The 57,671-nt window shown below is 38.5% G+C and carries 54 protein-coding genes (2 of these 54 running past the window's edge); 28 read left to right on the top strand and 26 right to left on the bottom strand.

Annotation, left to right across the window (positions count from 1 at the left end; all coding sequences use genetic code 11):
• The 5 genes from ACQ7EO_RS05620 to ACQ7EO_RS05640 all read left to right on the top strand — a co-directional run.
• A protein-coding gene (locus ACQ7EO_RS05620; RefSeq protein WP_434279108.1) for a TonB-dependent receptor crosses the window boundary here: on the top strand, positions 1–1,688 show its 3' portion. 640 nt of this gene lie to the left of the window's left edge; the window shows 1,688 of its 2,328 coding nt (coding positions 641–2,328); its start codon lies beyond the left edge, outside the window; its stop codon occupies positions 1,686–1,688.
• A 17-nt stretch (positions 1,689–1,705) separates the two neighbouring features.
• A complete protein-coding gene (locus ACQ7EO_RS05625; protein ID WP_096734857.1) occupies positions 1,706–2,899 on the top strand; it encodes an LLM class flavin-dependent oxidoreductase in 1,194 nt (397 codons plus the stop codon).
• A gap of 327 nt (positions 2,900–3,226) precedes the next feature.
• The gene (locus ACQ7EO_RS05630) at positions 3,227–3,715 is read left to right on the top strand and encodes a hypothetical protein (RefSeq protein WP_434279109.1); all 489 of its coding nucleotides are present in this window, start codon (positions 3,227–3,229) and stop codon (positions 3,713–3,715) included.
• 421 nt (positions 3,716–4,136) lie between these two features.
• Entirely contained in the window at positions 4,137–4,967 is an 831-nt protein-coding gene (locus ACQ7EO_RS05635; RefSeq protein ID WP_004717468.1) for an alpha/beta fold hydrolase, read from the top strand.
• Positions 4,968–5,177: 210 nt separating this feature from the next.
• Complete coding sequence (locus ACQ7EO_RS05640) at positions 5,178–6,416, top strand: NADH:flavin oxidoreductase/NADH oxidase family protein (protein WP_434279110.1); 1,239 nt, start codon at positions 5,178–5,180, stop codon at positions 6,414–6,416.
• A 250-nt stretch (positions 6,417–6,666) separates the two neighbouring features.
• Here the strand turns inward: ACQ7EO_RS05640 and ACQ7EO_RS05645 are convergent, their stop codons facing one another.
• The 4 genes from ACQ7EO_RS05645 to folE2 form a co-directional block, all read right to left on the bottom strand.
• A complete protein-coding gene (locus ACQ7EO_RS05645) occupies positions 6,667–7,080 on the bottom strand; it encodes a MerR family transcriptional regulator (protein WP_004717464.1) in 414 nt (137 codons plus the stop codon).
• Between the two features lie 251 nt (positions 7,081–7,331).
• Entirely contained in the window at positions 7,332–8,687 is a 1,356-nt protein-coding gene (locus ACQ7EO_RS05650) for a dihydroorotase (RefSeq protein ID WP_434279111.1), read from the bottom strand.
• Positions 8,677–9,237 (bottom strand): carbonate dehydratase, encoded by a 561-nt coding sequence (locus ACQ7EO_RS05655; protein ID WP_434279112.1) that lies wholly within the window; start codon positions 9,235–9,237, stop codon positions 8,677–8,679. Before ACQ7EO_RS05655 ends, ACQ7EO_RS05650 begins: the two co-directional genes overlap by 11 nt.
• Positions 9,238–9,288: 51 nt before the next feature.
• Positions 9,289–10,191 (bottom strand): GTP cyclohydrolase FolE2, encoded by a 903-nt coding sequence (folE2, locus tag ACQ7EO_RS05660; RefSeq protein ID WP_056518025.1) that lies wholly within the window; start codon positions 10,189–10,191, stop codon positions 9,289–9,291.
• Between the two features lie 110 nt (positions 10,192–10,301).
• Between folE2 and ACQ7EO_RS05665 the strand changes: the two genes are divergently transcribed.
• Entirely contained in the window at positions 10,302–11,060 is a 759-nt protein-coding gene (locus ACQ7EO_RS05665) for a D-Ala-D-Ala carboxypeptidase family metallohydrolase (protein WP_434279113.1), read from the top strand.
• Between the two features lie 305 nt (positions 11,061–11,365).
• The gene (zigA, locus tag ACQ7EO_RS05670; RefSeq protein WP_224964042.1) at positions 11,366–12,592 is read left to right on the top strand and encodes a zinc metallochaperone GTPase ZigA; all 1,227 of its coding nucleotides are present in this window, start codon (positions 11,366–11,368) and stop codon (positions 12,590–12,592) included.
• Positions 12,593–12,689: 97 nt separating this feature from the next.
• Here zigA and ACQ7EO_RS05675 read toward each other — a convergent pair whose 3' ends face one another.
• The 3 genes from ACQ7EO_RS05675 to ACQ7EO_RS05685 all read right to left on the bottom strand — a co-directional run bounded on the left by ACQ7EO_RS05675 (position 12,690) and on the right by ACQ7EO_RS05685 (position 16,174).
• On the bottom strand, positions 12,690–14,930 hold the full coding sequence (locus ACQ7EO_RS05675) for a TonB-dependent siderophore receptor (protein WP_434279114.1): 2,241 nt from the start codon (positions 14,928–14,930) through the stop codon (positions 12,690–12,692).
• Between the two features lie 280 nt (positions 14,931–15,210).
• A complete protein-coding gene (locus ACQ7EO_RS05680; protein WP_004823360.1) occupies positions 15,211–15,399 on the bottom strand; it encodes a hypothetical protein in 189 nt (62 codons plus the stop codon).
• A 196-nt stretch (positions 15,400–15,595) separates the two neighbouring features.
• Positions 15,596–16,174, bottom strand: coding sequence for a DJ-1/PfpI family protein (locus ACQ7EO_RS05685; protein WP_434279115.1), 579 nt, complete (start codon positions 16,172–16,174; stop codon positions 15,596–15,598).
• Positions 16,175–16,323: 149 nt separating this feature from the next.
• Here ACQ7EO_RS05685 and ACQ7EO_RS05690 point away from each other — a divergent pair, with 149 nt between their 5' ends.
• The gene (locus tag ACQ7EO_RS05690) at positions 16,324–16,797 is read left to right on the top strand and encodes a hypothetical protein (protein ID WP_434279116.1); all 474 of its coding nucleotides are present in this window, start codon (positions 16,324–16,326) and stop codon (positions 16,795–16,797) included.
• Between the two features lie 160 nt (positions 16,798–16,957).
• Here ACQ7EO_RS05690 and ACQ7EO_RS05695 read toward each other — a convergent pair whose 3' ends face one another.
• Complete coding sequence (locus tag ACQ7EO_RS05695) at positions 16,958–17,476, bottom strand: chromate transporter (RefSeq protein WP_004823357.1); 519 nt, start codon at positions 17,474–17,476, stop codon at positions 16,958–16,960.
• Positions 17,477–17,482: 6 nt separating this feature from the next.
• The gene (locus ACQ7EO_RS05700) at positions 17,483–18,064 is read right to left on the bottom strand and encodes a chromate transporter (RefSeq protein ID WP_434279117.1); all 582 of its coding nucleotides are present in this window, start codon (positions 18,062–18,064) and stop codon (positions 17,483–17,485) included.
• 164 nt (positions 18,065–18,228) lie between these two features.
• On the opposite strand from ACQ7EO_RS05700, the gene ACQ7EO_RS05705 reads away from it, so the two are divergent.
• The 3 genes from ACQ7EO_RS05705 to ACQ7EO_RS05715 all read left to right on the top strand — a co-directional run bounded on the left by ACQ7EO_RS05705 (position 18,229) and on the right by ACQ7EO_RS05715 (position 22,696).
• Positions 18,229–19,113, top strand: a complete 885-nt coding sequence (locus ACQ7EO_RS05705) for a LysR family transcriptional regulator (protein WP_004717443.1) — start codon at positions 18,229–18,231, stop codon at positions 19,111–19,113.
• Positions 19,114–19,324: 211 nt separating this feature from the next.
• The gene (locus ACQ7EO_RS05710; protein WP_434279118.1) at positions 19,325–21,397 is read left to right on the top strand and encodes a M13 family metallopeptidase; all 2,073 of its coding nucleotides are present in this window, start codon (positions 19,325–19,327) and stop codon (positions 21,395–21,397) included.
• A gap of 267 nt (positions 21,398–21,664) precedes the next feature.
• Positions 21,665–22,696, top strand: a complete 1,032-nt coding sequence (locus ACQ7EO_RS05715; protein WP_434279119.1) for a hypothetical protein — start codon at positions 21,665–21,667, stop codon at positions 22,694–22,696.
• 54 nt (positions 22,697–22,750) lie between these two features.
• Here ACQ7EO_RS05715 and ACQ7EO_RS05720 read toward each other — a convergent pair whose 3' ends face one another.
• Positions 22,751–23,737, bottom strand: coding sequence for a putative solute-binding protein (locus ACQ7EO_RS05720; RefSeq protein ID WP_419285625.1), 987 nt, complete (start codon positions 23,735–23,737; stop codon positions 22,751–22,753).
• Between the two features lie 386 nt (positions 23,738–24,123).
• On the opposite strand from ACQ7EO_RS05720, the gene ACQ7EO_RS05725 reads away from it, so the two are divergent.
• The 3 genes from ACQ7EO_RS05725 (at position 24,124) to ACQ7EO_RS05735 (ending at position 26,330) form a co-directional block, all read left to right on the top strand.
• Positions 24,124–24,645: a hypothetical protein gene (locus ACQ7EO_RS05725; RefSeq protein ID WP_434279120.1), complete on the top strand. Its 522-nt coding sequence runs from the start codon at positions 24,124–24,126 to the stop codon at positions 24,643–24,645.
• Positions 24,646–24,936: 291 nt separating this feature from the next.
• A complete protein-coding gene (locus ACQ7EO_RS05730; protein WP_434279121.1) occupies positions 24,937–25,431 on the top strand; it encodes a DinB family protein in 495 nt (164 codons plus the stop codon).
• A 62-nt stretch (positions 25,432–25,493) separates the two neighbouring features.
• On the top strand, positions 25,494–26,330 hold the full coding sequence (locus tag ACQ7EO_RS05735) for a hypothetical protein (protein ID WP_434279122.1): 837 nt from the start codon (positions 25,494–25,496) through the stop codon (positions 26,328–26,330).
• An 18-nt stretch (positions 26,331–26,348) separates the two neighbouring features.
• On the opposite strand, the gene ACQ7EO_RS05740 is transcribed toward ACQ7EO_RS05735, so the two are convergent.
• The 4 genes from ACQ7EO_RS05740 to gatC all read right to left on the bottom strand — a co-directional run bounded on the left by ACQ7EO_RS05740 (position 26,349) and on the right by gatC (position 30,909).
• On the bottom strand, positions 26,349–27,506 hold the full coding sequence (locus ACQ7EO_RS05740) for a S1 family peptidase (protein ID WP_434279123.1): 1,158 nt from the start codon (positions 27,504–27,506) through the stop codon (positions 26,349–26,351).
• Positions 27,507–27,582: 76 nt separating this feature from the next.
• Entirely contained in the window at positions 27,583–29,064 is a 1,482-nt protein-coding gene (gene gatB / locus ACQ7EO_RS05745) for an Asp-tRNA(Asn)/Glu-tRNA(Gln) amidotransferase subunit GatB (RefSeq protein WP_434279124.1), read from the bottom strand.
• On the bottom strand, positions 29,064–30,542 hold the full coding sequence (gene gatA, locus ACQ7EO_RS05750; protein ID WP_004717425.1) for an Asp-tRNA(Asn)/Glu-tRNA(Gln) amidotransferase subunit GatA: 1,479 nt from the start codon (positions 30,540–30,542) through the stop codon (positions 29,064–29,066). The genes gatB and gatA overlap by 1 nt, the downstream gene beginning before the upstream one ends.
• Before the next feature lie 52 nt (positions 30,543–30,594).
• Positions 30,595–30,909 carry an Asp-tRNA(Asn)/Glu-tRNA(Gln) amidotransferase subunit GatC gene (gene gatC / locus ACQ7EO_RS05755; RefSeq protein WP_004717422.1) on the bottom strand — a complete coding sequence of 105 codons (315 nt, stop codon included), beginning with the start codon at positions 30,907–30,909 and terminating at the stop codon, positions 30,595–30,597.
• A gap of 134 nt (positions 30,910–31,043) precedes the next feature.
• On the opposite strand from gatC, the gene ACQ7EO_RS05760 reads away from it, so the two are divergent.
• The 6 genes from ACQ7EO_RS05760 (at position 31,044) to ACQ7EO_RS05785 (ending at position 35,823) form a co-directional block, all read left to right on the top strand.
• Positions 31,044–32,084 carry a rod shape-determining protein gene (locus ACQ7EO_RS05760; RefSeq protein WP_004717418.1) on the top strand — a complete coding sequence of 347 codons (1,041 nt, stop codon included), beginning with the start codon at positions 31,044–31,046 and terminating at the stop codon, positions 32,082–32,084.
• Between the two features lie 31 nt (positions 32,085–32,115).
• Entirely contained in the window at positions 32,116–32,973 is an 858-nt protein-coding gene (gene mreC, locus ACQ7EO_RS05765; RefSeq protein WP_004717416.1) for a rod shape-determining protein MreC, read from the top strand.
• Complete coding sequence (gene mreD, locus ACQ7EO_RS05770) at positions 32,960–33,457, top strand: rod shape-determining protein MreD (RefSeq protein WP_270383700.1); 498 nt, start codon at positions 32,960–32,962, stop codon at positions 33,455–33,457. The genes mreC and mreD overlap by 14 nt, the downstream gene beginning before the upstream one ends.
• Entirely contained in the window at positions 33,445–34,011 is a 567-nt protein-coding gene (locus ACQ7EO_RS05775) for a Maf family nucleotide pyrophosphatase (protein WP_434279125.1), read from the top strand. The genes mreD and ACQ7EO_RS05775 overlap by 13 nt, the downstream gene beginning before the upstream one ends.
• Before the next feature lie 51 nt (positions 34,012–34,062).
• Complete coding sequence (rng, locus tag ACQ7EO_RS05780; protein WP_434279126.1) at positions 34,063–35,517, top strand: ribonuclease G; 1,455 nt, start codon at positions 34,063–34,065, stop codon at positions 35,515–35,517.
• Between the two features lie 132 nt (positions 35,518–35,649).
• Positions 35,650–35,823, top strand: a complete 174-nt coding sequence (locus tag ACQ7EO_RS05785) for a PA1571 family protein (protein WP_004717412.1) — start codon at positions 35,650–35,652, stop codon at positions 35,821–35,823.
• Between the two features lie 84 nt (positions 35,824–35,907).
• Here ACQ7EO_RS05785 and ACQ7EO_RS05790 read toward each other — a convergent pair whose 3' ends face one another.
• Positions 35,908–37,365 carry a WS/DGAT/MGAT family O-acyltransferase gene (locus ACQ7EO_RS05790; protein ID WP_434279127.1) on the bottom strand — a complete coding sequence of 486 codons (1,458 nt, stop codon included), beginning with the start codon at positions 37,363–37,365 and terminating at the stop codon, positions 35,908–35,910.
• A gap of 405 nt (positions 37,366–37,770) precedes the next feature.
• Positions 37,771–38,505 (bottom strand): phosphoadenylyl-sulfate reductase, encoded by a 735-nt coding sequence (locus tag ACQ7EO_RS05795; protein WP_004717410.1) that lies wholly within the window; start codon positions 38,503–38,505, stop codon positions 37,771–37,773.
• 321 nt (positions 38,506–38,826) lie between these two features.
• On the opposite strand from ACQ7EO_RS05795, the gene thrH reads away from it, so the two are divergent.
• The gene (thrH, locus tag ACQ7EO_RS05800) at positions 38,827–39,444 is read left to right on the top strand and encodes a bifunctional phosphoserine phosphatase/homoserine phosphotransferase ThrH (protein WP_004717409.1); all 618 of its coding nucleotides are present in this window, start codon (positions 38,827–38,829) and stop codon (positions 39,442–39,444) included.
• Positions 39,445–39,507: 63 nt separating this feature from the next.
• Here thrH and ACQ7EO_RS05805 read toward each other — a convergent pair whose 3' ends face one another.
• Positions 39,508–40,713 (bottom strand): MFS transporter, encoded by a 1,206-nt coding sequence (locus tag ACQ7EO_RS05805; RefSeq protein WP_434279128.1) that lies wholly within the window; start codon positions 40,711–40,713, stop codon positions 39,508–39,510.
• Positions 40,714–40,865: 152 nt separating this feature from the next.
• Between ACQ7EO_RS05805 and ACQ7EO_RS05810 the strand changes: the two genes are divergently transcribed.
• Positions 40,866–41,435 carry a TetR/AcrR family transcriptional regulator C-terminal ligand-binding domain-containing protein gene (locus ACQ7EO_RS05810; RefSeq protein WP_434279129.1) on the top strand — a complete coding sequence of 190 codons (570 nt, stop codon included), beginning with the start codon at positions 40,866–40,868 and terminating at the stop codon, positions 41,433–41,435.
• 59 nt (positions 41,436–41,494) lie between these two features.
• Here ACQ7EO_RS05810 and ACQ7EO_RS05815 read toward each other — a convergent pair whose 3' ends face one another.
• The gene (locus ACQ7EO_RS05815; RefSeq protein ID WP_434279130.1) at positions 41,495–42,109 is read right to left on the bottom strand and encodes an arylesterase; all 615 of its coding nucleotides are present in this window, start codon (positions 42,107–42,109) and stop codon (positions 41,495–41,497) included.
• Positions 42,110–42,154: 45 nt separating this feature from the next.
• Here ACQ7EO_RS05815 and ACQ7EO_RS05820 point away from each other — a divergent pair, with 45 nt between their 5' ends.
• Together ACQ7EO_RS05820 and ACQ7EO_RS05825 are read left to right on the top strand one after the other, a co-directional pair.
• The gene (locus ACQ7EO_RS05820) at positions 42,155–42,904 is read left to right on the top strand and encodes an ABC transporter ATP-binding protein (protein ID WP_034610789.1); all 750 of its coding nucleotides are present in this window, start codon (positions 42,155–42,157) and stop codon (positions 42,902–42,904) included.
• The gene (locus tag ACQ7EO_RS05825; RefSeq protein WP_434279131.1) at positions 42,904–45,498 is read left to right on the top strand and encodes an ABC transporter permease; all 2,595 of its coding nucleotides are present in this window, start codon (positions 42,904–42,906) and stop codon (positions 45,496–45,498) included. Before ACQ7EO_RS05820 ends, ACQ7EO_RS05825 begins: the two co-directional genes overlap by 1 nt.
• A 175-nt stretch (positions 45,499–45,673) precedes the next feature.
• Here ACQ7EO_RS05825 and ACQ7EO_RS05830 read toward each other — a convergent pair whose 3' ends face one another.
• On the bottom strand, positions 45,674–46,483 hold the full coding sequence (locus tag ACQ7EO_RS05830; protein ID WP_434279132.1) for a rhomboid family intramembrane serine protease: 810 nt from the start codon (positions 46,481–46,483) through the stop codon (positions 45,674–45,676).
• Between the two features lie 73 nt (positions 46,484–46,556).
• On the opposite strand from ACQ7EO_RS05830, the gene mtgA reads away from it, so the two are divergent.
• Together mtgA and ppk1 are read left to right on the top strand one after the other, a co-directional pair.
• Positions 46,557–47,231 carry a monofunctional biosynthetic peptidoglycan transglycosylase gene (gene mtgA / locus ACQ7EO_RS05835; RefSeq protein WP_096734830.1) on the top strand — a complete coding sequence of 225 codons (675 nt, stop codon included), beginning with the start codon at positions 46,557–46,559 and terminating at the stop codon, positions 47,229–47,231.
• Between the two features lie 111 nt (positions 47,232–47,342).
• A complete protein-coding gene (gene ppk1 / locus ACQ7EO_RS05840) occupies positions 47,343–49,427 on the top strand; it encodes a polyphosphate kinase 1 (protein ID WP_004823258.1) in 2,085 nt (694 codons plus the stop codon).
• 160 nt (positions 49,428–49,587) lie between these two features.
• Here ppk1 and ACQ7EO_RS05845 read toward each other — a convergent pair whose 3' ends face one another.
• From ACQ7EO_RS05845 to rubA, 5 genes are all read right to left on the bottom strand, one after another.
• Complete coding sequence (locus ACQ7EO_RS05845) at positions 49,588–50,802, bottom strand: TCR/Tet family MFS transporter (protein WP_434279133.1); 1,215 nt, start codon at positions 50,800–50,802, stop codon at positions 49,588–49,590.
• Between the two features lie 346 nt (positions 50,803–51,148).
• Positions 51,149–52,054: a LysR family transcriptional regulator OxyR gene (oxyR, locus tag ACQ7EO_RS05850; protein WP_004717396.1), complete on the bottom strand. Its 906-nt coding sequence runs from the start codon at positions 52,052–52,054 to the stop codon at positions 51,149–51,151.
• A gap of 13 nt (positions 52,055–52,067) precedes the next feature.
• Positions 52,068–53,006 carry an esterase EstB gene (gene estB / locus ACQ7EO_RS05855; protein ID WP_004823254.1) on the bottom strand — a complete coding sequence of 313 codons (939 nt, stop codon included), beginning with the start codon at positions 53,004–53,006 and terminating at the stop codon, positions 52,068–52,070.
• A 58-nt stretch (positions 53,007–53,064) separates the two neighbouring features.
• On the bottom strand, positions 53,065–54,255 hold the full coding sequence (locus tag ACQ7EO_RS05860) for an NAD(P)/FAD-dependent oxidoreductase (RefSeq protein WP_239045174.1): 1,191 nt from the start codon (positions 54,253–54,255) through the stop codon (positions 53,065–53,067).
• A gap of 105 nt (positions 54,256–54,360) precedes the next feature.
• The gene (rubA, locus tag ACQ7EO_RS05865; protein ID WP_004678010.1) at positions 54,361–54,525 is read right to left on the bottom strand and encodes a rubredoxin RubA; all 165 of its coding nucleotides are present in this window, start codon (positions 54,523–54,525) and stop codon (positions 54,361–54,363) included.
• Between the two features lie 497 nt (positions 54,526–55,022).
• Here rubA and ACQ7EO_RS05870 point away from each other — a divergent pair, with 497 nt between their 5' ends.
• Complete coding sequence (locus ACQ7EO_RS05870) at positions 55,023–55,568, top strand: adenine phosphoribosyltransferase (protein ID WP_004823251.1); 546 nt, start codon at positions 55,023–55,025, stop codon at positions 55,566–55,568.
• A gap of 146 nt (positions 55,569–55,714) precedes the next feature.
• On the opposite strand, the gene ACQ7EO_RS05875 is transcribed toward ACQ7EO_RS05870, so the two are convergent.
• A complete protein-coding gene (locus ACQ7EO_RS05875) occupies positions 55,715–56,218 on the bottom strand; it encodes a YqiA/YcfP family alpha/beta fold hydrolase (RefSeq protein ID WP_244015992.1) in 504 nt (167 codons plus the stop codon).
• A gap of 321 nt (positions 56,219–56,539) precedes the next feature.
• On the opposite strand from ACQ7EO_RS05875, the gene ACQ7EO_RS05880 reads away from it, so the two are divergent.
• The gene (locus ACQ7EO_RS05880; protein WP_096734826.1) at positions 56,540–56,983 is read left to right on the top strand and encodes an SRPBCC family protein; all 444 of its coding nucleotides are present in this window, start codon (positions 56,540–56,542) and stop codon (positions 56,981–56,983) included.
• Positions 56,984–57,007: 24 nt separating this feature from the next.
• On the opposite strand, the gene ACQ7EO_RS05885 is transcribed toward ACQ7EO_RS05880, so the two are convergent.
• A protein-coding gene (locus tag ACQ7EO_RS05885) for a hypothetical protein (RefSeq protein WP_434279134.1) crosses the window boundary here: on the bottom strand, positions 57,008–57,671 show its 3' portion. The gene runs 53 nt beyond the window's last position; 664 of the gene's 717 nt are visible here — the last part of the coding sequence; the start codon falls outside the window, past its right edge; it ends in the stop codon at positions 57,008–57,010.

Below are 57,671 nucleotides of genomic sequence, written 5' to 3' on the forward strand. Positions count from 1 at the left end.
ATGTTGCGGTTCGTGGGGCTTTTTACTCTGAAGATCGTGACGGATATGCAAAGAATATTGCCAATGGTGAAGATTATGGCAACGTGGATAAAAAATCTTTTCGCTTCCAAGTGCTAGGCAAAATCAATGATGAATGGGATGCCTTGGTCAATCTACACAGCCAAACTTATAATGGTTTAGGCAGTAATGGTTCCTTAAGCGTGGGTAAATACTGGGGCATTTATGAAAGACCTAAAGGACGAGACACCAATTTAGATTTAGATGAAAACAATAAGATTCAGCATGATGGCGCGTCATTAACCTTAACTGGAGATTTGGGGGGCGGATATAGCTTTACTTCGATTACTGCTTTTGATAAGACCACACAAAAGTCGATTTCAGATGGTGATTACACCCCTTATGATGTCGCACGAAGCTATAGTGATAATGAATGGCGTCAATATAGCCAAGAGTTCCGCATCGCTTCTGATGCTGAAAAACGCTTAAGCTGGATTGCAGGATTTCATTATTTCAATGAGGATTTAGATTCCACTGGAGTCAGTGCACGTGTCAATAAAACATTGCCAAATGGCGCTGCTTCTCAAACTGCGTCTACGCCAGCATTTAGAGATATAACCTATAATCAAGCCACTCAAAGCTTTGCACTTTTTGGTAACAGTACCTATAAATTTACAGATAAATTTAAAGTGACAGGTGGTTTACGTTGGACCAGTGAAGAAAAAGATATTGATCTCAATCTGACTCAGATCACAACGGGAGACTATACAAAAGGCAGTTGGTGGAAAAAAGATGGCTATAGCAATGCAGTTTATAACCCAACTCCAAATGCAAATGGGTCAACAAGTCGCAATAAAACTTGGAATGAGTTGACCTATGACATCACCCCAGAATATGAAATTAATCCTAATTTAAATACTTATTTTAGATTCGCACGCGGTTTCCGCTCAGGTGGATTTAACACTGGTTTATCCAGCAGTTTAACCCAACTTGCCGACGTGAATCCTGAATACTTAAATAGTTATGAACTTGGTTTAAAGTCTACGTTATTGGACGGAGATTTAATCGCAAATGCCAATATTTTTTATTATGACTATAAAGATATTCAAACCAATTTACTGGTTGCAACAGAGGGACAAGGTGGTGGGGTGACCTCGGTTCTCGCCAATGGACCAAAAGCTGAAGTTAAAGGTGCTGAATTAGAATTAGATTATTCAGTGACTGAAAATCTACGTTTACGTTTTGCTGGTGCTTATCTTGACAGCGAATATACCGATTTCGTCGATAAAAACCCGGTAACCAATGTAGTTAATGCAGATAATACAGGCAACAGTCTAGTCCGTTCGCCAAAATACACCGTTGGTCTGGGTGGAGAATATACCTTTAATCTCAATGATGGTGCTCGTGTTGTTGTAGGTACAGATGCCAGCTATCGTGACCGTGAATTTTTCCTTGTAAACCGTCAAGACTATTCGGTAGATCCAATCTTAAGCCAAAAAGCATATACCTTATGGAATGCCAATGTTGGCTACCATAGCGCAAATAACAAATACCAAGTCAATGCTTACGTTAAAAACCTATTGAATGAAGAATATCAAGTACACGGCCGTCCAAATGGTCCCGCTGGACAATATGTTTTAACTTATGGAAACCCACGTCAAGTTGGTGTTTCTTTGACTGCTAAATTCTAAGTTATACGGAGAACATCATGGGAATTGAATTTTTTACCCGTCTACCACTGCATGGTGAAGCAGAGTACTTAGCAGGTGATCCACGCAATCGTGGTGATTGGTCACGTGTCGCGGGTGTAGACAATACTGGTGCGACATCGAATTACCAAGTTGGTGATGACTTTACCTATATCGACTATCTTAGCCAAGTGGCTCGTGCGGCTGAAATCAATGGTTTTGCAGGCGCATTGATGGTGAATGCACCTACAGGTGAAGAACCATGGACAGTGTGTTCCTTATTGGCAAGAGAAACCAAGCGTTTAAACTTTGTGACTGCATTCCAGCCTTATCATTTTAGTCCTTATAATGCAGTACAAAGTGCAGCAACGTATCAGCGTGCTACAGGGAATCGTTTGGTCTGGAATATTATCAACGGTGGCTCTGAGGTTATTCAGCGCCAAGTTGGGGATGCTACTCCGCACGATGACCGTTATATCCGTGCGACTGAATTTTTAGATGTGGTGAAAGGGTATTGGTATAATGAATCATTCCATTACCAGGGCAAATATTATTCTGCTGAAGGCGGTGGTTTAAAATACCCTCTGAATAAAGCTGAACTACCGATCATTTGTACGGCAGGATCGTCTGAAGCTGCTCGTGAGTTCGGTGCGAAGCATGCTGATTATTATTTAATGCGTGCTGAAAAACCCAGTGAAATTGCTGAATTGATTGCTGATGTGCGCAAACGTGCTGCGAGATATGGGCGGGATAATATTAAATTCGGCTTATCCATTGATACGATTGCACGCCGTAGTGAACAAGAAGCGTTGGCAGAGGCACAACGTTATTTGGATGAAGCTGCTGAAAAACAACGCTTACATGCGTCTGCTGCACATGCAGGTTTGAGATCGGCACGTGTATTGAGTTTTGAAAAAGAATATAGTGAAAAAGCAGGCAGTAAAAACGTCGATGATTTCTTTATTCATCCCAATGTTTGGTCAGGCTTTGGCTATATTGGTATTCCACCAGGTGTTGCTTTAGTGGGAAGTTATTCGCAGATTATCGAGCGGATTCAAGAATATAACAGTATTGGGATTGATCTGTTTTTCTTGGCGGGCTATCCACATTTAGAAGAAGCTTATCGCCTTGGCGAACATGTTTTACCTTATTTTAAAAAACAGCGTCAGGCATTACAGCGTATTCCTGAAGAGGCAAAATATCGTATCGCCTAACTTCCATTGCAACATGTTAAAGCCAAGATTTTTAAACCAATCTTGGCTTTTTTATATCAATAAAAAAATACAAAGCGTGGCAGTGTAAACTTGATTTTCATACTCTTCTTTCTATGCAATGATCAAAGTTTGATGCCTGATAAAGCTTAACCACATTTAAAAATCATTCCGAAGCTTAATTTCGTAAGAGCTATACTGATTATAAGTAAATAAGTGAATAATAATGCTTACTTGCATTTTTTACACAGTTTCGTATATTTGATAGTTGTGCTTCATTTTATCAACAACAATAACCTGACAAACAAACATGACCATTGAGCAGGAAAAATGAAAGTAATCAATATCCATAAAAGAGAAATTCAGCAATCAAAGGCTGAAATTGCTAAATTATTCAGGACTTTGTCAACAGATAATGATTTGATGTTAGCAACAGACAAATGGCCAGCCATGAAGTTGGACAAGGGATTAAGTGTGGGTTCAAAAGGTGGGCATGGACCAATCAGATATTCTGTGGCAGATTATCAGCCCGAAAAATCAATCACTTTTCAGTTTGACTTAACAGGTTTTAATGGTTTTCACAGATTTAGCATTAATGAATTAGAACCCAACAAAACAGAAATTTCACATATTATTGATATGAAAACAACAGGTTTAGCGACTTTAAAATGGGCCTTAGCAATTCGTTGGTTGCACGATGCCTATATTGAAGATGCATTTGATAAAGTTGAGAATCATTTTACAGCTGAAAAGAAAAATAGTGAGTGGAGTTTATGGGTTAAATTATTGCGAAAAATATTGAAACCTAAAAAGAAATAAAAACCAACTTCATATTGTCTAAGCCCATTGCAACAGGTTAAAGCCAAGATTTTTAAACCAGTCTTGGCTTTTTATATCCATTTTTATCTTAATAAAAATACTTTGGGTTGTCGTTGAAGCTTTAAACAGAAAACTTGTAATGGTTTAAATCATGTAACGACATAAAGCCTCAACAATCCTATATAAAAAAATAAAGCTGTTTTCTTTCAATAATAAATCCTGATATTTGCGTATTTTTATTTTTTATAGATTTACATTTCTGCTATCAGAAAATCACCAAAAGCATTGACCTTAAAGTTAACTTTAACCTTAGTATAGAATGACGGTCCATACGAATCGTATCAAACATTGTAATTTACTGACATGAATGAGAACAGCAATAAGTTATTCAAAGTGTAAATCATACACAGGAGAAATTAACATGGCATATGTTACGACAAAAGATGGTGTTGATATTTTTTATAAAGATTGGGGACCGAAAGATGCCCCAGTATTATTTTTTCATCATGGATGGCCATTAAGCTCGGATGACTGGGATTCTCAGTTATTGTTCTTTTTAAATGAAGGTTTTCGTGTGGTTGCACATGATCGTCGCGGACATGGACGTTCAAGTCAGGTCTGGGATGGTCATGATATGGACCACTATGCCGATGATGTTGCAGAAGTGGTCAAACACTTGGGCATTAAAAACGCAGTACATATTGGTCACTCCACTGGTGGTGGTGAGGTTGTTCACTACATTGCACGTCATGGTGAGGAAAATGTATCCAAGGCCGTATTGGTCAGTGCTGTACCTCCAATTATGCTGAAAACGGAAAAAAATCCGCAAGGCTTAGCCAAAGAAGTCTTTGATGACTTACAGAATCAGCTTTTTAAAAATCGTGCTCAGTTTTATCATGATCTACCAGCGGGGCCATTCTATGGCTTTAACCGACCAGATGCTCAACCTTCAGAACCCGTGGTATTGAATTGGTGGCGACAGGGCATGATGGGGGGAGCAAAAGCGCATTATGATGGAATTGTTGCATTTTCACAGACTGACTTTACCGAAGATTTGAAAAAAATCTCAGTGCCTGTTTTAGTCATGCATGGGGATGATGATCAAATTGTACCTTATGAAAACTCAGGGGTACTTTCTGCCAAACTGGTTCAAAATGGCCGATTAAAAACCTATAAAGGTTATTCACACGGTATGTTAACCGTCAATGCCGATGTGATTAATCCAGATTTATTGGCGTTTATTCGCGAGTGAATAGTTGTCGTTTGATTTAAAAACAGAATATCAATAGAGGCCTTGCGGCCTCTTTTTTTATTAAAGTATCAGATCGTTATTATCTTATTATGATGTAAGTCTTTGAATAAAATTAGTTCTTAAAATAATAAAAATTAAATGCGAAAAAAGGATTGACATTAAAGTGAACTTTAATCTTAAAGTAAGTCCATACTCTATGAGGCTATAAAAATGAACGTCTTTGAAAAATTAGTTTTACCCAATGGTACTCAGATTCCAAATCGTATTGCAAAAGCTGCGATGGAAGAGAATATGGCAGATCTCAATCATGCACCATCAGAAGAGCTCATGCGTTTGTATCAGGCATGGGCAGATGGTGGTGTCGGTTTAATCATTACAGGTAATGTGATGGTGGATCGTCGTGCGATGACAGGACCGGGTGGTGTGGTCTTGGAAGATGAACAGCATTTAGCGCATTTCAAACGTTGGGCGCAAATCGCACGTTCTCAAGGCGCGCAAGCATGGTTGCAGATCAACCATCCAGGCCGCCAAATGCAGTCAAATTTAGGTCAGCCAACATGGGCCCCCTCTGCTGTGGCTCTAGATTTAGGTAAAATGTCAGATCGTTTTAATACTCCAATTGAAATGACTCAAGCCATGATTGACGAAGTGATTCAACGTTTTGCCAATACCGCACGTTTGGGTGAAAAAGCGGGATTTACTGGTGTAGAAATTCATGCAGCTCATGGTTATCTACTCAGTCAGTTCCTTTCGCCTTTAAGCAATCAACGTCAAGATCAATGGGGCGGCTCATTGGAAAACCGTGCGCGTATTTTGATTGAGATCGTCAAAGCAGTACGTGCGGTGGTGTCATCAACATTTACAGTTGCTGTCAAACTGAATTCTGCCGATTTCCAACGTGGTGGTTTTAGTGCTGAGGATGCGCAGCAAGTGGTTAAAATGTTAAATGATCTGTCGGTTGATTTGGTTGAATTGTCAGGTGGCAGTTATGAAGCACCAGCTATGCAAGGCCAAGCCAGAGATGGACGGACTTTGGCACGTGAAGCTTATTTCTTAGAATTTGCTCAAGAGATTGGCAAGGTTGCCCATATGCCGATTATGGTGACTGGTGGTATTCGTCGCAAACCCGTTGCAGAACAAGTCATTGACAGTGGGATCGATATGGTAGGGATTGCAACAGCCTTAGCAATCGACCCTAACTTACCCAATGCATGGAAACAAGGTCAGAATATCGCACCTGAATTGAAACCGATTCACTGGGAAAATAAAACCTTAGCTTCACTTGCCAATATGGCAACAGTCAAATTCCAGTTACAGAAACTCAGTCATGGGAAAAAATCGAATCCTAAGGTTTCACCTTTATGGGCCTTGATATTACAACAGACAGAAACCACATGCCGCACACGTCAGTATAAAAAACGTATGCGTGAGTATTCACATTCAGCTTAAGTACAGTGCTTTGTTCAGATGTTGGATTAGATCTGACAGACTGTACTGCGGCTGTGGCTCAAAGAGGATTTCCCTGATGCTTAGGTATGATCACCGATTAAAGTAATGATGAGAATACTGATCAAGCAGTTTTGCAGACTCCAATGTTTGAACATCATAGATAATTTATCAATGACCTATGCACAATCCTGAGCTTAAAGTGAGATTTAAGCTCAATCGCTTTTATGATTTTCCGATAACATGGACATTTTTAACATTTATCATTGGCATAATAAAGATTCAGTAAACGGTTGGCATTTTCTTCACAGGTGATTTCGTCAGGCTTACTATTGATTGCAGTGATCATGCTGCGTAGGTTTTGCTTACTGATCAACAACTTTTGTTCCAGATCTTCAATGTCTTTGATTTTACTTTCGAGTAATCCAATCAGAATATCATGATCCCACTTACCTACATTTGAAGGCAGGAAAGCTTTGATTTCAGCCAATGAAAATCCAACTTGTTGCGCTTGCTGAATTAAAAATAATTGTTTGAGGTCATTGTCGCTATATTCACGATAACCATTAGATTTACGTTTTGCCTTAGGAAGCAGTTTGATTTGTTCATAATAACGAATCGTTGGGGTACTCAAACCACTTTGTTTGGATAACTCGCTAATATTCATTTTACTGACTTCCATTTAACATTAAAGTTAACTTTAGACTTATGCTCTGGCAAAAGCAAGATGAAAAATAACGTTAAAGCTGAGGTCAATCAGGTTTAAAAGAATATTAAATATTGGGAGTCCTTTCGATGGAAATTTTCTCATTGAATTAAAATCATGAGAACATTTCACGATGAATGATATTGAAACTGATCCAGTTAAATATCAAAGGTTTGGAATAAATTCATGCCATTTATTTGTTACGTGCAATTTTAACGATTAATTTCAAGTTGTTGTCCCTGACAATTCAAAAACAGCTGTTGTTGATGCCAAGCAAGTTGCCCCGAAACAATTGTAGTGCTGACCTCATAAGCAAATGTTTTATGCATAAATGGTGTCCAATTGCATTTCATATAGTTTTTTTGATCTTTCACTGCAATGTGCTGTTGATTTTCTCGAAGGATCACTAAATCAGCCCAGTAACCTTCTCGAATATAACCACGGTCTTTGATCCTAAATAAGTCTGCCACTTGATGTGCAGTTTTTTGAACCAGTGTTTCAATACTCAGTTTACCTGCTGTAACTAGCTCCATCAGTGCAGGTAACGCATGTTGTACTAAAGGCAGGCCAGAAGGGGCATAAAAATATGACTGGTGTTTTTCATCCCAAGTATGTGGGGCATGGTCAGTACCAATAATATCCAAGCGATTACTATTCGCAAGGGCATTAATCAAAGCATCTTTATCTTGCTGAGTTTTAATCGCGGGATTACATTTAATTAAGTGGCCCAAAGTAGCATAATCAGCATCATCAAAACTGAGATGATGGATACACACTTCTGCTGTGATATGTTTTCGATTTAAAGGCAGATTTTTAAACAAACACAGTTCTTTCGCGGTGGTGATATGTAAAACATGCAACTGTGTGGCATATTTCTCGGCCAAAGATACAGCTAATTTTGAGCTATCAAAGCAGACATGTTTATTTCTAATCTGCGCATGAATTTCTGCTGGAATATTTTCCCCATATTTTTGAAAATAGAAATTTTCTTCCGCTTTAATGGCAGGGGTAAATTCGCAATGGGTCAATAAAACTGTTGGAACATTTGCAAATAAGCGTTCCAAAACTTTAGGATCATCGACGAGCATATCACCCGTAGAAGCGCCCATAAAAACTTTAACACCACTGATTGATTTGGGATCAAGCTGTTCAATAATATCTAAATTATGCGCACTGACTCCAAAATGGAAAGCATAATTGGCCCGACTATGTTGTTTTGCAATCTGCTTTTTCTGGGTCAAAGCGTCTAGGGTTAAGGTGGCTGGATTGGTGTTTGGCATATCCATATAGCTGGTAATTCCACCAATCGTTGCTGCCATTGATTCCGAAGCAATATTACCTTTATGCGCTGCGCCGGGATCTCTAAAATGAACTTGGTCATCAATCATGCCAGGAATTAACCACGAACCTTCAGCATCTATATTTTTCGCATGATAAGCCCCTGTAATATTGGGATGAATCTTTTCAATCCGTCCATGTCGAATCAGTACATCTGCATAATACTGCTTGCCTTCATTGACAATATTGGCATTACGAATAATAAGATTGGGTGAATTTTTAAAACTCATTGTGCAATGCCTTATAGCCTTGAACCAGTTTGATATTGGTACTGACAACGCTTTCTGAAAACTCACTGATTGAAATATCAATGGGCGGAAATTGCTTTAAATTAGTTTTAGGGTTGATATAACTCATTGCAGGCACATAAAAATGATCGGGTAAATCACGGCCATCAACCACTGCATTGTGACGAATCGCGCTGTGATGACCCACTTTGCAATTAAATAACACACTGTTAAAGCCAACAAAAACATGATGTCCAATTTCACAGGGACCATGAATAATAGAGCGATGTGCGATTGAAGAATTTTCACCAATGATCACTGCTGCCCCCGCTTTGGAATGAATCACCACTCCATCTTGAATATTGGAATTTGCACCAATAATGATGGGTTCCATATCACCCGCGTCATTGGTTTCATCTGCTCTGATCACTGCATAAGGCCCAATAAATACATTGGCATGGATAATGACTTTTCCGCAAATAATCGCTGTTTGGTCGACATAGGCTGATTGATCGATAACAGGGAGATCTCCAGATGGGTTTTTTCTAAGCATGACTAGACCATTTTAAATAAGTTAAACAATGAGGGTGGTTAGGATAAGGCATTACCATTGCCAAGCGCCCTGAGCAACTGCGTCATGAGCATGTAAACTTTCCGCATGAATCACTTTAAAGTTAAAGCCTAGAATGCTGGGATGATGGATAAATGTGGCATACAAGCGTCTTAATGCATCTTCACAAAACATCAGGTTTTGACCATTCGCAATAGCAAAGGCTTGTTCATCGATACGTTTTACCGCCGTTTGTACGGGTGTCATCAAGGCTTGTTCAGCCTGATTAATAAATAAAATCAGTGGAATATACTGAATGTTTTGATCTAATTTGAAATTTAACTGAGCAAAACTTCTTTGACTGTGAGGCGTTGCTGCAATTGCATCTGTGCTATTTAGCCAACTGAGGATTTCTTGTGGGTCTAAGTGAATCTCATGATTTTCCAATGCGGTTGCAAATCTTTGTTGGATGATGTTTCTGGCAAGTGCTGCGGAACAAGGACAAGTAGATGAATAGGGAATTTCGATTTTTAATTCAGCATAAAAATCATCTTTTAAAAGCTGACAGGACAACACAAAAGGATAGCTTTTCCAGCCAGACAATTGGCTGACTAAGGCAGGGCGCTCGATATAAAGCTCACTATGAATTTCGATTTTGGCATGTGCTGATAAATCTTTATGGCTGGCTAAGAAATCTAATAAAGCGTCTTTAATATCAAGTAGAGCTAAATTTTTGATCGTGCTCAATTTCAAAAGTCGCGTATACAAGCGCGACATATGAATACCTTTGGCAAACACATCATCCAAACTGACATAAGCATTCACTTGGCTTTGACAAAGACTATTTTCGAGATAAAGCGGAAGCGCGATTTTTTCCATACCGACCCAATCGAGCGGGTAGTGATAGCTTCTTGTGAGTGAGGATTCAGCAGAAACATCTGGAAGAACAAGATTCATAGGGGGAATAGCTTAAGTTGAAATACATATTGTTATGTTATAACATAACAATATTAATCAACACTACTCATCTGAGTTAAATTTACGCTATGAGATCATTGCAAATTGAGATGAACAAAAAATATTTGATCGGATTCATACTCTGCCTTTCTGCATGTAGTCAAAACAACTCAAATACAATTCATGCTATGCGTACAGTTCAGCAAGCGTCACCACAAGTGCCATTAAAGGCAGACTTTCCTCAGCAGCAAGGTATTTTAAAACAAGAAAAAAATCTGCCGCCTGCTTATTTAAAATGGCTCAGTGAGCCGGAAAATGCTGAAAAAGTTCAGGCTTATCAGCGCTTTTTAAAGCAACAAGGTATTTCTGCTTATATTCCTACTTTTGAATTTTTACAAACAGCCAGAGATTGGCAACAATGTGATGCATCTGAATTTGAAGTTCCGCCACAAGAGCTGTGGGGCAATATTGTGCCAACATTAAAAATTTTAAATCGTCTTGTGGATGAAAAAATTTTAACCCAGTTTAGCGTGACTTCTGTCTATCGAAATTTCAAGCTTAATCAGTGTGCAAAAGGCGCTGCTTCATCCAAACATATTTTTAATGCTGCATTAGATTTTCGTATTGGTGATGAAAATCCGGACTTAGACCAACAGCTGATGATTCAAGAGCGCAAAGCAAAATTATGTCAATTTTGGCTGGATTCTGGTGAGGAACTTCACATGGGCTTAGGCGTCTATGCATCAGGACAGATTCATATTGATAGTGCAGGTTTTCGTACTTGGGGTGCAGACCATCGCTATAGCTCATCACCATGTATCAATAACGCTTTAATTGGCAACAATAAAAAAGTGAGTGAATCGCCATGAAGTCAAATTTCATCCGTGACATCAGACAACTTTTAATACGAGAAATTCAAGCGACACATGTTTATCTGCCACTAAACAATCTAAATTCTGATGTTTTTTAATCCTTAGCTTAGATTTATAGGATCTTGAAAAACGCTGTAATCATCACCGAATGATTAAAACCGAATCATCAAATTGCAGTGTTGAAAATGTATGTGCAAGCACAGCTAAAATTTAACTCTAAAGAAATCTGTTTGGAGTTATTCAGTCAGTATTTTCATGTCGATCTCGATATGAAAACACAAAAATATAAAGTGAGAATGCCAATGAATACTCTTTTAGCCACTCCGCAAAAACTTCCCGTCACCGTGCTTTCTGGATTCTTGGGGGCTGGAAAGACCACCTTACTCAATCATATCTTAAACAATCGCGAAGGCCGAAAAATTGCAGTGATTGTGAATGATATGTCGGAGGTCAATATTGATGCCGCTTTAGTTCGAGAGGGTGGTGCTGAGCTTTCAAGGACGGATGAAAAGCTAGTTGAAATGAGTAATGGTTGTATCTGCTGTACCTTAAGAGAAGACCTACTGGTTGAAGTGCGTCGTTTAGCACAGGATCAGCGTTTTGATCAATTGGTGATTGAATCTACAGGGATCTCTGAACCACTCCCTGTTGCAGAAACATTTACCTTTGAAGATGAAAATGGGATTTCTCTCAATGAGTTTGCCCGCTTAGATACTATGGTGACCGTGGTCGATGCTTATAACTTTTTAAAAGATTATAGTTCGCTGGATAGCTTACAAGCGCGCGGTGAATCATTAGGTGAACAAGATGAGCGAAATGTTGTTGATCTACTGATTGATCAAATTGAGTTTTGTGACGTGATTGTATTGAATAAAACAGATTTGATTGATCAAGACGAGCTGGAAAAATTATTTGGAATTTTGCAGTCTTTAAACCCAAGAGCAAAAATTGAAGTTTCTGCGTTTGGCAAGGTGAATCTTGATCGGGTGTTAAATACCCAGCTATTTGATTTTAACGAAGCGGCACAAGCTCCGGGTTGGTTAAAGGAATTAAGAGGTGAGCATACGCCTGAAACAGAGCAATATGGAATCAATAATTTTGTTTATCGAGCGCGCAGACCTTTTCACCCACAACGGTTTTTTGATTTTATCAACTCCGAATGGAAAGGCGTAATCCGTTCCAAAGGCTTTTTTTGGTTAGCCTCAAATCCCGAATTTGCTGGATCTTGGTCACAAGCAGGGGCGATGGCACGCCATGGTGTTGCTGGATATTGGTGGGCAGCAGTGCCAGACGAACATTGGCCTACGGATCAACAAAGTCGAGATGCAATTCAACAAAGCTGGGATGCTCAAACAGGTGATGCACGACAAGAAATCGTGTTGATTGGGATGCAGATGGATCAATCTGAACTTATTCGTCAATTTGATGATTGTTTATTAAACGATGATGAAATGGCGTTAGGGGCAGAAAAATGGCAAGAGTTTGAAAATCCTTTTAGTGGATGGACTGATTCTATCATTAGCCATTAATTCATTATGATTCGTTCAATTCAGCCAAAGCATTGCTGAGAATACTTACAAGCATGAGCGCTTTTAATTATACGCTCATGCTTGGCTTTATATTTTATTAAAATTTAGCTCTTAAGGTGAAAGTCACATTACGTGGTTCCCCCCAATAAACACCATTATAGAAACCTACATTTAAATAGTATTTTTCATCAAATAAGTTATTGATATTCACACTTGCAGTCAGCTCATCACTTAACTTATAACTGGCAAAAGCATTGGCCAATACATAGGCCTTTTGTGTGACTACACCACCGTTATAGGCATTTGCAGGAGCTCCTCCCCATTTTTGTGAAATTTCACTTTGCCAATTCAATCCACCACCTAATGTTAGCTTTTCTGAACCTGTCCAAAGATTTTCTGGAAGAGTAATACTACTAAATAACTTTACTTGGTTTTGAGGAATATTGCTTAAAGCATTGGCATTTGCAGAACTTACGCTATTTACATAGGTATAGCCGAAGCTAAGATTCCAATTTTCCTGTAACTTTCCAATGGCTTCTAACTCAAAGCCATTGACTTTCAGTCCTTTGCCCGATGACATATATGCAGTATCCATCTCATCTACTTTTGGAATAGTGCCATTTTTTACACCTTCACGATATTCAACATCTTCTACCGCAAGGTCTTTGACACTTGACCAAAATAAAGCAGCACTGGTCAATAACTTACCATCCAATAGATCTGCTTTAATCCCTAATTCTGTAGTGCTTCCCATTTCAGGATCTAGATAATCGCCGAAACGATCTCGTCTAGTGGATGGATTAAATACATTGGTGTAGCTGGTGTAGGCTGTATAAGTATCATTAATGTCGTACAAAATCCCTGCATAAGGCACCAATTGATCAAAGTTACGTGGCTTTGTAGGAGAAACAGGGGCATTAGGATTCCATTTATCGACTTTGTAATCATACGAGCTATAACGTGCGCCCAAAATTAACTTAAGCGGGTCAGCTAGATTTAAACGTAAAGTTGAATATACCCCGTAAAGCTCTGTGGTATTGGTACTTCCAGCTCCAGTTTTCTCATAGGTTGGTTTTGGAATATTACCTGTCCAATTACGATAATCAGGTATAGCTGCCGGATACTCGAGATTGCTTTTTACACTCAATGAGGTATTTTCACTTTTAAAACCACTATAACCAATAATTAAATCATGTTGGCGATTTAACAACTGAAATGGCCCTGTGGTATACAAATCAATATTGAGTTTTTTACTTTCAGCATAAGGGCTAACACTGGTCCATAGACTCAGCCCTTTTCCTGTGCTTGGGTCTGGAAAGCCACTACCACCATAAGCCACCATCCAACTATTATCCGAGGTGCTGTGGGCAATCGCTGCTTTAACCAGCCAGTCATTGGCAAAAGTATGTTCAATATCAGCAAAAACGGTTTTATCGGTATTAGCAATTGAACTCCAGTCCGCAGATAAACTAAAGTTTCGCGGAAAATTTGCTTTGCTTCCATCAGCATTGAAATATGGCACTGTACCCCACGTTGAGCCTTTAGGATCGTTGTCTTGATATTGAAATCCGACTGAGGCTGTTGTTGTTGGGGTTAAATCTGCACTGATAATCCCCATTGCGGCTGTGGACTTGAGCTTATAACGATCCATATAGGACTCTTTATCGGTATACGCTGCCATGAATCGACTTCGAACACTGCCATCTTGAGTCAGTGGAATGGATAGATCGGCTTCTACACGGGTATTGTCCCATGAGCCATAAGTTGAGCTGACATTGCCTTTAAACTCTTTTTCAGGACGCTTACGCACCATATTGATGGTTGCAGAAGGGCTGCCTGTTGAACCAGTTAAGCCAGAAGCACCTTTGATCACTTCAACTCGGTCAAAGAAAAAACTATCAAAGCGGGGAGCATTGTCTCCTACAGGCATACCATCAATTTGCCTATTGGTAATTTGAAAACCACGGGAATAGTAGTTAGAACGTTCACTGTCATTTTTAGTCGCGGTAACGCCTGGTGTTGCGGCAAGAACATCATCCAGAATGGTCAGCCCGCGTTGTTCAATTTGTTCACGGGTGACGACGCTTACAGATTGTGGTGTTTCTTTTAAAGATAATTTTAATTTTGATGAGCTTCTTGAAGATTTTGCTTTAAAACTTCCGCTTCCCTCAGTTTTTTCATCCTGAGCATCTGCTTTAACTGTAATGGTTGGGAGTACTGAAGTATTCGCTTCATTACTTTTTTGCTCTTGTGCAAAAGCACTATGGGAAATAGCACTGCAAATAAGAATTGATTTTATTGCAATGTTTAATGCCGTTTGTTTACGTAGATTGTCCATAAGAATAGAAATTGGTAAATAAGAATCGTTATTATTATCAATAAGAATACAAAAAGATACAAATAGAACATAATTTTTAAACTTTTTATTGGTGATATAAATACAAGATATAGTTGTTTTTTTAATTTAAATATATGATTTTTAAGTGTAAGTTGTGAAATATGGGTGTTATGTTTGGGTGTAAATTTACACTAATAAATTGTAAAATAAGAAGTTTATATTTTATTTATCATTGTGATTAACTATTGACTGAACCTTATTCTGATCTCGAATTGAAAGCTTATATTTTTTTCCATTGTCGGTTTTCTTCTGAAAAATTAACCAGAAAAGAAATACCTGATTCATCACCAACAAGATATGAGGATGGGTTTACCATCAGTACCTTTAATAAAGTCCCAGTTTCAATAGTAATTGGTTCTAAATTATCTTTATTTAAGGTAACGGGTTGGAGTAATTCAATGATTTCCACTTTGATACTAACCTATTGTTTGAACATAAAATTCTATAAATAATTATTGCACAGCGCAAAACGCTTTGCTGAGATACAGCGTTAAAAAACGCAACATTGATGGGGCTTTATGTAGCCTAAACATTTTTAAAGTTTCACTGTTGTATAAGGCTAAGTTTTCTCTCAGCGGAAAACTTAGCTTAGACAGTTTTAAATTTTATAAAGTAATCGTTGCACCAAGCGCTTTAACAAATTGGGCTAACCAAGCAGGATGTGCTGGCCATGCAGGTGCTGTTACCAGGTGTCCATCTGTGACTGCTTCAGTGACTGCAATATCTGCATATTGCCCACCTGCAAGTTTAACTTCTGCGGCACATGCAGGATAAGCGGAACATAAGCGTCCTTTTAATACATCGGCTGCGGCAAGCAGTTGCGCACCATGGCAAACAGCGGCAATTGGTTTTTGAATCGCATCAAACTCGCGAACAATTTCGATTACTCGATCATTCATACGTAAATATTCAGGTGCACGGCCACCCGGAATCACTAATCCAACGTAGTTTTCGCTGTTGACTTGGTTAAAGTCATAGTTAATTGCAAAGTTGTGACCACGCTTTTCGCTATAGGTTTGCTCACCTTCAAAATCATGAATCGCCGTTGCAATTGTATCGCCAGCTTTTTTATCAGGGCAGACTGCATGAACACTATAGCCCAATCCAGTGAGGAACTGAAAAGGAACCATGGTTTCATAATCTTCAACATAATCACCCACTAACATTAGAATTTGTTTAGACATTTTTACACCTTTTGTTTAAATTTTATGATTTATTTCATGTAAAATAGCATGCTCTAGTTGCAGTTTTAAGTTGAATTTATACGGCTTTAGTCTTAATTTAACAGACTTAACTGTAATAAAAATTGTATTCAGTGATGAATGAGAAAAATATGAAAAAGTATCTATTGGGTTTAGTGATTGCGGCGGCTACCATGAGCAGCCATGCTGCGGTAGAAGAAACAGTGTATAGAGGAATGGGCGAGGCATCTGCACAGTTTCCAAGCTTTAAAAAGATGCAAAAGCAGGGGCTAATCAATAAAAAACCGGATATTTCAAGAAATGATTATAATGATGTATATAAATTAAAAAAACCGCTTCAATTTATGGGACAAACGGTTGCACTGCTATCAGACGAATATATGACACAGTATGCTGGATGTTGTGTCAGTGAGGGTTGGGGAGCTGTTTTAGCTAAGAAGAGTGATATGAAACTCTTGACTCAATTTGCCAAAACCAACCAGTGTTCATTAAGCAAAGTAGAATCAGATGCCAGTAACTATTATGGTTTTAAACTGAAAGCATTACCAACAGCAGAATATTATGAGCTTTCTTGTCGTGAACGTGATTTAGAAAACCAGCAGTAAAATAGATAAATTAAGCTTTATAGAACGATCGCGATTTAAATCTCAGATTACATTATAAGTTTTCTCCCTCTTTGCTTTGTGTGATACACGGCATTGAGGGGGGGAGATGTCTTGACAGACTTTTTATGAATGAACCTGTGTAGGTGGTCTTGATCAATATCTACAAAATTAAAGCACCTGTACCAGCACCAATCACCATTAACCAAACTGGATGAACGTTTTTAAACAAACTTAGGCAAATAGTGATGGCGACGATTGCAATCAGTAAAATATTTTGAGCAGAGGCTTGGGCAATAATCCAAGCACTGACTAAAACCAAACCGACTGTAATAGGTTTTAACGCCTTTTCAAATTTCGCCCGAAGTGGATGACTTTTAAAATTATTCCAAAATTTAAGTGCATAAATGGTGATGATTGAAGACGGACCAAACTTTGCAAAAGACGTCACGATCAATCCCATAGGCCCTGCGACATGCCATCCCACCAAGGGAACAATCATCATGTTTGGACCTGGTGCAGCTTGCGCCATTGCAAACATAGAGCTGAATTGCTCAGCAGTCATCCATTGGTGGATCACAACCACCTGATGTTGCATTTCAGGTAAGATCGCATTCCCGCCACCAAAGGCCAATAAAGACAGTTGAGTAAACACTAAAGTCAGTGCAATGAGAACATACATCTTATTTTACTCCTGAGTCACTTTAGTTTGATTAAATGCTAAAACTGCCATATTCACGGTGATTAAAATCAACAGCGTCAGTGCCAAGGGCAATTTAATCAACAGCATAAAAATAATGGTCAAGATAATGGTGAAATAGGTCAGCTTACTTTTCATGATTGGTTTTAACATCTTAAAACCTGTAGCAAACAGTAGACCCGCAGCAGCGGCAGCTAAACCTTGAATCATGTGTTGCACCATTGGGATATCTTGAAAGCTGCTATATAGCTGGTACAACGAGATAACAATAATGGTCGGAGCCAGCATAAGACCAAATACCGCACTAATCGCACCTTTTACTCCAGCAAAATCATAACCAATCGCGACTGCCATATTTACAATATTCCCACCGGGTAAGATTTGGCAGACACCCAACAAGTCGGTAAATTTTTCAGATGTTAACCATTTCTGATCCTCTACAATTAAACGATGTGCGAGAGGGAGTACCCCACCAAATCCCATGAGGCCAAGTTTCATAAAGCCTAAAAATAATGCTTTGCAATTCGGTGTGGTCATGGACTGTTCCATTGGGATTGCTTCAATATTCATTTAGACCTCTTCAATTTGCTGTGATGTACTTGGCTTGAATATGATTATCTGCTTGTTGAGTCATAAAGAAAAATGCTATTTTTGCTGTTATTCATACCTAAAAAGTATGCTTTAAACGTGAATTAGCACGATAAAAATGAAAAGATCGATATTGAGGCGAAAAGATGATTGATATTCATAAGCTTAATGCGTTTGTCGCAGTGGTTGAGGAAAGTAATATTTCTCGGGCAGCGGTACGTCTGAATATGCAGCAACCGCCTTTAACACGGATTATCAAAAACTTAGAAGATGAATTAGACACAGATTTATTGAAACGTTTACCGCGTGGCGTAGAAGCAACTGAAGCGGGTAAGGCCTTATACCAAGAGGCACTTACCATACTTGCGCATGCACAGGCTATTCCCAAACGCGTGCAAAATATTTCTAAAGGTTTGGAAGGGCAAATCAATATTGGCTTTACCAACTCAGTTGGTTTACATTCTTTTTTACCTGCTTTACTGCGTAATTTTCGTGAAGTATTTTCTGCGGTGTCTATTCATTTGGAAGAAGATGGCAGTAGCTCATTGATTGATTCGATTATCAATGAAAAGAATGACATCGTTTTTTTGCGTAAGCCTGCGCCGATTGGTTTGGGACTCACCAGTTTGCATGTACTTGATGAGCCTTTAATTGTGGCACTGCCCAATAATCACCCCTTAGCCGAACATCCTGATGCTATCCAATTACTTGATTTAGAGCCTTATGATTTTGTACTGTATCGCCGTTTAGCAGGACAAGACTTGTTTGATAATATTTTGGCCAGCTGTTATCAGGCTGGGTTTAGTCCAAAGATCGTTCAAGAAGCTCCACGTTTAACGTCGAGTTTAAATTTGATTGCAGCAGGGATTGGTTTGTCGATTGTTCCAGAGGCCATTCGAGATTTTTGGAACAAGCAAATTATTTACAAAGCGCTTAAAGCGGATACGCCGTGTATTGCACCAATTTATGCAGTTTATAAGCAGGATGCAGAAAATATCCGTTTAAAACATATTTTAAATCTGCTCGTTTAATTTATAGGTTGACTTGCTAAAGCTCCAGCTAAATAAGTGGATTTATATATTTTGAATGTTTGAGCTATTTTGGAATAATTTATGCTTTGAAATTCTATCTTGAAAACAAAATCAGTGAATCATTGCATTTTTGCTACACATAAAGCCTGAGCTCAAGATTACTATTATTGTTTTAAAATCAAACCTTAGAAATAGAATTGAGGATATCGCTTTGAAACTTGGATTTGTAAAAAGTGTTTTAGCATCTGCAATCATGTTGTCATCTGCACCAGTATGGGCTGAATCAACAGGGCAAATCACTCAAACCACTTCAGCTATTGTGAAAGATCAAAAAAAATCGGGGATTGATCATCAATATTTTGATCAAAATGTAAAAGGAAATGATGATTTTTATCAACATGTAAATGGAGGATGGTTGAAAAATACCGAAATTCCTGCAGATAAATCACGTTGGGGAACTTTTGATATTTTGCATGAAGAATCATTAAAACAATTGCATGATATTGTCGATGAGCTTTCAAAACAGCAATTGGTGGAAGGAAGTTCAGAGCAAAAAGTGGCAAGTCTATATGCCAATTTTATGGATGAAAAAAGTATTGAAGCATTGGGTATTCAGCCGATTCAAGCGGAAATTACCAATGTTGATGCATTGAAAAGTAAAAAAGATATTGCACAATTGGCCGCACATTTTTCACGTATTGGTGTAACCAGCCCTTTTGATGTGGGTATTGACCAAGACATGAAAAACTCAACTGAAATGGTGGCAATGCTTGGGCAGAGTGGTTTAGGGTTACCTGATCGTGATTATTACTTAAAAAATGATGCCAAATTTAAGAAAATCCGTTCGCAATATTTAAAGTATATTGAAAAAACTTTAAGCCTAGCTGGAGACAAGCAAGCAGCACAGCATGCGCAAGGGATTTTAAAATTAGAAACGCAAATCGCCAAGATACAATGGAGTAATGTTCAAAACCGTGATGTAACAAAACTCTATAATATTTATAAAACACAAGACTTAGCCAAACTTAGTCCAAAAATTGATTGGCAAACCTATCTAGAAAAACAAGAATTGTCCGATAAGATTAAAACCATACAAGTCATTCAACCAAGTTACTTCAAAGGGTTAAGCCCAATTGTTGACAATACCTCATTAGAGGTTTGGAAAGCTTATTTTAAATTTCATTTAGTTAGTGATTTTTCATCATTGCTTAGTCAAGCTTTTGTCGATAACAGCTTTGATTTTTATAGCAAACAGCTCAGAGAAATCAAGGAACAGAAACCACGTTGGAAGCGTGGTGTGCAATTGGTTGAGGGAACTTTAGGTGAAAGTTTGGGCCAGATTTATGTGAAAAAGTATTTTTCTGCTGAGAAAAAACAACGCATGGAAGTCTTGGTGCAAAACTTAATGAAAGCTTATTCTCAAAGCATAGACAAACTGGATTGGATGAGCCCAACCACGAAAGTTCAGGCGCAGAAAAAGTTAGCAAGTTTTGCGGTGAAAATTGGCTATCCAAACAAATGGCGTGATTATTCAGCTTTAGAAATCAAAAATAATGACTTGATTGGAAATGTGATCCGTTCACGTGAATTTGAACATCAATATGCCTTGAATAAATTGGGCAAGCCTGTTGATCGTGATGAATGGGGCATGACACCGCAAACCATCAATGCTTATTACAATGCTTCATTAAATGAAATTGTCTTTCCAGCAGCAATTTTACAACCTCCATTCTTTGATATGGATGCCGATGATGCAGTGAACTATGGTGCGATTGGTGCAATTATCGGACATGAGATCAGTCATGGCTTTGATGACCAAGGTAGTCAGTTTGATGAATTGGGCAATATGAAAAATTGGTGGACGGCAGAAGACCATCGAAAATTTAAAGAAAAAACCAATACATTGGTTGCTCAATACAACGCTTATGAGCCAATCAAAGGCTATCATGTCAATGGTGAGTTAACTTTAGGCGAAAATATTGCTGATAACTCTGGATTGGCAATTGCTTATAAAGCTTATCAACTGTCTTTAAATGGCAAGGCTGCGCCAGTGTTGGATAATTTAACAGGTGAACAACGCTTTTATATTGGTTGGGCACAAGCATGGCGTTCTAAAATTACTGATGCAATGCAAGTTGAATTCTTAAAAAGAGATCCGCATTCACCTGATAAGGTTCGTGGCAATACTACCTTGCTAAATCAAGCGCCATTTTATGATGCTTTTCATATTCAGCAGGGCGATAAAATGTATTTACCTGCCAATAAACGCGTGACCATTTGGTAATAATCTGACCTAAAAGCCTGCCAAGCCGTATCAAGATTTGGCAGGCTTTTTTATATTTTTTTCACATGTCGTATAAAAAATGGTATTGGAATAGATGTCTAGATAGAGCTTTTTAAGATTTAACTTAATTGATTATCTCTAATCATTTTTTATGTGATTCTCTTATCACTTTATTTCGATAAATAGTCAATAAATTCAATGTAATAAGTTTGTTGTTTTGGGCATTTTAAGATATTTTTATGCATAAATATAATTGAGAAATGTCCGGTGAATTTAAAAACATTTTTATTATTGGGTGGGGTCGGTTTTGTATTGCAAGGTTGTACAACCATGAATACATCAACATCAGATGCTTTTAAACAATATGCTTCTGCTCAAGAACTCATTGATAAGCACAATATTAATGAAAACAATAGTGCATCTAAAGAATATATTTATGATTGGGGATCAAAACAAAGCGATCAGCAGGTGCCGTCTTTAACACCGAAAAGTTACTTAAGCCGTTATTGTAGCGCTAAAGGTGGTCATTTTTCTCAAGTGCAAAAAAGCACAATGAGTTCGGTTAAAGATATTTGGGCAAAAAAATTATTAAATACTTATAGCAGTGTTAAACAGGGGATCGGTGCATACCAATGTACTGAAAGTAATGGTCAGCAATGGTATGTATCCATCGAACCTTTATCTGAACGTAAACTTGATCAAACTGGAGCTCGGGTCGTAAATTTGCAAACCAAAGTTCTATCTTTGGATGAGCTTAATAAATTCTATAACAACAAAAGCAATATGGCGGCAGTTGCCCAAGAAAAGAAATCTAAAAATAGTCATTCAAAAAGCAGTGATGCAAAAAGCACTGATATAAAAATGAATAATTCAAAAAATGCTGCTATCAACAGCGTAGCAAAAACTACCCCTGTTAAAGTCTTGGAAGAAAAAAAGCCAGTCGCCGCAGTTACAGAAGAAGTAAAAGAAAAGCCTCAGCCTGAAAAAACAATAACGACACCGCAGTCACAACAGATGCAATTATATATTTCTGCACGCAAAGAGTTAGGGCGTGGGCAAAATCAGATCAATGCCTGTAACAATGCTGAACGTGCTTATAATTATGGGCGTTTGCATGGAACAAGTGGAATTAATGTCTATGCTGAGTCAGGTGTATTGGTAGCAAGATGTTTAACCAATGTGCCAAGTTATAGTCAGCGCTTTTCTAATCCGCAAGATCGAGCCAAACGAATTTTGCAGAATTTGGCGGGTAATCAAAATCATGCAGTTGCCAAACATATGCTAAAGCAGATTAAGTAATGGAATAAGGTGTTTCACCTCAACGAAGTGAAACACCCGAATAAATGAAAAGCGTTATTCATCATTCAACGAACATTCAAAACTACTCGGATTTTCTTTACAACGAACTTTTTTGAGGAAATTCATCATTTGTGGATCATAAATACCTGATTTAGTCAGTGCAATACGAGATTCACGCATCATTTTGATATAGTTCAGTTGTTCATTGGCAGGGATATTCATCCAATATTTTGCAGGAATTTCTTTTTCATATTTGGCTACGATGCTAAATGTTCTACCCAATTGGCTTGCGACCCAAGTTCGAGATTTTTGTCCAAAGCCTTGAGGGAATTTGTCTTTTCGAATAATAAAATTGGCCGAAATTTGAGTCAGTGGGAATTTTACGATGCCGCCTTTTTCTCCTAAGCCCTTATAAAGCTCAAAAGGTTTAAATGCAACAACAGGTGCAGGAAGGATATCAATTTCATGATTATTAAATTTAGCGCCTGCACTGGTGACATCAACAGAAACAGCTTGTGCACCCACTTGTTGAACCAATTTTGGTTGCGCTTCGTCATAACGGAACACCCCAATTTTTTTACCAGCAGCTTTGGCTAATGTATTGATATTTTTGTCATTTACAAATAGATATGCTGGGCCAATTGTACCTAATCCTGCAATTTCATAAGGGCCATTGACCATCTTTTCAGCTGCTCGGGGTAAAGACAATAATTTATAGGCTGAAATGGCTGTTTTCATATCCGTTAATGCACCGATCGCATCTAAGGAGCCAATATATTTATTAAATTGGCGACCACGTAAACCACTGATAATGGCACCATCACATTTACCCACTTTTAAGTCTTCTGCTGCGAGCCTTTCGTCAGTAACGGCTCTTAAATCTATATCAGCGCCCCAATTTTTTGCTTCAAGTGCATAATCTTTAGCTAGGGCATATGCATCACCTGCTTTACCAACCGGATCAAAAACACATACAACTTGCTTTGCTAAAGCAGGCATCGAAAGTGCGAATAAAGTAGTTAGTGTGAGAGCTTGAACCATTTTCATATATATTTCCCTATAAACAGTTATGGCATATCTTATTAAAACGTATGTGCTATTGATGAACTAATGACCAAGAGGATTGTTTTTTATGTCAAAAAATCCAACAAATGTAGGTTTTTGAGTGTAGGTTATTGATTGAGATTTGATTCATGTAATATTGGTCTTTTTAAATCTTTAATTAGTTTGAGCTAGATGATGGATTAAGAAAGTATTTTATTTTTGAAATTTAAGATGCTTTCTATTTTTTAATATAACCTAAATATTGAATCCAGTTTAGTACAGCAAATGAGATTATTTTCAGTAGATGTTGTTTACAGAGTCATAACAGGCGAACAGGTAGCGCTTGTGATACAAAGGATTTAATTTCGAATTGGACTTTGTTTATGTCACGCCAAATTTTCTCATCAATGCATTCTAAATTTTACCATATGGGTCGTTCTGTGTTTATGGCGACGGCATTAATGGGAACAACACAGTTTGCTGTCGCAGGGCCAACCGTTGATCAACTTAGTGATTGTTTGGTAAAAGCAACCACAGCAACAGATAAAACTACAGTATTACAGTGGACCTTTGCTGCACTATCTACACACCCTGATCTAAAAGCATTGAGTAATGTCAGTGATGCGCAAAGAACGCAACTTGATCAAAAGTTTGCTCAGGTTTTACAACGGGTGATTGTAGAGCAGTGTGCCGCACAGACCAAAGCAGTGATTGCAGCTGAAGGTGTGCAAGCAGTAGGTGACAGTTTCCAAGAGTTAGGTCGTACGACAGGCGAAGATATTATTAAAAACCCAGAAGTGAAAAAACAGTTACAGGGTGTATTGCGATATGTCGACTTAAATAAATTGGTGATGACTTTTTTAACCCCTGATATTTGGAATAAGTTGGGTGTGATTCGTCCATAAATCACTTTACCTTTACGGAGCAAGACTTCTTCTCTGTTTAAAGGAGTGGGAATCTTCATGACTCAATTGAAGTCATTATAGAAATCTCAAAGCAGCTCCTCTTACTATTGAAAGGGTTTGGGGAGTGGAATGAATGCATCAAGAAAGCTTGTTTAAAGTTAGATTATTAAAATTAGATTGAGTTTTGGTCTGTAAAAAATTGGTGATTGAGGGTATTTAAAAGATCGGGTTTTTTCAGTGATTGCATGTTATCTTGATGATTTGATTCAAAGAAAGCTTTAGGTCAATTTAATGAATTTTGAAAAACTCTTTTTATATAAACAATGGTCAGATCAGCGTTTATTTAAAGCCATAGATCAAATTGATCAAGTGCAATATTTAGAAGATTATAATTTTGCCAAGCAACAATTCAATCATATGATCATTGTCGAAGAGTTATTTAGATCTCGGCTAGAAAACAAAAAAGCGTTGCACAGTCAAACCAATACAGAATTTTTACCATCCTTAGATGAACTTAAACATCGAATTGCTGAATCATATTTATGGTTTATTGAATTTGTACAAAATATTCAATCGGAGCAACTTGCAGAAATTATTCATTTTCAATTTATAGATAAAAAAACGGGTAGCCTATCAATAGAAGAGATCCTCTTTCATATCATCAATCATGGAACATACCATAGAGGCAATATTGCGCATGCTTTACATCATGCTCAGGTGGTTCATCCTGCCGATACATATACGGTCTTTATTCATCAGTATGAACCTGAGCGTAGAGTGGGATAAATCGTTATCATGATATATGTAAGGTGTTGAATTAAAAAATTTAAGTGAATAGATAAATAAACATGGACAAGAAAGCAGTCAAAATTTTACTTAAAACCATTAAAAGCTCGCAGGATCAAAATTTAGAGCGCTGGTTTTACTGGGATACATATATGCAATTCATTACTGAAGATGAGTTTGAATATGCAAAAAGCCATTCCGTTATGTTTGAACAAGAAAAAATAAGTCACAATGAAATCTGTCGAAGAATAAAGACAGCAGTTAATCAAATTGAAAAGCAATCTGTGGTGGATGCATTTATTTACAGTCTAAGTACAAGACGATTGGAGTATCGATCTTTTTTATCAAGTTACTGTATTGGTAAAAGTTTGATTGAACATGACTTTGTTTCCAGTCCAGAACCAAACTCAAATATATGTGCAGTTTGTGGGCTATATACGTATGAGTTTGAAAGACTCATTGAGTTTAATACACTTAATTTCTTTAAATACAAACATGGAAGCTGTACAGATAATTTGATTTCTGTTTTATTTGATTTGGAACAATTTCTTAAATTTCCTGTCGTTGAACCAAGCGATGAAGATTACAACATTCTAAATGAACTCAAAACAATAATAGAGACAGCTCAACCCAATGACAGAATAGCTCAACTTAAAAAGAGTATTTCTAAAGCACTCAAGTCCAATGACGACGAGCGTTTGGGGCTTTTAGAGATTTTTGGAGTGATTGGTATTTTGCATGATGATAAGCATTTTGGCTATGCAGATAAATATGTGACTTATCCAGAAAAGGTACATCGCCCAATTAGAAATGATGATGTGAACTATCCAACACGATGGTGGCAAGGCCAGTTTGGCGTTGATGGTGAGAAATGGGATTATTGGTTTAAGAGTAAATAATAGACATTGAATAATTCATTAAAAAGGTAGATCAATGTCAGAAAGTGATTTTTCTGTTATCTCAATTGATCTTTTTTTATATTCAATTTCTTCTACCTGACGTTGAACTTGACCAATTAACTTATAGTTAGCTTCTAAAAAAATTTGAACAGCACTTAAGGCCGCTTTTTGTAAAGTATATTCCGATAAAGCACCATCAGGAATAAAACGTTTAAATGTAGAAGTCGAATCTTCATCATAAATATCAATTTCACAAATTTTTCTAAATGACATAAGAGCCGTTTCTAAAATTTGAGCGTTATCGCATTTTATTTCTGCAAATACATCTCTATCATCATCATATAAATATATTTCAGCATCTGAAATTCGAGGATTTAGTTGACTATTTAAGGAAATTTTATTACTCAATTTTGCAGCATACAAAGGTTCCCACCAAGCATTCCAATTTATATTGTGTGCTTCTAAGTCAAAATTATAAAAATTAATTAGTTCTTTAATAACTGGTTCAATACAAAGTATGCTCATAAAACCAGATTCTGTAGATTCTCCATTCATAATTAAACTTTCTGTAACGATTCCTATAACGTGCCCACTTTTTTCTAAGACAGGACCTCCACTGAATCCGCCTCTAGCTATAGTTGATACAATAAGATGTGGATATTGTGAATGATGTACGTCAATAACAGCATTTACTCTAGCTTTTGAAGTAATTTGTATTGGAGCTATAGTAAAAGGAATTGGTGGATATCCTATTATTAAGACTTCATCTAAGATGTAGGTATTATCATTAATACGATAACTAGTCATTTCATTTAAGTTTAGCACTGGTAAGTCGATTCCTAATAAATCGACTTTTAATAAGGCTATATCTAGCTCTTTATCCTTAGGGAAATGTGGTCCATCAATTATTTTAAAATAATATGGATTACGAATGGTTTCGGACAACTCCTCAAATTTACCTTCCTGATAATTTTCGATAATGCGCTTTGTTGTTGCTATTTCTTTTATTTCTTTTCCTTCTACAACATGTCTTGCTGTGACGAAGATACCATCTCCGACATGAAAAGCTGTTCCGATTCCTTCATTTCCTGTTTTGTCATCAATAACTGCTATAAATGCAATTGCACTTGAAGATTCTATATATAGTTTTTTGAAATCTATTTCGTCTCTATTCAATTTTAGATCCTATGGCTAAATAAAACCTCACATTTGTGAGGTTTTATAACATAAAATCAATTAATTATCGAATAAATCAACCAATCAATTTCTTCATCAATTCATTGACTTGAGCTGGGTTGGCTTTACCACGAGAGGCTTTCATCACTTGACCGACTAGACCGTTGAATGCTTTGTCTTTACCAGATTTATACTCTTCAACCATCTTCTCATTGGCAGCAAGCACTTCTTTGATAATGGCTTCAATGGCACCTGTATCAGTTTCCTGTTTCAAGCCTTTTTCAGCAATGATGTCATCTGCAGTTTTGCCTTCTTCCCACATAAAGCCAAACACTTGCTTGGCAATCTTACCGCTAATGGTATTGTCAACAATACGTGCGATCATCCCACCCAGTTGTTCTGCTGAAACAGGAGAGTCTTGAAGTTCAAGGCTGGCTTTATTTAAAGCACCTGAGAATTCACCCATCACCCAGTTTGCAGCCACTTTACCTTGAGCCGTGCCGCCAGAAGCCGTAACAACCGCTTCATAGAAATCAGCCAATTCACGAGATAGAGTCAGTACATGTGCATCATATTCAGTTACAGCAAAGTCAGCGATAAAACGCGCACGACGTGCTTTAGGTAACTCTGGAAGTGCAGCACGAGCAGCTTCAATTTGCTCATTTGCAATGATCACTGGAAGCAAGTCAGGGTCAGGGAAGTAACGGTAATCGTTGGCTTCTTCCTTAGAACGCATTGAACGTGTTTCCATTTTGTTCGGATCGAACAAACGAGTTTCTTGATCAATACGACCGCCATCTTCCAAGATGTCCATTTGACGTTGAATTTCAACATTGATGGCTTGTTCGATAAAACGGAATGAGTTGAGGTTTTTTAACTCACAACGGGTACCAAATGGTTGCCCCGGACGACGTAACGATACGTTACAGTCAGCACGGAATGAACCTTCAGCCATGTTACCGTCAGAAATCCCTAACCAGCGCACCAAAGTGTGAATCGATTTGATATAAGCAACAGCTTCTTCAACCGAACGCATATCAGGTTCAGACACGATTTCAAGTAAAGGTGTGCCAGCACGGTTTAAATCGATGCCTGACATGCCTTCGAATTGATCATGAATCGATTTACCAGCATCTTCTTCCAAATGCGCACGAGTCACGCCTATACGCTTCACTGTGCCATCTTCAAGCTGGATATCGATATGACCTAGCCCAACGATAGGATTGTCCATCTGGCTGATCTGGTAGCCTTTTGGCGAGTCTGGGTAAAAGTAGTTCTTACGCGCAAATACAGAGGCTTGGTCGATATAGGCATCAATCCCCAAACCAAAACGAATTGCAAGATCAACCACTTCTTGGTTTAGCACAGGAAGTACACCCGGCATTGCTAAATCAACAAGGCTGGCTTGAGTATTCGGGTCTTGACCAAATTCAGTTGATGAACCTGAAAAGATTTTAGACTGAGTTGCAAGCTGTGTGTGAATCTCAATACCAATAACGACTTCCCAACCGTCAATCAGCTTTGACACGGATGGTGCTAACTTTTGAGCTTCAGTCATTATGCATTCTCCTCAGCAATAGCCGCACGTTTAGTATGCCAATCTGTATTTTGTTGATATTGATGCACAATTGAAAGTAATTGTGATTCTGACCAATAGTTACCAATTAACTGTAAACCTACTGGGAGATTATTCGTATCAAAACCAACAGGTGCGTTAATGGCTGGTAAGCCCGCCAAGTTCACCGCAAGTGTATAGATATCGCCTAAATACATTTCGGTTGGACTCAAGTTCGCACCGATTTTGTATGCTGTCGTTGGTGCAGATGGTGCTGCAATCACATCGACATTCTCAAAAGCTTTTAAGAAATCCTGTTGGATTAAACGACGAACTTTTTGTGCTTTCACATAATAAGCATCGTAATAACCAGCAGAAAGCGCATAAGTTCCAATCAAGATACGACGTTGTACTTCTGCACCAAACGCTTCTGAACGAGAGCGTTTATAGAGATCTAAAATATCCGTTGGGTTTTCACAACGGTAGCCATAGCGAACACCGTCATAACGTGACAAGTTAGAAGACGCTTCCGCAGGCGCGATCAAGTAATAAGTTGGTACATAGGCTTCAGTCATGTTGAGGTCAATTTCAACCAATGTCGCGCCCATGTCTTGTAATTTTTTCAAAGATTCTTCAACACGTGCCTTAACTTCTGCATCGAGACCTTGAACATTGAAGTATTGTTTTGGAATACCAATACGTAAACCTTTCACTGCTGTTGCATTTAAGTTTGCAACATAGTCATCTACTTCTTTGTTGATTGAAGTTGAATCTTTGAGGTCATGTCCAGCAATGGTGTTCATCAAAAAAGCACAGTCTTCAGCAGAACGTGCCATTGGGCCACCTTGATCCAGTGATGATGCAAACGCAATCATCCCGAAACGAGAGACACGGCCATAGGTCGGTTTAAGACCAGTTAAGCCACAGAAAGAAGCCGGCTGGCGAATTGAACCACCTGTGTCGGTACCTGTTGCAAGCGGTGCAAGATCAGCCGCGACAACAGCCGCAGAACCACCAGAAGAGCCACCAGGAACATGTTCTAAGTTCCATGGGTTTTTAGTCGCGCCGTAGAATGAACTTTCAGAGGTTGAACCCATTGCGAATTCATCCATGTTCACTTTACCTAAAGTCACTAGGCCAGCTGCTTTGGCTTTCGCCACCACAGTTGCATCATAAGGTGAAATGAAGTTGTCCAACATTTTTGAACCCGCAGTGGTTTTAATCCCTTGGGTACAGAAAATATCTTTATGCGCCAGTGGAACACCAGTCAATACGCCAGCAGTTCCAGATTTTAGTAAGTTGTCAGCAGCATCAGCTTGAGCCAATGCTTGTTCGGGAGTGACCGTTACATACGATTTGACACGATCATCAATTTTCGCAATACGGTCCAAATAATGCTGAGTCAATTCACGAGATGAAAATTGGGCAGATTTTAAGCCTTCTGTCATTTCACGAATCGATAAACGGTGTAAATCAGTCATGAGTACAATTCTTTACGATTAATTTTTTAAAATAAGTTCATTTGATCAAATATTATTCAATCACTCTCGGAACGAGGTACAAACCATCCTGAGTTGCAGGAGCAATGGCTTGATATTCTTCACGATGGTTCGCTTCAGTCACGACATCTGGACGAAGTGGTTGCGGATTATCAAATGGGCTCTTAAGTGGCTCAACACCATCGGTATTGATCGCTTTTAAGGTCTCCATCATCCCTAAGATTTTATTTAAACTTTGAGCATATTCAGCAGATTGCGTATCATTCAGCGACAATCGAGCAAGATTGGCGATTTGCGATACAGTTTGTGCATTTAATTCTGCAGAATGCTGAACATCTGAACTTGACATGATGTCTCACCTAATCAGTTTTAAAAAAATTCAAAATATCGTGCGTTATAATAAGCGATTGACTTGTTCAAATCATCACATTTAGTTAAAGTTGCCATCTTGCGTCCATATAAAGTTTAAACTGAGAACGACCCGTGATTCTAAAACGACTAATTGGCTTGTTTTCGCCAGATCTAGCCATTGATTTAGGTACTGCAAATACACTTATTTATGCACCAGGAAGGGGCATTATATTAAACGAACCGACAGTTGTGGCGATTCGTCACAGTGGTTCGCAGAAAATTGTTGCAGCTGTGGGTTTAGATGCTAAGCAAATGCTTGGTCGTACCCCAGCCAATATTTCTGCAATCCGTCCGATGAAAGATGGTGTTATTGCAGATTTCGAAGTTACTGAAACCATGTTAAATCAATTTATTGGTAAAGTGCATGAAAAACGTTTATTTCCACCTGCACCTCGTGTAGTGGTATGTGTACCATGTAAATCAACATTGGTAGAACGCCGTGCGATTCGTGAAGCTGTGTTTAACGCAGGTGCACGTGATGTACGTTTGATTGAAGAGCCTATGGCTGCTGCGATTGGGGCGGGTATGCCTGTTGAGCAAGCGTGTGGTTCTATGGTCGTAGATGTGGGGGGTGGTACAACTGAAATTGCCATCATTTCTTTACAAGGTTGTGTGTACGCAGATTCTTTACGTATTGGCGGTGATGTTTTTGATGAACAAATTATTAACTATGTACGTAAAGCACATGGTTGTGTAATTGGTGAAACAACGGCTGAAACTATCAAAAAAGAAGTGGGCATGGCTGTTGCTGATGGCACAACTTTAGAAATTGAAGTTCGTGGTCGTAACCTTGCTGAAGGTGTACCGCGTGCTATTACGGTAACTTCAGATGAAATTACCCAAGCGATTTCTGATCCATTACAAAGTATTGTTTCTGCTGTGAAATCGGCACTTGAGCAAACTCCACCTGAGTTATCTTCTGATATCGCAGAGCGTGGTATTGTGTTGACAGGTGGTGGTGCATTACTACGTAACCTAGATAAGTTGCTTGCTCAAGAAACAGGTTTACCTGTTGTTGTAGCAGAAGATCCTTTAACTTGTGTAACGCGTGGTGGCGGTAAAGTCTTAGAATTCTTTGACAATCCAAACCATGATATGCTTTTTGTAGGCTAAACTATACTCGATTAAGTTTAAGGATGAGGCGGTGCAACCGAATCTCTTTTCAAGACAACCGCCATCTTTTCGCTCGTTCATCATTGCGGTCATCACTTGTTTGGTAGTGCTGTTTTTTAACTGGCGCATGCCACAAGTGATTCAACCTGCAAGAGATGTCTTGTATGCGGCATATAATCCAATTTATGCCTTAGCAAGCTATCCTGTATTGTCGAAAGAATGGCTAAATCAACAAACTAAATCTGAGGCTCAGTTACGTCGTGAAAATACCGCGATGCAAGCTGAATTGCTTCAGGCTCAAGTACGTCTGCAAAAACTCTCTGAACTTTCTGCTGAAAATACCCGTTTACGTGGTTTGCTCGATACGCCATTGATTATCGATGGACGTATGGAAATTGCAGAAGTGATTGGAACCGATGCTGACCCATTGCGTCATATCATTATCATTAACCGTGGTGAAGCCAATCATTTAAAAGTTGGGCAAACCGTTTTAGATGATAAAGGAATCATGGGGCAAATCATCAACGTCTATCCACATAGTAGCCGTGTCATGTTGCTTTCCGATAAAGAACATTCTTTATCTGTACGTTTAGAAAGCTCAGGTATGCGCGCCATCGTGACGGGTACTGGTGATTTAGGACATTTGAAAATGGAATATGTTCCAACAAGTGCCAATATCAAAGTGGGTGATAAAGTTTATAGTTCAGGTTTGGGGCAACATTTCCCAGCAGGCTATTTGGTCGGTTCTGTATCTAAAGTCATGCGTCATAACACGGGTGAGTTTGCGCAAATTGATGTGGTTCCAGCTGCACAATTAGCAGGTGGTCATCATGTTGTGGTACTTTTCTCTGATTCTTTAGCGATGGAGCAGCCAAATGTTGATCGCTAAGAAATTACCTTCTGAAAAGCAACGTAAAGATCCATTATGGATTATTGTTGTCTCAATTATTATTGGTTCAATTTTAGTGGTTTATCCGATGTCCTATGCATTAGCAGGATGGCGGCCACTGTATATGTTTTTAATCATGCTATTTTGGGTGCTGTGTCAGCCTACATGGTGTGGAATTTGGTTTGCATTTACCATGGGGCTATTTACTGACTTATTGTTAGATGCACCTTTGGGGATGAATGCATTGAGCTATGTGCTGATTGCATTTTTAACTCGCTATTTTATTCGAGAAAGACGTGTACTGACATTTAGTAATCTTTGGATTATTAGTATGTTTGCAATTCTCGCGCATTTGGTCTTTACCTTTATGGCGCAAGTGATGGCTGGTACGCATTTTTCGATTACCCGTCATTGGCAAACATTGGTTTCGAGTGTTTTTTGCTGGCCAGTTCTTTATTATTTATTAAGAAGATGGCGCATTTAATTCTGGCCTCAGGCTCGCCAAGGCGTAAAGAGCTGCTTTTACAAGTGGGCTTGGATTTTAGCATCCACAGCCCAGATATTGATGAATCTGTCTTGGAACATGAACAGATTGAGCAGTATGTACAACGTTTGGCTGAAAGCAAAGCCAAAGTGGTACTGAAATTGCACCCGCAAAGCACTGTTATTGCAGCAGATACAAGCTTGGTTTTTGCCAATCAAATTATTGGGAAACCAACATCTAAGCAGCATGCTTTTGAAATATGGACATTATTGTCAGGTCAAAAACATGAAGTGTTGACAGGTGTTTGCGTTGCAAATGCACATCAATTATTGAGTGTCGTGGTTCGTACGGAAGTTGAGTTCCAACAATTCAGTCTGAATGATATGGAAGAATATTGGGCTACAGGCGAACCTTTGGGGAAAGCTGGCGCATATGCAATTCAAGGTATTGCGGCAAAGTATGTGACAGGTATAAATGGTAGTTATAGCAATGTGGTTGGGCTACCGTTGCATGAAACGATACAGTTACTTGATCGTATAGATCAGCGCAGTTGAGGCACTAAATTAACTGCTGAAAAGAATTTTTATAATGTTTTGAGTTTAGTTATGTCTGACGAGTTATTGATTAACGTCACACCTATGGAATGTCGTGTGGCGCTAATTCAAAATGGTACGGTCAACGAACTGTTTGTTGAACGAACTGTTAAACGCGGGTTAGTCGGGAATATTTATAAAGGAAAAGTTGTCCGTGTACTTCCAGGGATGCAAGCAGCCTTTGTCGATATCGGGTTATCTCGTACTGCATTCTTACACATCAATGATATGATTTGGCCGCGTAATCAACCTACGCCAAATGTCTTTGAGTTATTACAACCCGGTCAAATTCTGACGGTTCAAGTGATGAAAGACATGTTGGGAACTAAAGGTGCGCGGCTGAGTACCGATCTTTCTATCCCATCTCGTTATCTTGTCTTGATGCCATATGGCAGTCATATTGGTGTATCGCAACGGATTGAGTCTGAAGAAGAACGTGACCGTTTACGCTCGATGATTGAAAGAATTCAAAGCGAGCATAACTTGCCGGGTTCAGTGATTGTACGTACAGCCGCTGAAGGAATTGAAGAGGCTTCAATTGCTCAAGATATGGCATATTTAGCCAAGCTTTGGGAATTTATTCAGAAAAAACAAAAAATTATTGCAGTACCTTCGCTGATTTTTGAAGAACTTCCTTTACCACAACGTGTTATTCGCGATTTAGCCAATGATGATACGGCAACAATTTATGTAGATTCACGGGAAATACATGCCAAGTTGCAAGAGTTCGTTTGTGAATTTGTACCGAGTATGGAAAGCCGCTTGCAGCACTATCCTGGTGAGCGTCCACTTTTTGATTTGTACAATGTTGAAGAAGATATCCAAAAAGCATTACAAACCCGTGTAGCTTTGAAGTCAGGTGGTTATCTGATGATAGATCAGACTGAAGCGATGACCACAATTGATGTCAATACAGGTTCGTATGTCGGTGGCCGTACGCTAGAAGACACTGTGTTTAAAACCAATATGGAAGCGACACAGGTGATTGCGCGCCAATTACGCTTACGTAATTTAGGTGGCATTATCATTATTGACTTCATTGATATGCAGGAAGCTGTACATCGTGAAGAGGTCATGAACCAGTTTGATAAAATGCTGGAACGTGACCATGCAAAAACCAAGATTACCCAAGTCTCTGAACTTGGCTTAGTTGAAATGACACGTAAACGTACCCGTGAATCATTAGAGCATTTGTTGTGTGAATCATGTCCGACCTGTCAAGGGCGCGGATTTGTGAAAACAGCAGAGACAGTATGTTACGAAATTTTTCGAGAAATCTTAAGATATACCCGTGCTTATGAGTCTAAGAGTGGCTTTACTGTTATCGGTCATCCATCGGTGATTGATCGCCTATTAACTGCGGAAGCCCCAGCTGTCGCGGATTTAGAGCATTTTATTAATCGCGTGATTAAATTCCAAGTCGAAAATTTATACACGCAAGAGCAATACGATATCATTTTGAGTTGAAATTGTAACAGGATGTCGTTAAACAGTTGTTACATCTGAAATTTTACTTTTTGAACTGATTTCACAATACTAGATTACAAAGGTAGCCAAAGACTTTCTCCCTTTCACAGTCTTAGCAAGTGAGGTCATAAAATGAGTGTAAGTGAACAATTAATCAGTCGTAGTATCAAGCATGTGTTGGAAAGCCAGCCTAAAAATACATGTGTTATGTTAGATGACAATGGTCAAGAAGTGAAAATCACTAAAGATATGGTGGTTAATGTCTGTCATCAACTGTTAAATAAGTGTCGTAATGTTAAAGATTAAGGGGCATATATTAGCCCCTTAATTTTTGAATCGATTTATTTTTTATCTCTCAATCAACACTAAAATCAAAACAATTATAAAATCCTATACTGACTTTCGTGCTGCAACAGATTCCTTCGCTTTGTCTTGAGTATCCGATTTTGCCTTGGCTTGAGCGTTTGGCTTTTGATCGGCAAGTGCTACTGAATTTTTCTCTGCAATAATTTGCTCAAACTTTTGGATTTCATTTTCCAAATGCGTGAGAAGATTTTGCAATTTAGGCAGAGATTTACGGCAACCCGTTAAACCGACTTCTAATTTATCTAAATAACTGGTCATGGTGATATTTAGTGCCTGACCATCCAAAACAATAGAAACAGGGTAGAGGGCATCTAATTTAGCGCCATTCCAGTACAAAGGTTCACGTGGTCCAGGTACATTGGAAATGATCACATTAAATGCCTGACGTTTTGGCATAAGTCCTGATGCAATATTGACGCCTGCTGCACCAAAAACGAAAGCACTATAATTTAAGATTTGATCAGAGCTCATACGTTTAAAACGATTTTTTGCATTTTGTACACTGCGTTTAATGATGTCTAAACGCTCTAAAGGACTTTCTTTATGTGTACCTAAATTTGCCAAAATCATGGTGATACGGTTACTCATATCTGAGTCATCATCACGTAATGAGGCTGGAACCATCGCAATCAGCGGTTTTTTCGGTAAAGCTTCTTGTGTGATTAAATAATCACGTAATGCACCTGCACACACCGCAAGTACCACATCATTAATCGTTACACCAAGAGCTTTGGAAATATCTCTAAAACGATCAAGTTCAAAAGACTGAGCAGCGAAACGACGTGATGAACTTACCCGTTGATTAAATAAACTACTCGGCGCTTGAAAGCTTGAAACATAATCGGGGTTTTTCCCCATTTCTTTAAATACAGTTTGGAACAGCTCTTGAGTGACCTTAGGTGCTGCTTCAACTTGCCCTTTTAAGGCAGAGAATATTTTTTTAGCTTTATCCAGTTTGGTTTCTTTTAAACGTTTTGCCCGTTTACCTTCGACACACCAAGGCGGAATAATGGTTTTGGAGTCAGCATCTTTTGAAAATGATTTTTCCACCAGACGCATACCAGCCACACCATCAATCATGGCATGGTGGATTTTAAAATACATGGCAAAGCGATTGCCTTCAATCCCTTCAATAATATGACAGGTCCAAAGTGGCTTTGCTCGGTCAATCAACGAACTGTGTTCCTGTGAAATATAAACCAATAATTCACGGATACGTCCCGGATGAGGTAATGCGATATGACGGAAATGATGATCGATATCAAACTCTTCGTCTTCATCCCAAAACATGCCACTTAAGCGGTTGTTAAAGGGTGGGACAGGAATAGATTTTGAATTACGAATATCTGCAACAAGATCTTGAATGAAGGTAGAAGGCGCATGTTCTGGTATTTCAAATAAGAATAACCCACCAACATGCATGGGTTGTTGACGTTTTTCTAAATTTAAAAAAATAAAATCAATAGGGTGTAATGGGCGCATAGTCTTGGATTGCCTCACTGCAATTTCTACAACAACTCATTTATGAGCTGGTGAATTGTTAGAATTATAGAACCGTGTAACTTGGGTCTGTTGATCATTCGTCCATGTTTACAACGATGTGATGTTAGAAAACATCAGGTACATCGTTACATTTTGTGTTGCCAACAATGCAGCGCTTTGTTGGCATTGTGGGTATAGCTAAAATTTCTCAGTTTGAGTGATGAAACCTGAAAATAGTCTCACTATTTTTTCATGCCTTTGCCTACTCAACTTTAGCCTATAACACAAGCTATAGATGAAATATCAACAAACCTTAGTATAAAACTTTTCTAAGCGTAAAATCCAAGCATTTCGATGAACGTTAAGTTAATAAAAATTCATGAGTTTTAATGAGTTTTCCTGATATTACTTTTTTAAATTGCCTGCGTGTAAGCCACATTCTTTATGTGTTGCTTCTTCCCACCACCAGCGACCTTCGCGTTCATGTTGATTTGGCAATACTGGACGGGTACATGGTTCGCAGCCAATTGAGATAAAGCCTTTTTCATGTAATGGATTATAAGGAATCTCCATCATACGAATATAGTTCCATACATCCGCACTTGACCAATTGGCCAATGGGTTATATTTAATCAGTTGTTTGCCTTCACCAGAAAAACCGCTATCCGCTTGAATGACTGGAATTTCCGTACGTGTACCTGGACTTTGATCTTTGCGTTGCCCAGTAATCCAACCATCTAAAGTGGCTAATTTTTTACGTAGTGGCTGAACTTTTCGGATACCACAGCATTCTTTATGATCATCTTGATAGAAGCTAAATAAACCTTTTTCATTGACCAACTGTTGAACGGCATCGGCTTCTGGAAAGCAAATCTCAATTTTAATCCCATAGTGCTTACGTACGGTTTCAAGAAATTGGTAGGTTTCAGGGTGTAAACGACCTGTATCTAAACTAAAAACACGAAATGGCTTACCTAAATTGTGTGCCATATCGATAAGAACAACATCTTCTGCGCCAGAAAATGAAATTGCAATTTCACCTTGCTGAGAAAGCGCAAGTTCTAAAATTTCAGAAGGTGATTTGTCGGCATACTCAGTCGCAAGTGCGTCCACAAGATCTATGGTTGGAATGGCGGTCATATCTGCTCCTGGCAGTTAGCTTGAAGCTACAATTTTCGTAAACATGTTCAAAAGATATTTGAATTTAAGCATTTTGGCAAAAATTAGGTCAATTCAACTTATGTGAATTGCTGCTTTTGACGATCCAGATATTTTAAAGTAAATGAAATATGCTACTTAGCAGATTAATTAAAATACTTATGAATAAAACAGATTTGTAAATATTGACAAGCCTTATGCATAACCAAATGAAATGGGTTTGCTGTAAAAACTTTCAGCATTCTTTTTAAACTTTAGTGCTATGATAAGCCCAAAATTTTTATCTGACATTTGGGAGAACCCATGGAAATCGTATGTCTTGATCTTGAGGGTGTATTGGTACCAGAAATCTGGATCAATTTTGCTAAAAAAACAGGAATCAAAGAATTAGAAGCAACAACTCGTGATATTCCTGACTATGATGTGTTGATGACTCAACGTTTAAATATTCTTAAACAGCATGGTTTAGGCTTAAATGACATTCAAGCTGTGATTGCAGACATGGGGCCATTTCCGGGTGCAAAAGAGTTTGTAGAATGGTTACGTACCCATTTTCAGTTGATTATTCTTTCAGATACATTTTATGAGTTTGCACATCCGTTGATGCAACAGTTAGGTTGGCCAACAATTTTCTGTCATAAATTAGAAACTGATGAAAATGGTATGATCACTGCGTATAAGTTGCGCCAACCTGATCAAAAACGTGAAGCTGTAAAAGCCTTACATGGTCTAAATTACCGTGTGATCGCAGCAGGCGATTCGTATAACGATACAACCATGTTGGGTGAAGCTGATCATGGTTTCTTATTTGACGCGCCTGAAAATGTGATTCGTGAATTTCCACAGTTCCCGCCAATTCATGGTTATGACGCGCTTAAAGAAGCAATTCGTAAAGCATCTATTCGTGATATTCCAGCTTAATCTAAGATTTAAATCCAAAGGCGCTCAATGCGCCTTTTGTTTTGCTTTGATTTTTAACACACTTTAGTGGATGTTCTGTTTATTTTTAAACGCAAAAACAAACACCAAGCTGGCCAACAAGATAATCATACAAATATAGACATCCGCAGTAAAAATTAAGCCCACTTTATTGACAAAGTATCCAGCAATAATCGCAGGTATACTAAAGGCCAAATAGCTTTCAACAAAAAATGCGGCCATTAAACCTGCACGTTGTTCAGGTAAAGCTAAGGGCATAACAGCACGAATTGCACCCATAAAACCTGTACCAAAGCCAATCCCAGTCACCACAGCACCAATAAACAATAAGATTGGTTGTACCAGATGAATGCCAAGCAAAATAACACTTGAGCCCAAGACAATCGTAATTGCAGCAGTGACTAAAATTTTAAATGTTGGCGCATTGCGCAGGGTTAAAATCCCAACAGCCCCTGAAACTGATAGGGTAATAAACATCATGCCATTCAACCATGCCGATTGCACATGGAAAGCTTGAGCCAGCAATGAAGGCATTAACGAGAGGAAGAACCCACTGACCATCCATAACGAGATATTAATTGGACTTACAATTAAGAGTGCTTTTCGGGTTTGTACTGGAACAGTCAGTTGCGGTTTTAATGATGCCAAAGCACCCACACGTTTAGTTGCGGTTTCAGGGCTAAAAATTGCGATAAATGTGGTAGAGACAAACAGAAAAATGAGTATTTCAAAAATAAGTGTTAATGGAACAGTCGAAAACTCTAAAACAATGCAGGTCATTAGCATACCCGCAGCCATACCAAGCATTGGAGAAATACTATTAATTAAAGAACCCTGTGTTTTACTCAGATCAAGCAAAGCTGCTCCAAACGTAGATGCGGCTAAAGCCGTGGCAATACCTTGCAAACCTCGTGCGATAAACAGCATTTCGATATTGGATGCAAACAAGAAAAAGCCCATGGACATAATTTCTAAAATCAAAGCCACAAAAATAACCGGCTTACGTCCAATATAATCAGACAATGATCCTGCTACCAATAAGGTTAATAGCAATGCAAACGCATAGGTGGCAAAGATAAGCGTTAATAAAACAGGAGAAAAATTGAAGTGTTGTTGATACAAGCGATATAACGGTGTTGGTGCGCTTGAGGCTGCCAAAAAGGCCATTAGGGTAAAAGTATGTGTGTACAGTGCAGCATTATGGCTTAATTTATAGGAAGTCACTTGACGATTAAAATTAGAGTTGCGCATAATCAACATGTACATAAAAGCTATTAATTAGCTTTTATACCGTATTTTGGATTAAACACAAAGGTTTAGCTAAGATGATTTTTGATTAAAGCTGTTCTTCAAGCATTAACCCATTGATAGATTTTCATTTATAGATTTGTAGTGATTTGCTGATGACGAAAGTGGTTACAGGTTTGCGTCCCGGTGGGCGCAGTGCACGAATACAAGCTGCAGTTCATAATGCGGTGCAAACATTACAGCACAATGTTGCTGTGGCAGATTTGACGATTCCGATGATTGCTGAATATGCAGGAGTCACCCCCTCTACGATCTATCGACGTTGGGGAGATTTATCTCAACTGCTTGCAGATGTTGCCTTTAATATTTTACATCCAGACAGTGTACCTGCGGATCTTGGGAGTTTTAAGCAAGACTTATATGCATGGATGGAGCAATATTTTGAGGAATATGCCTCACCCGTTGGGCGTACAATCTTAAGCGATATTGTGGCGGAAAATGATTCGCCAACCTCTGGTAAATGTTATGACTTTTTGATTCAACAGTTAGATATTATTCAGCAACGTGCCCAACAAAGGAATGAAACAAGCATCGACAATCAATTGATTATTGAAATTGTGATTGCACCCATGTTGCATCGGATTCTATTTACCGAACAAGAATCGAGTTTGGACTATATTCACCACTTATTGGCACGTTTGTTTAATTTTGCGGATGTCCTTTAAAACACGACATCCGATTTTGAGAAGTAAACAGGTGCAATCATCTCGGCTTTGAGAAAAACTTAAAGCGCGCCTCGAATCAATGGATAGACATTATCGAGTAGAATTTTTTGTGCCGTTGCATTGGGGTGGATTAAGTCTTTTTGCATCAAACTTTTATTGCCTGCAATTCCATTCATAAAAAACGGATGCATTTTAACTTTGTATTGTTGGCTTAGGATTTGATAATTTTTCTCAAAAGCTTGGCTATAAGCTGCACCATAATTCGGTGGAATTTTCATTCCCAATAAAATGACCGTGGCTTGGCTTTTCTGACTTTGTTGAATTAATTGGGCAAGATTTTTCTGAATCATTTGTGGCGGTTGACCGCGTAAACCATCATTGCCACCCAACTCAATCACCACGATATCAGGTTTATGGCTTTGTAATAGTTTTGGAAAACGCGCCAACGCGCCACTGGTGGTTTCACCACTTACACTGGCATTCACCACATTATGTTGTTTGGGAAATTGTTGGTTTAAGCGTTGCTGTAGTAAGAAAACCCAGCCTTGTTGTGGGCTGATACCATAACCCGCACTTAAGCTATCACCTAAAATCATGATCGTTTTTGCAAAACTACTAACGGGCAACAGACAGATTATGCTAAAAAATAAACAATGAATTAGATTTTTCATCATTTTCAAATTTAACAATTTTTTGATTTGCATATAAGGTACTTTATGATGTCTAAGGTTCAGGATGATTCAACTTCTCCCATCATGCCACAAGTGATAATTTCTGCACAGCAACTTACACAAAAGATAGAATTACCTCATCAAACGCTTACAATTTTTGAAAATCTAAATCTTAATATTTATACAGGTGAACAGGTCGCGATTACTGGACGTTCTGGTTCAGGAAAATCAACTTTATTGGGCATCCTTGCCACTCTCGATCAAGCCAGTGCAGGTCAACTCAGTGTTTGTGGTGAAGCGATTGAGCATTTAAACGAAGAACAACGTGCGTTGATTCGGCTTCAATATATTGGTTTTGTATTTCAATCTTTCCAGTTACTGCCACATCTTTCTGCCTTAGAAAATGTGATGTTACCATTACGCTTACAGAAGAATTTTAATTATGCACACGCAGAACAAAAATCCTTAAGCTTATTGGCCAAAGTCGGTTTAGAACGACAAAGCCAGCAAACCCCGAAAGTATTGTCTGGTGGGGAGCAACAACGGGTTGCCATTGCACGAGCTTTAATTTCTGACCCCAAAATTATTTTTGCCGACGAACCTACAGGCAATTTAGATGAACATACTGCATTTGAAATTGAACAACTCTTGTTTGATTTAAATAAAGAACTTGGTACAACTTTAGTGCTTGTCACTCACGATTCGCAATTGGCCGCACAGTGCCAACGTCATTATGAATTAAAAGATGGTCAATTGATTGAACATGTGCAGACTCCTCAATCGAATGAGGTGGTGTAATGTTGACCTTGTTTAAACCCTTATTTAGGCAAAGTTTTGCCAGTTCAGGTATATATCTGCTGATTATTGCATTGAGTTTAGCCATTAGTGCGACCACCGCATTAAAGTTTAGCAATGATCAAGTCAAACAAGCAGTGACCTTACAAGCTGCCAAAATGCAAGCTGCAGATTTACAACTTAGTGATACAGATCCAATTGACCAACAATGGACCAAACAGGCTGATGATTTAAAATTAAAACAGTCCCATGTCACCATTTTTGGTTCAATGGCCTCTACGCAGGACCAGTTTGTTATGGTCAATGTGAAAGCCATTGACACAGCATTTCCCTTACGTGGTGAATTAAGGATTGCGCCAAAACAAGCCTTACAAAGTGGCGGGGTTTGGCTAAGCAAACGCGCACAAGAATTATTAAAATTAAACCTAGGCGATAGCGTTCAAATTGCCAATGGTCAGTTTAAAGTTACTGGTATCATTGAACATGATTCAAATCAAGAATTAGGCTTTTCTGCCTTTTCGCCAACCGTGATTATCTCTCAAGCAGATGTTGCAAAAACGGGTGCAATTCAAGTTGGAAGTCGGATTGAATATCGTTTGTTGATGGCAGGGGATGCGGAGTCGATTGCAACATATCAGCAATTTTTTAAGACATTTAAAGCGCAAGAAAAGCAAAATGTAAATCTAAAGATTGCACAAAATTCGGATGCAGATTCAGCTTTAAGCGCATCAAGTGCCAATGCATTGACTGAAAATCAGCCAGCAACACACTCACAAACAGATCAATCCATTCAAGATCAACAAAATGCGGATAATGAATTAGATGCACAAAGTAATTTAAGACTACGTAATGCAGATGAGGGCAATTCACGCTTACTTAAACCAATTGAAAACCTCGATACTTTCTTACAATTGGCCAATATTCTGACGATTCTTTTATGTGGTTTAGCCATCGCTTTAACCAGTCAGCGTTATGTACAGCAGAACCAAGATCATATTGCGCTGATGCGTTGCATGGGTGCAACGAAACGGCAGATTTTTCAAACCTATCTCGGGCTATTGAGCGTTGTTATTTTAATCGCCATTGTCATTGGCAGTATTTTAGGACTGATTTTAGGTTATTCATTATTGCAATTGATGTTGCAGATGATTCCGAACCTAGAGTTGCAATTTTCAATGTTGCAGATGTTGGTTGGTCCTTTGCCTATTGCAATTTTTACCAGTGCAATTGTATTGATTGGATTTATTTTACCGAGCTTGTGGCAACTGTTAAATACACCGCCTATTCGGGTGATACGCCAACAAGAAAAGTCGGCACGTTCAATGTTGTGGATGATGGCTACAGGTTTAGTTAGTCTGATTATTTTTAGTTTGGTCTTGACCGAAAATCTGATACTTACTGCGTTGGTGATGGGTGCAGTCATTGTGTTAACAGGTTTGTTATATGCAGTGGTTTGGATGATTTTAAAGACTTTAAAATCAATGAAAAATAGGCTCTCAGCCTATATCCGAACCCCTTCGCAAACCGCTTTACAAATTACCGCTTTGGCATTGGGTTTAAGTCTGATCACGGTACTTGCTGTATTGAGAACTGATTTATTAGAGCGTTGGCAGCAACAATTGCCTGAGGGAACGCCTAACCAGTTTATTTATGGTCTACCACCATTTGAACTGGAGGCTTTTAAACAACAATTGGCACAGCAACACTGGAAAAGCACACCGTTATATCCCAATGTCAAAGGGCGCTTATTGGCAAAAAATGGTCAAGCCTTTCCTGCCCAATTGGTGAAAACCAATAATTCTTTACGTCGTGAGTTAAATCTCACCCAAGCAGATCATTATCCACAAGACAATATCATTGTTGCTGGAGAGGCTCAATTAACTCAAATTGGGCAGGTGTCTGTAGAGGCCAAATTGGCTGAAGAATTGGGCATTAAAATTGGCGATCGTTTAACTTTTAGTTTGCCTGAGGGAAATTTGGACGCGCAAGTTGTGAATTTGCGTACAGTGGAATGGCAAAGCTTTAGTCCAAACTTTTTCTTTATTTTTACTCCAAAGACGTTGGATGAAAACGCAGGCAGCTACTTAGGGAGTTTTTATGTGCCACCGAGTGAAAAAATCAAGATGGTTAATCTGATTCAACAATTTTCCAATACGGTCTTTATTGACGTCTCTTTAATTTTTGATGAAATTAAAAACTTGGTTTCTGTGTTGGTCAAAATCATTACAGTTTTGGCGGTGTTGGTGAGTTTATCTGGCTTTTTAGTGTTGATTGCGTGTATCAATTTGCTGATGGATGAGCGTAAAAAAGAAGTGGCATTGTTACGTTCTTTTGGCAGTTCAAAGCGTCAGTTAAAAAATATGATGAGTTTTGAAATCGGTTTTATTGGATTATTGGCGGGAATCGTTTCCTGTTTCTTTGCGGAGGTGATTAGTGCTGTTGCCAGTTATCGTATGGAAATGGTGGTGCAATTACATTGGGAAATTTGGCTGATTTTACCAATTTCGATGGCAGTGTTGTGCGCATTAATTGGGCGTTACCGATTGAGCTATTTATCCGAAATCCCACCATTGCAAAGTCTACGAGAGTTGAATTAAACCGCTTTGTTTAAGTGGTTTTATCTGGCTGTTTAATTTCAGTTGAGTTTTTAAAAGACTGGTCAGAGAAGACAGTAAATTAAAAATGGCGACCTATAGGTCGCCATTTTTTATACTTTTGAATTGGTTGTACTTTGCAATGTTTTATTGCGGCATAGACAAGCTATTTTAGGGATTAAAAGTTTAATTGCTCACGCATTTGTACAATGGCTTGTTGCCAAAGTGGGCTAAGTGGTCCAACGAGATGCTGGCAATAGAGATAAACCGCATAGGTTGCTGCAATCCCCAAAAGCACAATGATAATATTGGCAGCTTTACCCATTTTGGCACGTTGGGTTGCATACCAAGCCAAAGCCATGACCGCACCCATTAACATCCCACCGATATGGGCAGCATTGTTAATTCCAGAAGCGAAAAAGCCAAAAGCTAAGTTGATCGCAAGTACGGTTAAAAGTGATCTTTTATCTAAAATGAATCTTTGATTCGGGGTAGGTGGGAACAACGACAGGAGTGTTAGTGCACCACCAAGTCCCATCACAGCACCCGATGCACCGGCAGATACATGAGGAAAGAGTTTTTGATCAAAGTTCTGCAGCATTTCGTAGCTATTTCGAATATCCAAATAACCACTTAATAAACTTCCCATGAGTCCAGCAAGGATATAAAGTCCAAGGAAATAAAACTTTCCTAAAGTTTTTTCAGCAACATCACCAAAAATATACAGTGCCCACATGTTCATCATTAGATGCAGGATACCGAAGTGAAAAAACATACTACTGAATAAGCGATATGGTTCCTCTAAGAAGGTTAAAGGTGCATAATCAGCACCCCAACGCAACGCGTCCAACGTTGTCGGGTCAGTAATGTTGACACCTGATAAGACTTGGATGGCAAATAAACCGACATTGATGACAATCAGCAATAAGGTTATTTTACCAATAGAATTGGGTTGGCTATAAGTTGAAAGATCTTGATATTTAGACATGCTATTGCTTAGCTTTTTATAGATAGATTCAGCTTAACATGAAACGTCAGAATTTTCGGAGTAAGCAGCTGACATGAAAGCTTTTATTGTTCGTGCTTTGTTAATTGTGGTCAGTATTTTGATCATGATTCAGCTATGGATTTTCTCAAGTTTAATTTATTGGCGTACTCATGATGTAGAAACCACCATGTTTATGCGTTGGACATATTTGTCTGATTTTGAGCCGATTCAACATCAATGGCGTGACTATGACAAGATCAGTGATAACTTTAAACATGCAATTGTCGCTGCCGAAGATGCCAAATTTCTCGATCATCATGGTTTCGACTGGGATGGTATTGAAAATGCACTACAACGTAATCTAAAAAAAGACAAAGTAGTCGCCGGTGGTTCAACGATCTCTCAACAATTGGCTAAAAATTTATTCTTCTATAATCGTCGCTCATTTATTCGCAAAGGTCAGGAAGCGATTGCCACCACCATGATGGAGCGGATGTGGACTAAACAGCGCATTTTAGAAGTCTATATGAACTCTGTTGAATTTGGTGATCATATCTATGGTGTTGAAGCTGCATCACAACATTACTTTTCTAAGAGCGCGGCAAGTTTAAGTCGTGAGCAGGCCGCATTTTTAGCAGTGATTTTAACCAATCCGAAGTATTATCAAAAAAATCCAGATGATTCTAAGCTTCAATACCGTAAGCGTTTGGTTTTGAAGTATATGCGTTATACCCGTATTCCAGATTGACGCTAAATAAATGAATTTAAAAAAGCACAAATTGATGTGCTTTTTTTATGAAATTGTCACAAATTTGAAGCATACTAGAATTAAGACATTTTTTTGATGCAGGTTTATTGCATGAATACCGCAGTGACGACAACAACGCCTACAGAATATTCTTATAATGAACGATATATAAATCGTGAGCTTTCAATTTTAGATTTCCATTTACGTGTTTTAGAGCAAGCCGTTGATCCTTTACATCCCTTGCTTGAACGTATGAATTTCTTATTGATCTTTTCTCGTAATATGGATGAATTTTTTGAAATCCGTGTTGCAGGAATGATGGAGCAATTAACTTTAGGGAATGAAAGTCGTTCACCAGATGGTTTGACGCCAAAACAAGTTTTAGACCAAATCTCTAAAACTGCACATGAAGCGATTGAGCGTCAGTATCGCATCCTCAATGAAGAAATTTTTCCTAAGTTACGTGAAGAAGATATTTGCTTTTTACGTCGTGGCGAGTTAACGCCTGCACAATCTGTGTGGATTAAAAAATATTTCCAAGAACAAGTTGCACCAGTGCTTACTCCCATTAGCCTTGATCCTGCACATCCATTCCCTCGATTGGTCAATAAAAGTTTGAACTTTATTGTGACTCTAGAAGGGAAGGACGCATTTGGTCGACAAATTGATTTAGCAGTTGTACCAGCGCCACGTTCGCTTCCGCGTGTAGTGCGTTTACCTGATGAGCTTACAGGCGGTAAAGAACATTTTGTGATGTTGTCTGCGATTATTCATGAGCATGTATCGGATTTGTTCCCAGGGATGACAGCTACAGGTTGTTATCAGTTCCGTGTTACACGTAATGCAGATTTGGCACTGAATGAAGATGTAGAAGACTTAGCCAAAGCATTGAAAGGTGAGTTGAGTTCACGTCGTTTTGGTCGAGCAGTACGTTTAGAAGTGACAGAAAACTGTCCAAAACATATTTATGAATATTTGCTTGAAGAATTTGATCTAGAACAAGAACAACTTTATAAAGTGGATGGGCCGGTAAATCTGGCACGTCTTGTGTCAAATTTTAAACGTCCACATATGCGCTATGACTCGCATGTACCCGCGATTCCAAAAGTATTGAAAAAGTCTGAAAATATTTTTTCAGCAATGCAAAAACAAGACATTCTTTTACACCATCCATTTGAATCATTTGCACCAGTTATTAACTTGTTGCGTGAAGCTGCACGTGATCCCCAAGTGTTAGCGATCAAACAAACCTTATATCGTAGTGGTGCTGACTCTGAAATTGTTCAGGTACTTGCAGAAGCGGCACGTAATGGTAAAGAAGTCACTGCTGTGATTGAGTTGCGTGCGCGTTTTGATGAAGAATCGAATATCGCCGTTGCCAATGTATTACAAGAAGCAGGCGCTGTTGTGGTTTATGGCATCGTGGGCTATAAAACGCATGCCAAAATGATCTTGGTGGTACGCCGTGAGAATAATAAGTTAGTACGTTATGTGCATTTGGGTACGGGTAACTACCATGCAACAAATGCTCGTATCTATACTGATTATGGTTTGCTCACTACAGATAAAGAGCTCTGCGAAGATGTACATCGTATTTTCCAAGAATTGACCGGTATGGGAAAAATGGCGAAGTTGAAAAAACTGTTACATGCGCCGTTTACGCTACATGCTCAGTTAATTGCTTTTATTGATGATGAAATTGCCAATGCCAAAGCGGGTAAACCTGCGCAAATTATTGTGAAGGTTAACGCGTTAACTGAAGTTCAATTGATCAATAAATTATATGAAGCTTCGCAAGCAGGGGTGCAAATTGATCTGATTATTCGTTCAATTTGCTGTTTACGTCCTGGGTTGCCAAACCTGTCTGAAAATATTCGAGTACGTTCAATTGTCGGGCGTTTCTTAGAACATACCCGTGTTTATTATTTCGGAAATAATGGCAATCCACGTATTTACTGTTCAAGTGCAGACTGGATGGATCGTAATTTATTTAATCGTGTAGAAGTGTGCTTCCCGATTGAAGATCCAGCATTAAAAAAACGTATTTACCAGCAAGGTTTAGTCAACTACTTAAAAGACAATATCCGCGCTTGGCTGTTGCAAGGCGATGGGACTTGGACTCGTGTGCAACCTAAAGAAGGCGAGGCAATTTACAATGCACAACAAACTTTGCTTGAGCACTTTGTAAATGGTTAAGCCAAGATCATTTGATTGTCTTAAGCCCGATTAAAATTAATCGGGCTTTTTTGTATCAATCAATCGGATTTTAATGAAATTGAATGACTTGGTTGCTATAGATTTAAGTTTTTTAAATCAGCAACCAACGCTTCTAATAAAGCATTGACGTTCTTAAATACTAGGATGATTTAAACTGTTGTGGTTTTAAACTCGATAAAACAGCAGGTAATGCAATTAAATAAATCATCGCGACAACCAACCATATAGCGCCAGTCCATTGTGTTTGGAAATGAAAGTAAAGTGTAGAAAACAACAATGGGGCAATAATCGAGGCCAGACTAATGGTTGATGCGATAACACCTTGAAACTGTCCTTGCTGTGCAGCTGGGATTTTTTGTGAAACAACAGCTTGTAGTGCAGGAGTGCCGATACTTCCTAGGGCAAAGATCGGCATGATTGCAAAAATGATCCAAGCGTGTTGGGTAAAAGCCATGATGATTAATGCCATACATATACATGCCAGACCAATCAGCACGGTATTTCTTTCACCACAATATCGGACTGCATGTTGCGGTATAAATGACTGAACCAGTACTTGGCATAAACCAAAAGTGCCTAAAGAAAGACCAACCCAAAATGTATTCCATTTAAAGGTATCGTGTCCCCAAAGTGCCCAGCAGACACCATAAGCTTCACCGCAGGCGCTAAACAGAAAAAATATCAGCAAAATCGGTAATATACCTTTTTGAGCAAGGATAAAACCAAAACTTTTCAAGGGATTTATTTTTAAACTCGAACGTTGCGAAATAGAAGCTTGAGGGGGGACTAGGAGTGGATTGTTGCTTCGGGATTCAGGGAGTAGCCAGAATGCGATAAGCAAGTTAACGGTTGTTAAAATTGCCGCAACGAAAAAAGGTAGCCGTAACCAATACCCGCCCAATAATCCACCGAGTATAGGACCGATAATAAATCCAATACCAAACATGGCACTCATTAAACCGAAGTATTTTGCTCGATTTTCTTCTGACGTGGTATCAACGATATAGGCTGAAGCCACGGGCATATTGGCACTACTTATTCCAGCAATGATCCGTCCAATGAACAGCAAGATAAGAGAGGATGAGCAAGCAAGAAACAAATAGTTGATTGCAGAACCCGCAAGGGAAATCAGCAGAACAGGTCTTCGACCGATACGGTCACTCAAAGCACCTAAGATCGGGGAGAAAATAAATTGCATAAGCGCATATAGGCTTAGGAAAACCCCCATTAACAAGGCAACGTTATGCTGATGGCCCAGGTCTTTCAGTAGTGAGGGAAGCAGGGGGAATACGATGCCAATGCCAATTGCATCTAAGACAATCGTTGAAAAAATAATATATAAAGGTCGGTTCATACGCGTCCTATCGAAAATTCAGGCACAGAAAACTGTGGAAACCTGTTAACGATGCTTGGAAGATTCAAGCCCTGTGGAACGCTGACCAATGCGAAGAATTGGATATGTGTCGACGAGATGGATTCATGCTTTTAAAACAAGCTGAGGATAGGTCGATTTTTCGCGATTTTTATCGTAACAATACATACAAAAATAAGCGATTATTTTTGTACTGGTCAAAGATTATCATGCTTGATCTAGTAAAAACAAGATCGTTTTAATTTTGCTTATGCTGATGTGATCTATAGGCTTTTTAGATATTCAATAAAAAAGGAGTCAATCATGACTCCTTTTTAGTATTGGAAAATTAACGTAAATTTGGCGTGATTTTTTGAAGAATTTGTACCAACACATCAAATTCACTTTGTAGTGGTGTACTTTTACGTGTAACTAAAGCCAAAGTGCGTGATGGTGCATTCTCAATAGGTTTAACCACAATCTGATCATTGTTTTTCAGCATATGTGCATGAATTGCAATCTCAGGAAGCAGTGTATAGCCTAAGTTTGAACTGACCATTTCCACTAAAGTTGGCAATGAGCTTGCTTTTAAACGGTGATCATTTTTACGCTCACCGATTGGGCAAACACTTAAGGTATGATCACGTAGGCAATGACCTTCTTCAAGGAGCATAAGATGAGAAAGATCTAAATCATCTAAGCTTCTTGCATTCATCGCATTTTGATCTGCTTTATTGCAGACTAAGAATAAATCTTCTTTCGCAATTTCAGCAACTTTCAAACCACGTGTGTCGAATGGTAAAGCCAGCATGATCACATCTAGATTGCCATGCTCAAGTTTTTCAACAATTTTTTCACTTTGTGCTTCATGCAGATGCAACTGAATTTTTGGAAGTTGTTTATGCACTTCTTCCAAAAGCTGCGACAAAATGAAAGGGGCGATGGTTGGAATAATCCCTAAATGCAAATCACCAGTTAACGGTTCACTCATTTCTCGACTTAACCGCATCAAGTCCTGAGCATCGGCGAGTAGAACACGGGCTCGGGCAACAACTTGCTCACCTAGAGGAGTTAAACGTACGTTTTGGCGATCACGTTCTACGAGTACGCCACCCAATAAACGTTCTAACTCCATGATTCCACCAGATAAAGTAGATTGAGTTACAAACGAACGGCGCGCTGCTTCAGTGAAGTGCAGCGTCTCAGACAATGTCACTAAATATGACAACTGTCTTAGGGATGGTAATGCAGCCATAGTGTCCTAATGCTTATGATTTAAAATGATGTGCAAATAACCCGCTAAGTTGAGGAACAAAATGCGGTGGGATATCATGCCCCATTCCCTCAATTAATTCAAATTTAGCGCCTGAAATTGCTTTAGCAACTGCCTTACCATGACTTGGAGGTAGTAACCGATCTTTAGAGCCATGTAACACTAAAGTTGGCTTTTTGATCTGCTTATCCAATTTAAGTAAGGAACCTGTACATAATATTGCTAAAAACTGTTGAAGTACACCCGCTGGATGATAACTACGACGATATAATTTACGTGCAGTTTGAATTGCTTCAACTTGGTTGATATAACCAGGTGAACCAATCATATGAAAAACCTTCAAGGAATGATTCACAATTCCTTCTTCATCACGTGATTCAGGTTTACCAATGAGACTAAAGAGTTGTTTTGGAAATGGTGGAGGTAGCAAAGGTTGATTATTACTGGTAAAGAGTAAGCCGACTTTATCAATTTTCTCAGGATATTTTGCAGCTAAAATTTGAGAAATCATACCACCCATTGAAGCACCCAAAATATGTGGTTTTTCAATGCCTAGACGATCAATCAATAATGCAACATCATCCGCCATATCAAATAAGTTATAAGGCGCGCCGTCATTCGGTAAGCCCAAAGCAAAGCGACCCATCAGCTTATAAGAGTTTAAACGTGGACCTTGGTGGCGAATTTTTGAAGATAAGCCAATATCACGATTATCAAAGCGGATCACATGAAAGCCTTGATCAATCAGTGATTTACAAAAAAAATCAGGCCAAAATAACATTTGCGCACCCAAACCCATAATCAACAGAATGGTCGGGTGTTGTGGATTTCCACCAGTTTCAACATGAAGTTGAATACCATTTCCTAAATCGACTTTGGTTTCATTCATGAACGATGCATAAGGTGAAACTTGAAATTGAAGTGCGCTATTCATTGTTATTTTCCTAAGCAAGGATATTCTTTGATTAAAAAATATCCTTGCTATTAAAACCTTAAACCGATGCAGGAATCAAGTCTGGAACCAGTTTTGTTAATGTTAAACGCTGTTTTCCAGCAGTTGCACCTAACAATACAAAACCACGTAAGGTACCTTCAGCATCTGTTGCTTTAGATAACATTCCATCTTCAAACTCTTCATTCTCCCATGTAACATCTACATCAATTGGAGCAGGAAGTACAGTCAAAGGTGCAGCTGGGGTTTTCACTGCGACTGGCATTGCAGGGTAGTGCACAGTGGTGGTTTGTCCACTCAAGGTTTTGGCCAATGCACGCGCTTGTTGCATGATTGGCATGACAAATGGCAAAAGTGTTCCATTCACTTCGGCACAGTCACCGATGGCAAAAATATCTGCTTGACTGGTTTCGAGCAAGGTATTGGTAATTACACCACGACTGGTGTTGATTTCTGTAGCTTTGGCCAAGGCAATATTAGGTTGTAAGCCAATTGCAGAAAGCACAACATCCGCGAGCAAGGACTGACCACTGGCCAATGAAACGATATAACCACGCTCAGATTTAGAAACTTTTTCTACAGTGGTGCCCAAGGCAAATTTGATTCCTGATTGTTCAAGATTGTCTTTAAATGCTTGTGCAACATGATTAGGCAATAAACGCCCTAAAGGTTGTGGTGCTAAGTCGATCACCGTAACCTGATGCCCAGTATTTTGTAAGTCATTGGCAAATTCACAACCAATTAAGCCTGCACCTAAAATCACCACACGCTTGTTACCACATTCACCCGTGCTGCAATTGTCTAAAGTTTCACGGAATGCGCGATAGTCAATCAGTGAGTTAACCACATGAATATCATCACTTCCATCCCCAGCAATCGCTAATCGAATTGGATTTGCGCCCACGGCAAGAATAAGTTTTGAGTAGCCTTGAGTTGAAGGTTGTCCATCTTTTTCAAGGGTTAATTCATGTTTCTCTGCATCAATACTTTTAACCCATGTCTCTTTTTCAATCCGCATGTTCAGTTGGCTACTCATCTTTTCAGCATCGCCTAAACCAATTTGTTCAGGTGCTTTTTTCCCAACCAATGCATTAGATAGGGTAGGTTTTGCATAATTCACCGCATCATCTGCGCAAATCATCACCAATTCCTGTTCGGTGTTTAACTTACGAAATTCTCTTGCAAGGGTATAACCCGCCATGCCAGAACCTATGATGATGATCGGTTGCATATCTTTCTCCATACCTGTTTCAAATTTAGAGGTGAATTGAATAATTTTGTATTGTTGAAAATAAATGTAAAAAAGACCATGTAAACATGGTCTTTACGCAATATCTTAGATTTCTACCATTTCAAAGTCTGCTTTAGAAACACCGCAGTCTGGGCATGTCCAGTCATCAGGAATGTCTTCCCACTTGGTACCTGCTGCGATGCCATCTTGTGGCCAACCTTCTGCTTCGTCATAAATCCAACCACAAACGATGCATTGATATTTCTTCATCTGATTCTCCGATATCTGACAGATGCATTGTTTTTTCTGTCAGTAAAATTCCTTCTGCTGCTTGACTCAAATAATATGCAAATAAAATGTGTACATATTCCTCTAAATTCTTACGCAGTTCTGTATCTAAAGTAAAGTAAATATCGGAGTTTATCTAACTAATCTTAAAGCTGAATGGCAGCTCAGGACAAAAGCGATGTTTATTATGCCAACTTTGTCAGACAATTTTAATTACAACACTGTCATAACAAGGGATGAGCACTGATATAAAAGTTTAAAAATATTTGAATTTAGACAAAGGTCTAGATGAATATTTTAGCCAAAAATATTAAGCTAGAATTAGCTCATTCTATAGCCATTATTTTGTGTGAAAATGGACTTAATAAATTCAACAACTTAGCGTGACTTTAATGTTGAATAGGTAGCGGGCTGCTGTCAATTTTGGCTAATAAACGTTAAAATTCACGTATTATTTATCTTTTTTAAATCTCCCTCCCATGATGAACATGTCTACTGCTTTGTGGTCAAGTATTCGTACTGTCCAAAACTTCCCAAAACCAGGTATTTGTTTTTATGATTTAACCCCATTGTTTATGAACAATCTTGTGGCGTTAACCGATGCATTGATTGCGAGTATTCCTGTAGAGCAATTAGATGCCGTGGATAGTTTTGTTGCAGTTGAGGCACGAGGTTTTGTTTTAGCCAGCTTATTGGCACAACGTACTGGCAAAGGCTTATTGTTGGTTCGTAAAGCAGGTAAGTTGCCACCTCCAGTAGTTGGTGTGGGTTATAGCTTAGAATATGGTTTAGATCGCTTGGAAATGTCAGCGGATATCGCAGCACAAAAAGTGATTATTGTAGATGATGTATTGGCTACAGGTGGTACTTTAAAAGCTGTCAATCAATTGATGCATAAATGCCAACATACGGTATTGGGTGCAAGTATTTTTCTTGATCTACCTGATTTACATCAAGATCTTGGTTTAAAGATTTGGTCAGTGCTCGATGAGCATTCCAAGCCAGTTGAAAAAGCGGTTGCTTAAAGGCAATAACAGGTTAAGTTTTCGGGCTACCTGCTTGTGATTAAATACTTAAATCATTTGTTTGTCTGTCTTGTCGTGAAAAAAGCCTTGTAAATACAAGGCTTTTTTAGTTAGAGAGCAGCGAACTGTACTTTGAAAATTTTATTTCAAGCAATAAAGGTTTGTTCCATATATTCAATTAAATGATTTAGGTTTTCAGGTTGGACTAAACGATGGTGTCCACCTTCAACAGCTTTAATCTGCATATATGACTCTAGTTGTTCAAGCACTTTATACATATCTAAAACCTCATCACCCAGTTCCAGATAAGCAATTTGTGGAATGTCATGGTCTAAATCATGTTCATCAATCGCTGCATAGTCTTCACGGAAATCTGGATTTAAGCTCGGATTGGCAAGGATTGCAGGAATTCGATGTTGCTGTGACATTTTTAATGCCCAATACCCCCCTAAACTATGACCTACCAGTAAATCGGGTTTAATCTTTTCGATAATATCGTGATAAAAACACTCAACCGTTTTGTAGTTAAGGTTACGATAATCCACGTTAATACAATATTTTTTTTCAGCATTTATGGCATGGAATTTTGTCGATTCTTTAGATGAATCTAGTCCATGTAAAAATAAGATTTTAGAATGAATACTCTTCATTGTTATCGTTTTCATATGGTCTTTCTTTATTGAGCAAAGGTAGAAATTGAACAAAGCTAGAAAAAGTTATCAATGGATTTAAAATTTTCCATTTAACTATTTTTATATTCAAATATTCTACTTAGCTGCACTTTTTTAAAAACTTAGATTTTGGTCTAAGAGTGTTGTGTAACAGATCAATATGCTTGTTATTTATTGTTTAACATATTGAATGTTTAGGTTTAAATTTTTAGGGTGATGGATTTTTATTAACAAAAATTAATCATTCTGGGTTTTTATTGTACTAAGCTATAGATTGGATCAATAAAATAAGAGAAAGAAATGATGACTTTAAGCTATGACATTGTCATTCAAGCGAATGCACAAACAGTATGGAATATCCTGTGGGATACCCATACTTATTCCAAATGGACCCAACCGTTTTCGGAAACTTCGCAGATGCAGTCTGACTGGAAAATTGGCGGGGAAACCTTATTTCAGGATGCCAGCGGCAATGGTATGGTCGCAACCATTGTAGAGTTGGAGCAGTTTAAAAAAGTGGTATTTAAACATTTGGGTGTTTTGAAAAATGGTGTTTTAGATTCAACAAGTGAAGATGTTCAAAGTTGGAGTGGCTCTTTAGAAAAATATTTCTTAAATGAACAGGGTGCAACAACCACATTATCTGCTGAAATAGAAACCTCTGAGGAATATAAGGACATGATGGATCGTGCTTTCCAGCAAGGGTTTGCCATAGTCAAATCATTGGCTGAACAAAACCATTAAGAAACTTAGCACTTTCATTATTGTTTAATGGCATTGAATAATCAGGGGTTGTTCAATAGAAAATGATTTTGCCACACCATTTTCATTACGTGGTTGAAAGCGAATTTTTTCTAGTAAAGGTTGCAGTATCGATTTCATTTGTTCGTGAATTAAAGGGGTGTAACGGATATTTAGGATTTGCCCTTGTGTATCTACCAAAAATTTCGCTGAGAGCGAGATATTACCTTGTTGATCAAATTTAATTTTATTCTGAGATGGTGTCTTACTTTGGTCACAAAAGGGTTCTAAAGCGCTTTGTACTTGTGAAAAGTTGGGTTTTATGGCGTATTGGATGCGGGTTGGAAATTTAATAAACAGAATGTATTTCCCATAATAATATTTTATTTTTGCGATGTTTTGTTCATCAACATTGAGAGTTTTATTTTTAAAATCATTACTGACTTGTGGTAATTGATCCATAGTAAGTTTTTTTGCCAGTTCTAAAGCCCTTAAATTGAGTGCTTTTTGAGTGGGGTGAGGATTCATTAATTTGACTTGGCTTTGCAGACTGATTCGATTTGGAACGATTTCTAATTGCCAAATATAATCTTGATTATTGAGATTGGTGCTTTCAATTTTTATAGGAAGATCTTTTTGAGTATTGCTCATAACAACGATTTGTTCTGCATCAACCACAGTTGAAAACCAC

The organism is Acinetobacter sp. CE-15 (assembly GCF_051059255.1).
GTDB lineage: Bacteria > Pseudomonadota > Gammaproteobacteria > Pseudomonadales > Moraxellaceae > Acinetobacter > Acinetobacter guillouiae.

Bases quoted from the DNA above. Each gene is read 5' to 3' on its own strand.
- ACQ7EO_RS05625 (WP_096734857.1), top strand. From the start codon at position 1,706: ATGGGAATTGAATTTTTTACCCGTCTACCACTGCATGGTGAAGCAGAG.
- ACQ7EO_RS05630 (WP_434279109.1), top strand. From the start codon at position 3,227: ATGAAAGTAATCAATATCCATAAAAGAGAAATTCAGCAATCAAAGGCT.
- ACQ7EO_RS05635 (WP_004717468.1), top strand. From the start codon at position 4,137: ATGGCATATGTTACGACAAAAGATGGTGTTGATATTTTTTATAAAGAT.
- ACQ7EO_RS05640 (WP_434279110.1), top strand. From the start codon at position 5,178: ATGAACGTCTTTGAAAAATTAGTTTTACCCAATGGTACTCAGATTCCA.
- ACQ7EO_RS05645 (WP_004717464.1), bottom strand. From the start codon at position 7,080: ATGAATATTAGCGAGTTATCCAAACAAAGTGGTTTGAGTACCCCAACG.
- ACQ7EO_RS05650 (WP_434279111.1), bottom strand. From the start codon at position 8,687: ATGAGTTTTAAAAATTCACCCAATCTTATTATTCGTAATGCCAATATT.
- ACQ7EO_RS05655 (WP_434279112.1), bottom strand. From the start codon at position 9,237: ATGCTTAGAAAAAACCCATCTGGAGATCTCCCTGTTATCGATCAATCA.
- folE2 (WP_056518025.1), bottom strand. From the start codon at position 10,191: ATGAATCTTGTTCTTCCAGATGTTTCTGCTGAATCCTCACTCACAAGA.
- ACQ7EO_RS05665 (WP_434279113.1), top strand. From the start codon at position 10,302: ATGAACAAAAAATATTTGATCGGATTCATACTCTGCCTTTCTGCATGT.
- zigA (WP_224964042.1), top strand. From the start codon at position 11,366: ATGAATACTCTTTTAGCCACTCCGCAAAAACTTCCCGTCACCGTGCTT.
- ACQ7EO_RS05675 (WP_434279114.1), bottom strand. From the start codon at position 14,930: ATGGACAATCTACGTAAACAAACGGCATTAAACATTGCAATAAAATCA.
- ACQ7EO_RS05685 (WP_434279115.1), bottom strand. From the start codon at position 16,174: ATGTCTAAACAAATTCTAATGTTAGTGGGTGATTATGTTGAAGATTAT.
- ACQ7EO_RS05690 (WP_434279116.1), top strand. From the start codon at position 16,324: ATGAAAAAGTATCTATTGGGTTTAGTGATTGCGGCGGCTACCATGAGC.
- ACQ7EO_RS05695 (WP_004823357.1), bottom strand. From the start codon at position 17,476: ATGTATGTTCTCATTGCACTGACTTTAGTGTTTACTCAACTGTCTTTA.
- ACQ7EO_RS05700 (WP_434279117.1), bottom strand. From the start codon at position 18,064: ATGAATATTGAAGCAATCCCAATGGAACAGTCCATGACCACACCGAAT.
- ACQ7EO_RS05705 (WP_004717443.1), top strand. From the start codon at position 18,229: ATGATTGATATTCATAAGCTTAATGCGTTTGTCGCAGTGGTTGAGGAA.
- ACQ7EO_RS05720 (WP_419285625.1), bottom strand. From the start codon at position 23,737: ATGGTTCAAGCTCTCACACTAACTACTTTATTCGCACTTTCGATGCCT.
- ACQ7EO_RS05725 (WP_434279120.1), top strand. From the start codon at position 24,124: ATGTCACGCCAAATTTTCTCATCAATGCATTCTAAATTTTACCATATG.
- ACQ7EO_RS05730 (WP_434279121.1), top strand. From the start codon at position 24,937: ATGAATTTTGAAAAACTCTTTTTATATAAACAATGGTCAGATCAGCGT.
- ACQ7EO_RS05735 (WP_434279122.1), top strand. From the start codon at position 25,494: ATGGACAAGAAAGCAGTCAAAATTTTACTTAAAACCATTAAAAGCTCG.
- gatB (WP_434279124.1), bottom strand. From the start codon at position 29,064: ATGACTGAAGCTCAAAAGTTAGCACCATCCGTGTCAAAGCTGATTGAC.
- gatA (WP_004717425.1), bottom strand. From the start codon at position 30,542: ATGACTGATTTACACCGTTTATCGATTCGTGAAATGACAGAAGGCTTA.
- gatC (WP_004717422.1), bottom strand. From the start codon at position 30,909: ATGTCAAGTTCAGATGTTCAGCATTCTGCAGAATTAAATGCACAAACT.
- mreD (WP_270383700.1), top strand. From the start codon at position 32,960: ATGTTGATCGCTAAGAAATTACCTTCTGAAAAGCAACGTAAAGATCCA.
- ACQ7EO_RS05775 (WP_434279125.1), top strand. From the start codon at position 33,445: ATGGCGCATTTAATTCTGGCCTCAGGCTCGCCAAGGCGTAAAGAGCTG.
- rng (WP_434279126.1), top strand. From the start codon at position 34,063: ATGTCTGACGAGTTATTGATTAACGTCACACCTATGGAATGTCGTGTG.
- ACQ7EO_RS05785 (WP_004717412.1), top strand. From the start codon at position 35,650: ATGAGTGTAAGTGAACAATTAATCAGTCGTAGTATCAAGCATGTGTTG.
- ACQ7EO_RS05790 (WP_434279127.1), bottom strand. From the start codon at position 37,365: ATGCGCCCATTACACCCTATTGATTTTATTTTTTTAAATTTAGAAAAA.
- ACQ7EO_RS05795 (WP_004717410.1), bottom strand. From the start codon at position 38,505: ATGACCGCCATTCCAACCATAGATCTTGTGGACGCACTTGCGACTGAG.
- thrH (WP_004717409.1), top strand. From the start codon at position 38,827: ATGGAAATCGTATGTCTTGATCTTGAGGGTGTATTGGTACCAGAAATC.
- ACQ7EO_RS05805 (WP_434279128.1), bottom strand. From the start codon at position 40,713: ATGCGCAACTCTAATTTTAATCGTCAAGTGACTTCCTATAAATTAAGC.
- ACQ7EO_RS05810 (WP_434279129.1), top strand. From the start codon at position 40,866: ATGACGAAAGTGGTTACAGGTTTGCGTCCCGGTGGGCGCAGTGCACGA.
- ACQ7EO_RS05815 (WP_434279130.1), bottom strand. From the start codon at position 42,109: ATGATGAAAAATCTAATTCATTGTTTATTTTTTAGCATAATCTGTCTG.
- ACQ7EO_RS05820 (WP_034610789.1), top strand. From the start codon at position 42,155: ATGTCTAAGGTTCAGGATGATTCAACTTCTCCCATCATGCCACAAGTG.
- ACQ7EO_RS05825 (WP_434279131.1), top strand. From the start codon at position 42,904: ATGTTGACCTTGTTTAAACCCTTATTTAGGCAAAGTTTTGCCAGTTCA.
- ACQ7EO_RS05830 (WP_434279132.1), bottom strand. From the start codon at position 46,483: ATGTCTAAATATCAAGATCTTTCAACTTATAGCCAACCCAATTCTATT.
- mtgA (WP_096734830.1), top strand. From the start codon at position 46,557: ATGAAAGCTTTTATTGTTCGTGCTTTGTTAATTGTGGTCAGTATTTTG.
- ppk1 (WP_004823258.1), top strand. From the start codon at position 47,343: ATGAATACCGCAGTGACGACAACAACGCCTACAGAATATTCTTATAAT.
- ACQ7EO_RS05845 (WP_434279133.1), bottom strand. From the start codon at position 50,802: ATGAACCGACCTTTATATATTATTTTTTCAACGATTGTCTTAGATGCA.
- oxyR (WP_004717396.1), bottom strand. From the start codon at position 52,054: ATGGCTGCATTACCATCCCTAAGACAGTTGTCATATTTAGTGACATTG.
- estB (WP_004823254.1), bottom strand. From the start codon at position 53,006: ATGAATAGCGCACTTCAATTTCAAGTTTCACCTTATGCATCGTTCATG.
- ACQ7EO_RS05860 (WP_239045174.1), bottom strand. From the start codon at position 54,255: ATGCAACCGATCATCATCATAGGTTCTGGCATGGCGGGTTATACCCTT.
- rubA (WP_004678010.1), bottom strand. From the start codon at position 54,525: ATGAAGAAATATCAATGCATCGTTTGTGGTTGGATTTATGACGAAGCA.
- ACQ7EO_RS05870 (WP_004823251.1), top strand. From the start codon at position 55,023: ATGATGAACATGTCTACTGCTTTGTGGTCAAGTATTCGTACTGTCCAA.
- ACQ7EO_RS05875 (WP_244015992.1), bottom strand. From the start codon at position 56,218: ATGAAGAGTATTCATTCTAAAATCTTATTTTTACATGGACTAGATTCA.
- ACQ7EO_RS05880 (WP_096734826.1), top strand. From the start codon at position 56,540: ATGATGACTTTAAGCTATGACATTGTCATTCAAGCGAATGCACAAACA.